The 55077-nt window shown below is 73.1% G+C and carries 56 protein-coding genes (2 of these 56 cut by a window edge); 22 read left to right on the top strand and 34 right to left on the bottom strand.

Features of this window, described 5'->3' with window-relative positions:
* Positions 1 to 210: the 5' portion of an enoyl-CoA hydratase/isomerase family protein gene (locus tag KLP28_12710; protein ID QWC84425.1), read on the bottom strand. 594 nt of this gene lie to the left of the window's left edge; 210 of the gene's 804 nt are visible here — the first part of the coding sequence; its start codon is at positions 208 to 210; its stop codon lies beyond the left edge, outside the window.
* Positions 211 to 366: 156 nt separating this feature from the next.
* Here KLP28_12710 and KLP28_12705 point away from each other — a divergent pair, with 156 nt between their 5' ends.
* From KLP28_12705 to KLP28_12695, 3 genes are all read left to right on the top strand, one after another.
* The gene (locus KLP28_12705; protein ID QWC84424.1) at positions 367 to 525 is read left to right on the top strand and encodes a hypothetical protein; all 159 of its coding nucleotides are present in this window, start codon (positions 367 to 369) and stop codon (positions 523 to 525) included.
* Positions 526 to 601: 76 nt separating this feature from the next.
* A complete protein-coding gene (locus KLP28_12700; GenBank protein ID QWC84423.1) occupies positions 602 to 1603 on the top strand; it encodes a hypothetical protein in 1002 nt (333 codons plus the stop codon).
* A 7-nt stretch (positions 1604 to 1610) separates the two neighbouring features.
* Complete coding sequence (locus tag KLP28_12695; GenBank protein QWC84422.1) at positions 1611 to 2924, top strand: AarF/ABC1/UbiB kinase family protein; 1314 nt, start codon at positions 1611 to 1613, stop codon at positions 2922 to 2924.
* A 57-nt stretch (positions 2925 to 2981) separates the two neighbouring features.
* Here KLP28_12695 and KLP28_12690 read toward each other — a convergent pair whose 3' ends face one another.
* The 3 genes from KLP28_12690 to KLP28_12680 form a co-directional block, all read right to left on the bottom strand.
* Complete coding sequence (locus tag KLP28_12690; GenBank protein ID QWC84421.1) at positions 2982 to 3233, bottom strand: hypothetical protein; 252 nt, start codon at positions 3231 to 3233, stop codon at positions 2982 to 2984.
* Between the two features lie 67 nt (positions 3234 to 3300).
* Positions 3301 to 3576 (bottom strand): WhiB family transcriptional regulator, encoded by a 276-nt coding sequence (locus KLP28_12685; GenBank protein ID QWC84420.1) that lies wholly within the window; start codon positions 3574 to 3576, stop codon positions 3301 to 3303.
* 421 nt (positions 3577 to 3997) lie between these two features.
* Positions 3998 to 6079, bottom strand: a complete 2082-nt coding sequence (locus KLP28_12680) for an ATP-dependent DNA helicase UvrD2 (GenBank protein QWC84419.1) — start codon at positions 6077 to 6079, stop codon at positions 3998 to 4000.
* A gap of 188 nt (positions 6080 to 6267) precedes the next feature.
* Between KLP28_12680 and KLP28_12675 the strand changes: the two genes are divergently transcribed.
* Positions 6268 to 6525 carry a mycoredoxin gene (locus tag KLP28_12675; GenBank protein QWC84418.1) on the top strand — a complete coding sequence of 86 codons (258 nt, stop codon included), beginning with the start codon at positions 6268 to 6270 and terminating at the stop codon, positions 6523 to 6525.
* 32 nt (positions 6526 to 6557) lie between these two features.
* On the opposite strand, the gene nudC is transcribed toward KLP28_12675, so the two are convergent.
* From nudC to moeZ, 7 genes are all read right to left on the bottom strand, one after another.
* Positions 6558 to 7502, bottom strand: a complete 945-nt coding sequence (gene nudC / locus KLP28_12670; protein ID QWC86973.1) for an NAD(+) diphosphatase — start codon at positions 7500 to 7502, stop codon at positions 6558 to 6560.
* Between the two features lie 38 nt (positions 7503 to 7540).
* Positions 7541 to 9613 (bottom strand): Zn-dependent oligopeptidase, encoded by a 2073-nt coding sequence (locus KLP28_12665; protein QWC84417.1) that lies wholly within the window; start codon positions 9611 to 9613, stop codon positions 7541 to 7543.
* Between the two features lie 10 nt (positions 9614 to 9623).
* Positions 9624 to 12995, bottom strand: a complete 3372-nt coding sequence (locus KLP28_12660; GenBank protein QWC86972.1) for an ATP-dependent helicase — start codon at positions 12993 to 12995, stop codon at positions 9624 to 9626.
* Between the two features lie 53 nt (positions 12996 to 13048).
* On the bottom strand, positions 13049 to 16294 hold the full coding sequence (locus KLP28_12655) for an ATP-dependent helicase (GenBank protein ID QWC84416.1): 3246 nt from the start codon (positions 16292 to 16294) through the stop codon (positions 13049 to 13051).
* Positions 16291 to 16641, bottom strand: coding sequence for an MGMT family protein (locus tag KLP28_12650; protein ID QWC84415.1), 351 nt, complete (start codon positions 16639 to 16641; stop codon positions 16291 to 16293). The genes KLP28_12655 and KLP28_12650 overlap by 4 nt, the downstream gene beginning before the upstream one ends.
* Positions 16642 to 16768: 127 nt before the next feature.
* Positions 16769 to 17758: a hypothetical protein gene (locus KLP28_12645; GenBank protein QWC84414.1), complete on the bottom strand. Its 990-nt coding sequence runs from the start codon at positions 17756 to 17758 to the stop codon at positions 16769 to 16771.
* A 113-nt stretch (positions 17759 to 17871) separates the two neighbouring features.
* The gene (moeZ, locus tag KLP28_12640) at positions 17872 to 19083 is read right to left on the bottom strand and encodes an adenylyltransferase/sulfurtransferase MoeZ (GenBank protein ID QWC84413.1); all 1212 of its coding nucleotides are present in this window, start codon (positions 19081 to 19083) and stop codon (positions 17872 to 17874) included.
* 174 nt (positions 19084 to 19257) lie between these two features.
* Between moeZ and KLP28_12635 the strand changes: the two genes are divergently transcribed.
* From KLP28_12635 to KLP28_12625, 3 genes are read left to right on the top strand one after another with little or no spacing between them, the layout of a single operon-like run.
* Entirely contained in the window at positions 19258 to 19851 is a 594-nt protein-coding gene (locus KLP28_12635; GenBank protein ID QWC86971.1) for a TetR/AcrR family transcriptional regulator, read from the top strand.
* A 50-nt stretch (positions 19852 to 19901) separates the two neighbouring features.
* Entirely contained in the window at positions 19902 to 20114 is a 213-nt protein-coding gene (locus KLP28_12630) for a DUF3107 domain-containing protein (GenBank protein QWC84412.1), read from the top strand.
* Positions 20115 to 20156: 42 nt separating this feature from the next.
* On the top strand, positions 20157 to 20426 hold the full coding sequence (locus KLP28_12625; GenBank protein ID QWC84411.1) for a GlsB/YeaQ/YmgE family stress response membrane protein: 270 nt from the start codon (positions 20157 to 20159) through the stop codon (positions 20424 to 20426).
* Positions 20427 to 20639: 213 nt separating this feature from the next.
* Here the strand turns inward: KLP28_12625 and KLP28_12620 are convergent, their stop codons facing one another.
* The gene (locus KLP28_12620) at positions 20640 to 21338 is read right to left on the bottom strand and encodes a ferritin-like domain-containing protein (GenBank protein QWC86970.1); all 699 of its coding nucleotides are present in this window, start codon (positions 21336 to 21338) and stop codon (positions 20640 to 20642) included.
* Between the two features lie 254 nt (positions 21339 to 21592).
* Here KLP28_12620 and KLP28_12615 point away from each other — a divergent pair, with 254 nt between their 5' ends.
* Positions 21593 to 23020: a DEAD/DEAH box helicase gene (locus KLP28_12615; GenBank protein QWC86969.1), complete on the top strand. Its 1428-nt coding sequence runs from the start codon at positions 21593 to 21595 to the stop codon at positions 23018 to 23020.
* A 3-nt stretch (positions 23021 to 23023) separates the two neighbouring features.
* On the opposite strand, the gene KLP28_12610 is transcribed toward KLP28_12615, so the two are convergent.
* Both KLP28_12610 and KLP28_12605 read right to left on the bottom strand, forming a co-directional pair.
* Positions 23024 to 23716 (bottom strand): L,D-transpeptidase, encoded by a 693-nt coding sequence (locus KLP28_12610; protein ID QWC84410.1) that lies wholly within the window; start codon positions 23714 to 23716, stop codon positions 23024 to 23026.
* A gap of 5 nt (positions 23717 to 23721) precedes the next feature.
* Positions 23722 to 24489, bottom strand: a complete 768-nt coding sequence (locus KLP28_12605; protein QWC84409.1) for a ParA family protein — start codon at positions 24487 to 24489, stop codon at positions 23722 to 23724.
* A 115-nt stretch (positions 24490 to 24604) separates the two neighbouring features.
* Here KLP28_12605 and KLP28_12600 point away from each other — a divergent pair, with 115 nt between their 5' ends.
* Positions 24605 to 25411, top strand: a complete 807-nt coding sequence (locus KLP28_12600; GenBank protein ID QWC84408.1) for an SDR family oxidoreductase — start codon at positions 24605 to 24607, stop codon at positions 25409 to 25411.
* 18 nt (positions 25412 to 25429) lie between these two features.
* Here the strand turns inward: KLP28_12600 and KLP28_12595 are convergent, their stop codons facing one another.
* Genes KLP28_12595 through KLP28_12575 form a run of 5 tightly spaced genes read right to left on the bottom strand, consistent with a single transcriptional unit; the run spans position 25430 to position 28170 of the window.
* A complete protein-coding gene (locus tag KLP28_12595; protein ID QWC84407.1) occupies positions 25430 to 25903 on the bottom strand; it encodes an SRPBCC family protein in 474 nt (157 codons plus the stop codon).
* Positions 25900 to 26382, bottom strand: a complete 483-nt coding sequence (locus KLP28_12590) for a VanZ family protein (GenBank protein ID QWC84406.1) — start codon at positions 26380 to 26382, stop codon at positions 25900 to 25902. Before KLP28_12590 ends, KLP28_12595 begins: the two co-directional genes overlap by 4 nt.
* Entirely contained in the window at positions 26379 to 27014 is a 636-nt protein-coding gene (locus tag KLP28_12585; protein QWC84405.1) for a hypothetical protein, read from the bottom strand. Before KLP28_12585 ends, KLP28_12590 begins: the two co-directional genes overlap by 4 nt.
* Before the next feature lie 11 nt (positions 27015 to 27025).
* A complete protein-coding gene (locus tag KLP28_12580) occupies positions 27026 to 27613 on the bottom strand; it encodes a histidine phosphatase family protein (protein ID QWC84404.1) in 588 nt (195 codons plus the stop codon).
* A gap of 5 nt (positions 27614 to 27618) precedes the next feature.
* Positions 27619 to 28170 (bottom strand): MaoC family dehydratase, encoded by a 552-nt coding sequence (locus tag KLP28_12575; GenBank protein ID QWC84403.1) that lies wholly within the window; start codon positions 28168 to 28170, stop codon positions 27619 to 27621.
* A 277-nt stretch (positions 28171 to 28447) separates the two neighbouring features.
* Between KLP28_12575 and KLP28_12570 the strand changes: the two genes are divergently transcribed.
* The 3 genes from KLP28_12570 (at position 28448) to KLP28_12560 (ending at position 31426) form a co-directional block, all read left to right on the top strand.
* Positions 28448 to 29227 (top strand): hypothetical protein, encoded by a 780-nt coding sequence (locus KLP28_12570; protein ID QWC84402.1) that lies wholly within the window; start codon positions 28448 to 28450, stop codon positions 29225 to 29227.
* Positions 29228 to 29345: 118 nt separating this feature from the next.
* The gene (locus KLP28_12565; protein ID QWC84401.1) at positions 29346 to 30755 is read left to right on the top strand and encodes a sensor histidine kinase; all 1410 of its coding nucleotides are present in this window, start codon (positions 29346 to 29348) and stop codon (positions 30753 to 30755) included.
* Positions 30752 to 31426 (top strand): response regulator transcription factor, encoded by a 675-nt coding sequence (locus tag KLP28_12560; GenBank protein ID QWC84400.1) that lies wholly within the window; start codon positions 30752 to 30754, stop codon positions 31424 to 31426. Before KLP28_12565 ends, KLP28_12560 begins: the two co-directional genes overlap by 4 nt.
* Positions 31427 to 31599: 173 nt before the next feature.
* Here the strand turns inward: KLP28_12560 and KLP28_12555 are convergent, their stop codons facing one another.
* The 4 genes from KLP28_12555 to KLP28_12540 form a co-directional block, all read right to left on the bottom strand.
* Positions 31600 to 32793 (bottom strand): acyl-CoA dehydrogenase family protein, encoded by a 1194-nt coding sequence (locus tag KLP28_12555; protein QWC84399.1) that lies wholly within the window; start codon positions 32791 to 32793, stop codon positions 31600 to 31602.
* 86 nt (positions 32794 to 32879) lie between these two features.
* The gene (locus KLP28_12550; GenBank protein QWC84398.1) at positions 32880 to 34217 is read right to left on the bottom strand and encodes a glycosyltransferase; all 1338 of its coding nucleotides are present in this window, start codon (positions 34215 to 34217) and stop codon (positions 32880 to 32882) included.
* The gene (locus KLP28_12545; GenBank protein ID QWC84397.1) at positions 34214 to 35338 is read right to left on the bottom strand and encodes a hypothetical protein; all 1125 of its coding nucleotides are present in this window, start codon (positions 35336 to 35338) and stop codon (positions 34214 to 34216) included. The genes KLP28_12550 and KLP28_12545 overlap by 4 nt, the downstream gene beginning before the upstream one ends.
* Positions 35339 to 35341: 3 nt before the next feature.
* Positions 35342 to 36475, bottom strand: a complete 1134-nt coding sequence (locus tag KLP28_12540) for a hypothetical protein (protein ID QWC84396.1) — start codon at positions 36473 to 36475, stop codon at positions 35342 to 35344.
* Between the two features lie 50 nt (positions 36476 to 36525).
* Between KLP28_12540 and KLP28_12535 the strand changes: the two genes are divergently transcribed.
* The 4 genes from KLP28_12535 (at position 36526) to tatB (ending at position 40039) form a co-directional block, all read left to right on the top strand.
* Entirely contained in the window at positions 36526 to 37875 is a 1350-nt protein-coding gene (locus KLP28_12535; GenBank protein ID QWC84395.1) for a CBS domain-containing protein, read from the top strand.
* Positions 37876 to 38023: 148 nt separating this feature from the next.
* Entirely contained in the window at positions 38024 to 38467 is a 444-nt protein-coding gene (locus KLP28_12530) for a DUF1003 domain-containing protein (GenBank protein ID QWC86968.1), read from the top strand.
* Positions 38468 to 38484: 17 nt separating this feature from the next.
* Positions 38485 to 39636 (top strand): Mrp/NBP35 family ATP-binding protein, encoded by a 1152-nt coding sequence (locus KLP28_12525; GenBank protein QWC84394.1) that lies wholly within the window; start codon positions 38485 to 38487, stop codon positions 39634 to 39636.
* Positions 39637 to 39706: 70 nt separating this feature from the next.
* A complete protein-coding gene (tatB, locus tag KLP28_12520; protein QWC84393.1) occupies positions 39707 to 40039 on the top strand; it encodes a Sec-independent protein translocase protein TatB in 333 nt (110 codons plus the stop codon).
* Between the two features lie 48 nt (positions 40040 to 40087).
* Here the strand turns inward: tatB and KLP28_12515 are convergent, their stop codons facing one another.
* Complete coding sequence (locus tag KLP28_12515; GenBank protein ID QWC84392.1) at positions 40088 to 40654, bottom strand: sigma-70 family RNA polymerase sigma factor; 567 nt, start codon at positions 40652 to 40654, stop codon at positions 40088 to 40090.
* Positions 40655 to 40803: 149 nt separating this feature from the next.
* On the opposite strand from KLP28_12515, the gene KLP28_12510 reads away from it, so the two are divergent.
* A complete protein-coding gene (locus KLP28_12510) occupies positions 40804 to 41460 on the top strand; it encodes an O-methyltransferase (GenBank protein QWC86967.1) in 657 nt (218 codons plus the stop codon).
* Between the two features lie 15 nt (positions 41461 to 41475).
* On the opposite strand, the gene KLP28_12505 is transcribed toward KLP28_12510, so the two are convergent.
* The 7 genes from KLP28_12505 to KLP28_12475 form a co-directional block, all read right to left on the bottom strand.
* Complete coding sequence (locus KLP28_12505) at positions 41476 to 41895, bottom strand: VOC family protein (GenBank protein QWC84391.1); 420 nt, start codon at positions 41893 to 41895, stop codon at positions 41476 to 41478.
* Positions 41896 to 41997: 102 nt separating this feature from the next.
* The gene (locus KLP28_12500; protein QWC84390.1) at positions 41998 to 43626 is read right to left on the bottom strand and encodes a leucyl aminopeptidase family protein; all 1629 of its coding nucleotides are present in this window, start codon (positions 43624 to 43626) and stop codon (positions 41998 to 42000) included.
* Positions 43627 to 43726: 100 nt separating this feature from the next.
* On the bottom strand, positions 43727 to 43894 hold the full coding sequence (locus KLP28_12495) for a DUF3117 domain-containing protein (protein QWC84389.1): 168 nt from the start codon (positions 43892 to 43894) through the stop codon (positions 43727 to 43729).
* Positions 43895 to 43999: 105 nt separating this feature from the next.
* Positions 44000 to 44773 carry a DUF2817 domain-containing protein gene (locus KLP28_12490; protein ID QWC84388.1) on the bottom strand — a complete coding sequence of 258 codons (774 nt, stop codon included), beginning with the start codon at positions 44771 to 44773 and terminating at the stop codon, positions 44000 to 44002.
* Between the two features lie 161 nt (positions 44774 to 44934).
* Entirely contained in the window at positions 44935 to 45711 is a 777-nt protein-coding gene (locus KLP28_12485) for a TIGR00730 family Rossman fold protein (GenBank protein QWC84387.1), read from the bottom strand.
* Positions 45712 to 45746: 35 nt separating this feature from the next.
* Positions 45747 to 46817, bottom strand: coding sequence for a succinyl-diaminopimelate desuccinylase (gene dapE / locus KLP28_12480; protein ID QWC84386.1), 1071 nt, complete (start codon positions 46815 to 46817; stop codon positions 45747 to 45749).
* A 1-nt stretch (position 46818) separates the two neighbouring features.
* On the bottom strand, positions 46819 to 47523 hold the full coding sequence (locus KLP28_12475; GenBank protein QWC84385.1) for a hypothetical protein: 705 nt from the start codon (positions 47521 to 47523) through the stop codon (positions 46819 to 46821).
* Between the two features lie 67 nt (positions 47524 to 47590).
* Between KLP28_12475 and dapD the strand changes: the two genes are divergently transcribed.
* Both dapD and KLP28_12465 read left to right on the top strand, forming a co-directional pair.
* On the top strand, positions 47591 to 48625 hold the full coding sequence (gene dapD / locus KLP28_12470) for a 2,3,4,5-tetrahydropyridine-2,6-dicarboxylate N-succinyltransferase (protein ID QWC84384.1): 1035 nt from the start codon (positions 47591 to 47593) through the stop codon (positions 48623 to 48625).
* A gap of 25 nt (positions 48626 to 48650) precedes the next feature.
* Positions 48651 to 49589 carry a hypothetical protein gene (locus KLP28_12465; GenBank protein ID QWC86966.1) on the top strand — a complete coding sequence of 313 codons (939 nt, stop codon included), beginning with the start codon at positions 48651 to 48653 and terminating at the stop codon, positions 49587 to 49589.
* Positions 49590 to 49709: 120 nt separating this feature from the next.
* Here KLP28_12465 and KLP28_12460 read toward each other — a convergent pair whose 3' ends face one another.
* Positions 49710 to 51323, bottom strand: a complete 1614-nt coding sequence (locus KLP28_12460; GenBank protein QWC84383.1) for a hypothetical protein — start codon at positions 51321 to 51323, stop codon at positions 49710 to 49712.
* 108 nt (positions 51324 to 51431) lie between these two features.
* Here KLP28_12460 and KLP28_12455 point away from each other — a divergent pair, with 108 nt between their 5' ends.
* Positions 51432 to 52004: a TetR/AcrR family transcriptional regulator gene (locus KLP28_12455; GenBank protein QWC84382.1), complete on the top strand. Its 573-nt coding sequence runs from the start codon at positions 51432 to 51434 to the stop codon at positions 52002 to 52004.
* Between the two features lie 12 nt (positions 52005 to 52016).
* Here the strand turns inward: KLP28_12455 and dapC are convergent, their stop codons facing one another.
* Together dapC and KLP28_12445 are read right to left on the bottom strand one after the other, a co-directional pair.
* A complete protein-coding gene (gene dapC, locus KLP28_12450; protein ID QWC84381.1) occupies positions 52017 to 53165 on the bottom strand; it encodes a succinyldiaminopimelate transaminase in 1149 nt (382 codons plus the stop codon).
* 7 nt (positions 53166 to 53172) lie between these two features.
* Positions 53173 to 53496: a ferredoxin family protein gene (locus tag KLP28_12445; protein ID QWC84380.1), complete on the bottom strand. Its 324-nt coding sequence runs from the start codon at positions 53494 to 53496 to the stop codon at positions 53173 to 53175.
* Between the two features lie 104 nt (positions 53497 to 53600).
* Between KLP28_12445 and KLP28_12440 the strand changes: the two genes are divergently transcribed.
* A complete protein-coding gene (locus tag KLP28_12440) occupies positions 53601 to 54581 on the top strand; it encodes a GNAT family N-acetyltransferase (protein QWC84379.1) in 981 nt (326 codons plus the stop codon).
* A gap of 180 nt (positions 54582 to 54761) precedes the next feature.
* Positions 54762 to 55077 carry the beginning of a flippase gene (locus KLP28_12435; protein ID QWC84378.1) on the top strand. It continues 1163 nt past the right edge of the window, so 316 of the gene's 1479 nt are visible here — the first part of the coding sequence; the start codon lies at positions 54762 to 54764; its stop codon lies off the right edge, out of view.

Here is a 55077-nt window from a genome sequence, read left to right as displayed (position 1 = left end):
ACCGCCCGCGCAGAACGCCGACCCCTCCCCCGTGACCACCACAGCGCGCACGTCCGGGTCGGCGGCGAGGGCGGCGGTGGCCCGGGTCCAGGACGTCGTCATGGCCCCCGACATCGCGTTGCGCTGGGAGGGGTTGTCGAGCGTCAGCAGCACCACGCCGTCCCGGGGCTCGGTCCAGGTCAGGTGCTCGAGATCGGCTGGTGCGGGCATGGCGAGAACCTAGTGCCACCCCCGTCCTGCGGTGGCACGGCGCTGTCGCGGTGGCGCGTCAGGGGTCGGTTCCGGCGAGCGGGTGGGGTACGTTCCCGGCTGAGACCGGGCCGCGCGAGTGCCGGCCCGCCCCCACCACAGACGAAGGAGGCCGTCATGGCCGAGACCTGGAGCGGCGAGTTCTACTGCGTGAAGTGCAAGGAGAAGCGCACGGCGGACGGCGAGGTCAAGGTGAACGAGAAGGGCACCCGCATGGCCAAGGCCGTGTGCCCGGTGTGCAGCACGAACCTCAACCGCATCCTCGGCAAGGCCTGATCGCCGGCGCGGGTCACGCCCGTGCCCTGTGGATGACGGGGCCCGTCCGGGGTCGCGCGCTGGCAGGCTGCGCTGCGTGCGAACGCCACCTCGTCTGCTCCCCGGTCTCGGCGCCCTCCAACGGGCGCACGAGACCTTCCAGGTCGGTCTGCGGCGGCCGACGCCGCTGCCCGCCGGGCCCGCGACGCGTCGCAGCGTCGACGCGCGATCTGGACAGGTGTCCGCCGGCTCCGACGCCGGTGTTCTTGACGCGCTGCGGCGAGCGGGCCTGCTGATCGGTCCCCGGGCAGGTTCCGTCCTTCGGGTCTGCGTGGGCGAGACCTCCGACCGTGCGGCCGCCCGCGACGCCGCCGCCTCCGTCACCAGGCACGGGGACGCGGCGGCGGAGGCCCGGGCGGCGCGGCGCGCGCCGGTGCAGGTGGTGCTCCACGGGTCGGCCGCCCCCGACATGGCGGACGAGGTCGACCGGCTCCTGCGTCAGTGCGGGGCCGGAGGTCTGCGGCCGCTCGACGGCGGGGCCCCGTCGGCGACGGATGGCGCATCGTCCGGCACCGTCGTGCTCGTGGTGAGCGACGGCGAGCCGCCCCGCACCCTGGTCGACGACCTCGTCCGGGCAGGCACCGTGCACCTGTTCCTCCGCGTGGTCGAGTCCACGGTGCTGCTGGGCCCCTGGGTCGTCCCCGGGGTCACCGGGTGCCTGCGTTGTGACGACCTGACGCGGGCGCAGCTGGACCCCGCCTGGCCGTTGCTGGTCGCGCAGTCGGCCGACCGCACGGCGATCGACCGCGCGGACGGAGTCCCGAGCCCGGTGGAGCACCTGGCCCTGCTCGCCGCCGCGGCCGGTGCCGCCCGCGACCTCGTACGCCACGCCGAGGGTCTCGTCCCGGACTCGTGGTCGTGCGAGGAGCGGTGGGGGTTGCCGTCGAGGTTCGACGACGACGCACCGGGCCTGGCATCCGACTCGGCCGAGCGCGGCGTCCGCGCGGTCCCGAGGCATCCGGCCTGCGGCTGCTGCTGCTGGGACGTGGCCGAGCGGTCGGGATCGGCACCGCGTGACGCATGGCCCCTGGGGGCATGATCGAGATGTGAGTGATCTGCCCCGCAAGACCTTCCGCCGGTCGGCCCGCCTGGCCGCGCTGCCGATCGGGTTCGCCGCGCGCACCGCCGTCGGCGGCGCCAGGAAGCTCGGTGGCGCGCCGGCCGAGCAGGTGCTCACCGATGTGCAGCAGCGCACCGCCGAGCAGGTGTTCCGCACCCTGGGCGAGCTGAAGGGTGGCGCCATGAAGGTGGGGCAGGCGCTCTCGGTGCTCGAGGGCGCCCTGCCCGAGGAGGTGATGGCGCCGTACCGCGACACCCTCACCGCACTGCAGGACTCCGCGCCACCGATGAGCCCCACCACGGTGCGTCAGGTGCTCGCCCGCGAGCTCGGGCCCAGCTGGCGCAAGCAGCTCGTGGAGCTCGAGCCGGAGCCGGCCGCGTCGGCGTCCATCGGCCAGGTGCACCGCGGTCGTTGGTCCGACGGCCGGGCGGTGGCGGTCAAGGTGCAGTACCCGGGCGCCCGTGAGGCGCTGGAGTCCGACCTGCGACAGATCGCCCGCCTGTCCAAACCGTTCGCGGTGCTGATGCCCGGCATCGACGTCAAGCCTCTGGTCGAGGAGCTCCAGGAGCGCATGGCCGAGGAGACCGACTACCAGCTCGAGGCCGAGGCCCAGGCGACGTTCGCGGCCGACTACCGCGACCACCCCACCTACGTGGTGCCCGACGTCGTGGCCCACTCCGAACGCGTGCTGGTCTCGGAGTGGTTGGACTCCACCGGGTCGCTGGCACGACTTGCCGAGGAGGGCTCGCAGGCCGAGCGCGACCGCTACGGCGAGGCGTACGTGCGCTTCCTCTTCTCCGGGCCCAAGCGCGTCCAGATGCTGCACGCCGACCCGCACCCGGGCAACTTCCGCACCCGCGAGGACGGGCGGCTCGGGGTCGTCGACTTCGGCGCCGTCGCGCGGCTCGAGGAGGGCCTGCCCCGGGCGATGGGCTCGTTGATCCGCATCGCCGGCTACGACGACTACGACCAGGTGCTCGACCACCTGCGCGACGAGGGCTTCGTCAAGCCGGGTATCCGCATCGACCCCGCTCTGCTGCGGGAGTACCTCTCCCCCTTCGTCGAGCCGGCCGTCTCCGAGGAGTTCACCTTCACCCGGGAGTGGCTGCGCACCCAGTTCGTGCGCATCAACGACCCGAAGGAGCCGACCTACTCGATGATGTTCAAGCTGAACCTGCCGCCGTCGTACCTGCTGATCCACCGCACCTGGCTCGGCGGGATCGGGGTGCTCAGCCAGCTGGAGGCACGGGTCCCGTTCCGGTCGATCCTCAGCGAGTCGATGCCCGGCTTCGACGAGTAGGCCCCACCGGCCCGGTCTCCGGGTCCCGGCGGTCGATCCGGCGTCGCACGCCGTGCGCTACGCCGTCACGAGGACGGCGAGCGCACGGCGTACGCGCGCGGCGACGACGAGCGGCCGCGCGGTCACGGCACGGCGCGGCGGCGCGATCGGCGCCGCCTTCGCCGCCGGGCCGGCGGGTCCACCGGGTCCACCGGGTCGACCGGGTCGATCCGTCGGTGCATCCGCGCACCGCGGACCGCGGCGTGCAGCGGCCAGGGCGGTGCGGCGCTCGTCGTGGAGCACCGACCAGGTCTGCTCGGGGTGGTACATGGTTCCTCCTTCCGTGGGTCGGGATGCGCCGTCTGGTCCGACGCGTGGACGCGGTGGCCGGGGTGTCTCAGGCCGCGTGCTTGCGCGGCCGCCCCCGGGGCCGCTTGCGGGCGACGACCTCGCCGGCGACGAGCAGCTGGCCGCCCCAGACGCCGGCTGCCTCGCTGCGGTCGAGTGCGCCCTCGAGGCACGCCTGCTGCAGCGGGCAGTGCAGGCACATCGCCTTGGCGCGCTCGATGTCGTCGGGGGCCTCGGCGAAGAACAGGTCGGCGCGTCCGACACACGGCAGGTCGAGCGCGGCGCTCGGGACGTCGAGGTCGATCAGGGGTGCGGGGGTGCTCATGGTGCTCCTGAGCTGGCGGTTCTCACGATGGACGGGTCGGGAGGTCCGCGGGAGCACTCGCTCGGGTCAGCCGATGGGCTGGGTCACGAGCAGGAAGCCGCGGGTCCCGGCGGGTCCGCGGCTCGTAAGGAGCGGCTCAGCTGAGCCGGGGGGTCACGAGCAGACGGACCGGGCGGACGGCGCGCACGTCAGTGCGCGGTCTCGCCAGAAGGAGACGAGGACGCCCGCAAAGCCGTGGGGCCGGAAATTCTTGATGCTCTCCATCGCGGTGCTGTCCTCCTCTCGGGTCCGGGTCGTGGTGGCCGGTCGGCGCCGCGGGTCGCGGCGACGAGATGAAACTAGGGCACAGGCGGTGTCATGAGCAACATATTTTCTGACTCATGACACCGGACGTACGCCGCCAGCCGCGGATGCCGCTGCCTCAGGCGTCCGCGATGAGGGCGAGCACATCCTCGGCGTACTTCTCGATCTTCGCGCGTCCGACGCCGTTGACGGCGAGCAGCGCCTGCTCGTCCGCCGGCGTGCGCTCGGCGATCGCCTGCAGGGTCGCGTCGGTGAAGACGACGTACGCAGGCACCGAGTCCGCGGACGCGCGCTCCTTGCGCCACTCCCGCAGCCGTTCGAAGAGGGCCTCGTCGTAGGCCACCGGACAGTCGACGCAGTGGCCCGTACGCCGCTCGGCCGCCGTGGCCAGCGGGCCCCCGCACACCGAGCAGGACGCCGGCGCCGACTTGCCGCGCTTGCGTCTCGCGGTCCGCGACCCCGACCCTGCACCCGCGGGGTCCGTCACCGTCTCGGGCGCGACCTGCGCGAGGAAGCGCGAGGGCTTGCGCGAGGCGCGCTGCCCGGGGTTGCGGGCGCGCGACCAGGAGACCTTCAGGTGCAGTCGGGCACGGGTCAGCGCGACGTAGAGCAGCCGGCGCTCCTCCTCGACGGCCTCGGGGTCGTCGGCCTGCGCCGCGTGCACGATCGGCATCGATCCCTCCTGCACGCCGCAGACGAAGACCGCGTCCCACTCCAGGCCCTTCGCGGCGTGCATCGTCGCGAGCGTGACCCCCTCGGCCACCGGGGCGAACTGCTCGCCCGCACGACGATCGAGGTCGTCCACGAACGCGCCCAGGTCCGCGTCGGGACGGGAGGCCGCGAAGTCCTCCGCGACCGAGACCAGCGCGTGGAAGGACTCCCAGCGGTCCCGTTGCTGCCCACGCCCCTCGGGCGCCTCCTCTGTCCAGCCGATGCCGGCGAGCACCGCGCGGGTGTCGGGCACGACGCCCTCACCGCCGGCGGCGCCGCCGCGGGCCGCACCACGCAGCAGCGTGACCGCCTGCCGCACCTCGGCGCGTTCGAAGAAGCGGGCGGCACCGCGGACGACGTACGGGATGCTGCGTGCGGCCAGCGCCTCCTCCACGGCCTCGGACTGCGCGTTGATGCGGAAGAGCACCGCCATCTCGCGCAGCGGCACCCCCTCGGACCGCAGCGTCGCGATCTCCCGCGCCACCGCCTCGGCCTCGGCCACCTCGTCGGTGTGCTCGCGGAAGCTCACGGCGGCACCGTCGGGCCGTTGGCTGCGCAACGTCACACCGCCGCTGAGCCCCCTCCCCCCGGCCAGCACCTGGTTCGCCGCGGCGACGACCTGCGGCGTGGAGCGGTAGTTGCGCACCAGCTCCACCCGCGTCGCACCCGGGTGCTTGGTCGTGAACTCGCGCAGGTAGGTCGGTGTGGCGCCCGCGAAGCTGTAGATCGTCTGGGCCGGGTCACCGACGACGCAGAGCTCCTCCCGGCCTCCCAGCCACAGGTCGAGCAGCGTCGCCTGCACCGGCGAGACGTCCTGGAACTCATCGACGGTGAACCAGGCGTACTGCTGCCTCACCTGTGCCGCGACCCGCTCGTCCTCCGCCAGCAGCGCGGTGGCGAGAAGCAGCACGTCCTCCATGTCCATGCGACCCTGCTCGCGCTTGACCTCCTCGTACGCTGCGTAGACCTGCCCCACGAGCGCCGCGGAGACGCCGGCCACCGACCGCTGGTGCTGCGGTGCCAGCGCGGCGTACTGCCCGGGTCTCACGTTGGAGACCTTGGACCACTCGACCTCGCTGGCGAGGTCGCGCAGCACGGCCTGGTCGGGCTGCACCCGCACGCGCCGTGCCGCCAGGGCGAGCATGCTCAGCTTGGACTCCACCAGCTGCGGCGGCTCCCCGCCGTAGACCCGCGGCCAGAAGTAGCGCACCTGACGCAGCGCCGCGGAGTGGAAGGTGCGCGCCTGCACGCCCGGGGCCCCCAGGTCGCGCAGCCGGGTGCGCATCTCGCCGGCCGCGCGGGCGGTGAAGGTGACGGCGAGCACCTGCTGCGGGGCGTACAGGCCGGTGGCGACGCCGTGGGCGATGCGGTGCGTGATGGCCCGGGTCTTGCCGGTGCCGGCGCCGGCGAGCACCCGGACGGGACCCCGCAGCGCCTCGGCGACGGCGCGCTGCTCCGGGTCGAGGGCCTCGAGGAGCGGGTGGGTCATGCGAGGGTCTCCGATGCGGTCCGGTACGGGCTGGTCGTCTCGGCTGTGGTCCGAACGGTGGTCCAGACAGTGGTCAGGGCGCCGGCCGGGGCGGAGGGCGCCGTCGTACGGATCGTGCGGGTGCGGCGTACAGTCGTGGATCGCCCCCGACTCCGCCGGGGACCACCACCACCGAGGGGGACCCACCGATGGCAGCCAGCGTGACGATGTACACCACGTCGTGGTGTCCCTTCTGCCACATGCTGAAGGCACGTCTGGCCGATCGCGACATCGTCTGGGACGAGATCGACATCGACGCCGACGAGGAGGCCGCGGTCGTGGTGATGCAGGCCAACAACGGCAACCGCACGGTGCCGACGCTGGTCTACTCCGACGGCAGCACCCAGACCAACCCCTCGGCGCAGCAGGTGCAGCTCAAGCTCGCCGAACTCGCCGAGACCGTCTGACCCGGCAGACCGCTCCCGAGGACGCGCCGCGCTCACCAGCGTCCTGGCAGCTCGCCGCCGAACCACCGCTCGATCAGGACGCGGGAGATCGACACCCCGCCGGGCAGCACGACCTCGCCGGAGGTCGCACACGCCTCCAGCTCGCGCCGCGTGAACCATCGGGCGTCCTCGATCTCCTCGCCGTCGACGGCGATCTCGGTGCTCTCCGCCGTCGCGGTGAAGCCCACCATCAGGCTGGCCGGGAACGGCCACGGCTGGTCTCCTTCGAAGCGGACGTCACCGACGCGGACGCCGGTCTCCTCGGCCACCTCGCGGCGTACGGCGTCCTCGCACGTCTCGCCGGGCTCGACGAAGCCGGCGAGGGTCGAGTACCTGCCCTCGGGCCAGCCGGGGTGCCGGCCGAGCAGGCAGCGTTCGGACTCGCCGTCCCCAGTGCGGACGAGCATGATCACCGCCGGATCCGTACGCGGGAAGTGGTGGCGCCGGCACTGCCGACAGACGAGCAGGTGACCCGCCTGGGCCGGGTCGAGTCCTCCCCCGCACCGGGCGCAGAAGCGGGTGCCTCGGTGCCACTCCGCCAGACCGACGGCGTGCACCGCGAGCGCCGCGTCGTCCTCGGCGAGGTTCTGCACGACGTCGCGGAGCGTCGTCCACTCCGCCGGCGGCCGACCGGCATCGGTCGGCGGGTCGTCCTCGGGCGGCGCCGGGTGCAGCAGCGCGAGGTGGGTGACCCCGTCGCGCTGGCCGAGGAGCACCGTGACGGCCCCGCGGCCCGCCGCCTCGTCGGCGTCGACCGTGGGTGCTGCGCGCCACGCGAGCCGGGTGGCCCCGCTGCCGTCCTGTGCGGCGTACGTCGGGAGCATGTCGCGGCGCAGCTCCAGCACCCGGGCTGCGGGGTCCACCCAGGCCGAGGCGAGCCACGCGGCGTCGGTACGCCGGTGCGCGATGCGGTCGTGCGGCCGCGCGGCGAGGGCTATCGCGACGGCGCCGGACGCGCCTCCCGCCCCGCGGTCGCTCACCGGGCCAGCCACTGCTCGAAGGCGCGCTCGTCGTGGTCGCGGCCGAGGAAGTCGCGCACCATCGCCGCGGCATCGCGGCTGCCACCGGGCACGAGCACGGCGTCGCGGTAGCGTCGCGCCACCTCGGGCGCCAGGAGGTCCTCGGCGTCGAAGGCCGAGAACAGGTCCTTGGCGATCACCAGCGACCACTCGTAGGTGTAGTACGCGGGCCCGTAGCCCACCAGGTGGCCGAAGCCCGCGTGCATGTGCCCGCCGGGCAGGGTGCCGACGGGGCTGTAGCGCTCGGCGAGCTCGGCGGTCCGTGCGGCGAAGTCGGCGGGCACCTCCTCGTGGAAGACGTGCGACATCGCTGCGAAGAGCAGCTGCCTGCGCACCCCGACGGCCGTCGCCAGCTCGTCGGCCTGGCGCATCCGGGTCACGAGGTCGACCGGGATCACCTCGCCGGCGTCGTCGCGGGCGAACAGCGCCAGAGTGCGGTGGTCCCAGGCCCACTCCTCGAGCATCTGGCTCGGGGCCTCGACGAAGTCCCACTCGCACGCGACCCCGGAGAACCGCTCCCAGTCGTGGCGACCGGCCAGCACGTGGTGCACGAGGTGGCCGAACTCGTGGAAGAGGGTGACGACCTCGCCGTGCTCCATGAGACCGCGGCCGAAGTTGCAGACCAGCACCCCCTCGGCGAGCTGTCGACCGCGCAGGCCCGAGGTCAGGGAGAACTGCGCCGCGTGGTTGAACTTGCCCTCCCGCGGGTGCAGGTCGAGGTGGATGCGACCGATGCGCTCCGCGTCGAGGGAGACGTCGTACGTGCTCACCTCGGGGTGCCACGACGCCGCGGGCACCTCGGTGAAGTGCAGACCGAAGAGGCGACCGGTGACCTCGAGCAGACCCGCGGTGACCCGCTGGACGTCGAAGTAGCGACGGACGTGCTGGGCGTCGACCTCGTGCTCCTCCCGACGCAGCACCTCGGCCCAGTGACGCCAGCTGGACATGTCGATCACCGCGTCCGGGTGCTCGGCGCGCGCACGCGCGGAGAGCCTGTCGAGGTCGCGCTGCGCGGGCTCCTCGGCTGCCGCGGCGATGCGGTCCACGAAGGGCATCACGGCGTCGCCGGAGCCGACCATCTTCACCTCGGCGTCGAAGTCGGCCCAACCGTCGTAACCCAGGAGGCGCGCGTGCTCGGCGCGCAGCGTGAGCAGCTCACGCAGCACCTCGTCGTTCTCGGGCCACCCGAGGTCCTGGGACGCGGCGGCGACCGCGCGCCGTGCCGAGGCGTCGGTGGAGAACGTCAGGAACGGTCCGGTGTCGGGGTAGTCGGTGCTGACGGCGACAGTGCCGTCCTCGGCGACGGGGTGCTCGGCACGCCAGTCCTCGGGCAGGGCGGCGACGGCGGACGCGGGAACGCGGGTGACCGTGCGACCGTCGCGGATGCCACGGGCGAACCGCTGACCGAGCTCGGTCTCCTGCGCGGCGAGCTCGCGCAGCCGGGCACGGGTGGCGTCGTCGCGGTCGACCCCGGCGCGACGGAAGTCCCGCAGCGTGTGGGCGAGCACGCGACGCGCCGTCTCCGCGTCGTCGTCACCCTCGAACACGTCGGCGCCGGTCTGCGGGTCGGTGCGGTCGAGGCCGGCCAGCTGAGCGTAGACGGCGTCGTCGAGCAGAAGGTCGGTCGCGAGCTGCTGCACACGCTGCAGTCCCTGCTCGGCGAGGTCTCGCACGGCGGCGTCGGGGTGCACCTCGCTGAACAGCGAGGCAGCTGCACCCGCCCGGGCCAACGCCACCTGGACGTCGTTCCACAGCTCGAGCACCACGCGGTCGCCCGAGGGTGCCTCCCGCAGCGTCTCCACGGAGACGGCGGCCTCCTCGACCTGGTCGTCGATGCGCGCACGCAGGAATGCCGGCCAGTCCTCGGGCCGGCTCGGCATCAGCACCGGGTCCGGGCCGCTGACCGCGGTGCCGGGCGCGAACTGTGCCGAGGGCTGCTCCAGTGGCGTGAGGTCGTCCACGCCGCCCGTCCCTGCGGCACCGACCGCCCGCTCCGGCCGTGGGCCGCCTGCTCCGCTCGTGTCGCTCATGCCGGCCAGGCTAGCCACGGGGTGCAGCACCTGCGTCGGGGAGGAGCGCCTCCAGCTGCGCCCGGTCGGCGAGCCCGGAGGGCTCGACGAGTGCCCCGTCGCGGACGTAGTAGAACGCCGCGCGCACCTGGGCGAGCGGCACCCCGTGCAGCTCCGCCCAGGCGAGCCGGTAGATCGCCAGTTGCAGCGGGTCGGCGTCGTGGCTGCGTTGGGTCTTCCAGTCCACCAGGAGCCACCGGGGCGACCCGTCCTCGGCAGCGCGCTCGGCGTACACGGCGTCGATGCGGCCGCGGACGACCTGTCCGCCGAGCACCAGCGAGAAGGGAGCCTCGACCGCCTCCGGCGGGCGGTCGGCGAACGGTCCCGCCTCGAAGGCGGCGATCAGCTCGGCCAGGTCGTCGAGACCGTCGACGTGGTGGTCGCCCCGCCCGTCGAGGTCCTCGGCGTCGAGCAGACCGAGCTGACCGAAGCGGCTCTCCACCCACTCGTGGAACCGGGTGCCGAACCGCCCCGCGGCCGACGGCCGACGAGGCATGGGGCGGGCGAGGTCCCGGGCGAAGGCGTCCGGGTCCTCACGCAGCCGCGCCAGTGACGTCGCGGAGAGGTGCGAGGGAAGCGGCACCACGATCGTGTCGGTGTCCCGCTCACGGGCCTCCGAGACGAGTCTGTCCAGCTCGCCGTCCCACTCGGCGACCAGCGCCCGCTCGGTGAGGTCCAGGCCGTCCTCGAGGTCCCCGAACCGGGCCAGCACCGGGGCGACAGGGCCTCCGTGCCCGACGCAGTCGACCGCCCGGTCGCGGCCGTGGATGTCGCCGAGGTCGTCGAGGTCGTGGCGGCGCAGGGCGACGAGCTCGGCCGCCTCGCGGCGTCGTCGCGCCTCCAGGGTCGGCACGGTGACCGGCCACGCGTACTCCTGCGCCTGCGCGGCCAGGGGGTTCGGCTCGCCCTTCGGCGGCGTCGGGACCCACAGGTCGGGCTCGACGCCGTGCCGGGCAAGCACCTCCCGGATGGTCTGCTGGTACGGCGACGCGCCCAGCGGCGTCTTGCGTCCCTCGGTCCACACGTAGGAGGAGACCCACAGGCGGTGCCGCGCGCGGGTCAGGGCGACGTACGCCAGGCGCAGCTCCTCGGTCTGCTGGTACGCCGTGCGCGCTGCGTCGAACTCCTCGCGTCCGGTCTTGTCGTAGGACCGCAGCGCGGGGAGGTCACGGTGGTCCCCACGCAAGGGGTGGGGCAGCACCTTCGGCGTCGTGGTCCAGGTGGGCCTCGCCGTGGTGTTCGGGAACCGCTGCTCGCAGACGCCCAGCAGCCACACGTGGTCGAACTCGAGGCCCTTGGAGCGGTGGACCGTGAGGAGCTTGACCGAGTCGCTCTCGCCGGGCGTGGCGACGTCGAGACCCTGCCCGTCCTCCTCCACCCGGATCCACGCGAGCAGGGAGTTCAGCGACGCCTGCCCGTCCAGCCCGGAGAAGTCCGCGACGGCCTTGACGAAGAGGTCCAGGTTGTCGCGGCGCGCCGGGGCGGCCGGTGAGTGGGAGGAGGCCAGCTCCACGTCGATCCCGGTCACGTCGACGACCCGGCGCACGAGCTCCAGGAGGGGCTCGCCCGCCTGCGCGCGGAGCCGACGCAGCTCGCCGGCCAACAGCTCGAAGCGCTCTCGCGCCTCCGCGGAGAACGGTGCGGGCCCGGGATCCTCCAGGGCGTCGACCAGTGCGGGCACGTCGACGGGGTCCGACCCGGCGACGGCGTCGTCGAGCCGCGCCGGCAGGTCCGGGACGACCTGCTCACCGGGAGCGACCGGCGCCCGCCGACCGCCCTGGCCGACCAGCTCGCGGGCGCGTCGCCCCAGCAGGGCCAGGTCCCGCGGCCCCACCGCCCACCGAGGCCCGGCCAGCAGTGTCAGCAGCGAGGCGTTGTCGGCCAGGTCCTGCACCAGGTTCAGCGTCGCGACCACCTCGGCGACCTCCGGGAGCCGCAGCAGACCCTTCAGACCGACGATCTCCACCGGCACCTCCAGCGCGGTGAGGGAGTCGAAGACCGCGGCCGCGTGAGCGTTGTCGCGCACCAGCACGCCGATCTCCCGCCACGGCACGCCCTCGCCGCCCGACGACCGCGCGGTGCCCGCCCGCTTGATGGCGGCCGCTGCCCACGCGAGCTCCTCCGCGGCGGTCTCGTGGACCCGCAGGCGCACCTCGCCGGTGGCGGCGGTGGGCTTCGCGACCAGCCGGGCGACCTGCTGGCGGGCGTCGTACAAGGGGGCGGCGACGGCGTTCGCCACCTCGAGGATGCGCTCGTCGGACCGGCGGTTGACCGTGAGGGAGAACGTGAGCGGCTCGCCCTGCGCCGGCGCGAAGAACTCGGCGAACCGCACGATGTTGGAGACCGAGGCCCCGCGCCAGCCGTAGATCGCCTGGTTCGGGTCCCCCACGGCGGTCACCGCGTGGCCCAGTCCCCGCGCCGCATCCGGTCCGGAGAAGAGCGCGGCCAGCATCCTCGCCTGCGCCACCGAGGTGTCCTGGTACTCGTCGAGGAGCACGACGCGGAACCGCGCGCGTTCGGCCTCACCGACCGCGGGGTGCTCCAGGGCGAGCCGGGCCGCGAGCGCGACCTGGTCGGAGAAGTCCATCAGGCCCAGCCGCGACTTCTGGGCGCGGTAGTCCTGCACCAGGCCGAGCAGCTCGCGGCGGCGGGCGACCGCCGAGGCGATGCGGTCGCACAGCTCCTTCTGGCCCTCACCGCGGTCGCGTGCCGCCTCGGACTCGGCGAGCAGCTGGTCGTCGAAACGGCGTACGTCATCGGGCTGCCGCAGGTGCTCCGCGAGCTCGGACTCCAACGCGAGGAGGTTCTCGATGACGGTCGGCGGGTGGTCGCTGAGCTCCCGCACCTCTTTGCGGTGGGAGGCGACGGCACGCTCGGCGAGCTGGAACCGGGCACCGTCGGAGACGACCCGCGTGTCGGGCTCGTGACCGACACGCAGACCGTGCTCGGTGAGCAAGGAGGCGGCGTACGCGTTGTAGGTCGACACCGTGGGCTCGAGCCGCTCGACCTCCGGCGCCTCGCCCGAGCCGACCTCGTACGCGTGGTCGACCTCGAGGTCGCGGTCGAGGTCGCGGTCGAGGTCGCGGTCGAGGTCGCGGTCGAGCAGACCTGCCCGCTCCAACGCGCCTCGGATGCGTGAGGCGAGCTCCGCGGTCGCCTTCGTCGTGAAGGTCAGACCCAGCACCTCGTCAGGACGCACCAGGTCGTTGGCGACGAGGAACACGACCCGGGCCGCCATCAGCGCCGTCTTGCCCGATCCCGCGCCGGCGATCACCACGGCCGGGGCCAGCGGCGCCGAGACCGCCGCCCACTGCTCCTCGCTCAGGGTGAAGTCGTCGCCCATCAGGTCCCGGAGCTGCTCGGGGGTACGGATCCGTGTCGTCGTCGCCTCGCCCGTCACGACAGCACCGTCCCGGTCGTGTGCGCCGGGCACTGCGTCTGGAAGGGGCAGTGGTCGCAGTGGCCGCCGGGCCTCGCGACGAACTCCTCGCTGCGGAGCACTCGTGACGCATCCATGAGCTGCTGCTGGACGGTGGTGACGCCGGCCTCGTCCGGCTCCTGCGGCTCCATGGTCTGCACCTTCAGGGCGCCGCGGACGGCGTGCCTCAGCTGCCACAGCTCGGCGCCGCCCACGTCGACGCCGCCTTCTCCCGCCCCGGCCCCGGGAGCAGCGAAGGCGCCGTGCGCGGCGGCCAGCTGGTAGACGCCCAGCTGGGGGTCCTCCGCGAGCTCGGCCTTGGTGAGGGTGCGCTTGGTCGTCTTGAGGTCGACGACCCAGACCCGGCCCTGCGCGTCGAGCTCCAGGCGGTCGGCGAATCCGCGCAGCACCACGCGTTCGCCGTCCGGCAGCTCGACAGGGACCTCGAAGGCCTGCTCGACGCCGCTGGTCGTGCGCGCGTCCGGCCGGTGGTGGTGCCGCAGGAACCGGCCCAGGACCTCACGGACGGCCTCGCGCTCCCGGGTGCTCGACCACGGGGTGCGGAAGGCGATCTGCGCCCAGACCCTGTCGACGTGCTCCATGAGGGCCTCGCTGTCCTCCGGCCCGACGTCGAGCTCCCCCGTGGCGACCTGCTCCGCGAGCAGGTGCACGAGGTTGCCGAAGCCCTGGGCCGCGCTGTTCAGCGACGCGCCGCCGGCCTCCCGCTCCAGGAACCACTTCGCCGGGCAGGTGCGCAGCGCCGCCAGGGCGCTGGCCGAGAGACGGAGCGGCGCCTCGGTCTCACGGACGGGCTGCTCGGCGCGGCTGTGCTCCCGCAGGCCCCACCAGGCCGCCGGGTCGGCGTGCGGCGCGACCGGTCGACCGGACTCGTGCCGCGTCGCCGCCAGCAGAGCGAGTCGTCTCGCCGCGGCGTCGCGCAACGCCGGAGACCGGCTCGGGTCGCCGACGACGCGTCGCAGCTCCGCGACCAGCCCGCTGAGGGCCAGTGGCCGCGAGGGCCTCCCGCGACGGTGGGTCACATGGGTGCCCAGCTCGGCGAGGAACCTCGACGGCTGCTCGCCGTCGTCGTCCGTGCTCGCGACAGCGGTGACCACGAGGCGACGGCGGGCCCGCGTGCAGGCCACGTAGAACAGCCGCCGCTCCTCCGCCAGCGCTTCGCGCCGTGTCGTCGGCGGCTGCCAGCGCGGCCGGCCGTCGGCCTCGACACCCAGTCGGTCCGGCTGCAGCAGCGTCGCGCGACGTCTCAAGTCGGGCCAGACCTCCTCCTGCACGTGGCAGACCACGACCAGGTCCCACTCCAGCCCCTTGGAGCGGTGAGCGGTGAGCAGCCGCACCGCGTCGTCGCGGGTGTCGGCCTCCGCGAGGGTGCCGGCCGGGATCTGCTGGGCCCTGACGGTGTCGAGGAAGGCGCGCACACTCTTGTGTCCCTCGTCGTCGACCGCGCGTCCCGCGCTGTCGAAGAGCGCGCAGACGGCGTCGAGGTCACGGTGGGCCTGGCGGGCGGTGCTGCCCGGGCGCTCCGTGGCCCGGCGCAGCCGCTCGGGCCACCCGGTGCCGTCCCACAGGGCCCACAGGGCGGTCTCCGCGGTGCCCCCGGCGCGCAGCCCGTCGGCGGTGTCGCGCAGCCGATGCGCCAGCCGTGCGAAGGCGCGGGCGACCTGGGCGTCGGGCCCGCCTGAGGACACCAGCGGGTCGAGCCTGTCCGGCGCGACCAGGGCGTCGCGCAGCGCCGTCGCCGACGGCGGCGGAGGTCGGCCGTCGGCCCGCGCCTGAGCACGCAGCGCCCGCGCGAGCCGCCGGACGTCGGAGGCGTCGAGGTCGGCGAGCGGCCCCCGCAGGAGCTCGGCGGCGCTGTCGACCGGCACCTCCTCCCCGTTGCGCAGCAGGTCGACCACGCCGAGCGCGGTGAGGAGCGCCGCCACGGCCGGCTCCTCCCCCAGCGCCAGCTCGTCACCGGCCACGTCCACCGGGACTCCGGCGGCCGCCAACGACCGTCGCAGGGAGGGCAGCTGACCTCGGCCGGACCGCGCGAGCACCGCCATGCGCGACCAGGGCACCCCGTGCTCGAGGTGGGCACGGCGCAGGAGGTCGGCCACGTGCTCGGCCTCGGCCCGCTCGGTGTCGTAGGTCAGCACCTCCACCCGTCCCCGGTCGCCGTCGCCGTCGCCGTCGCCGAGCACGGTGGGCGAGGCGAAGCGCTCACGCTGCGCCCGGGGGATGCTGCCGCGCAGGCCGATACCCGCGGCCACCCGCGCGGTCGCCGTGGCGATGTTGTGCCCGAAGCGGCGGGTCGTGCCGAGCACCACCACCGGCGCCTGCGCGCCCGCGCGGTCGGGGAACTGCTCGGGGAAGTCCAGGATGCCGCGCACCTCGGCGCCGCGGAACCCGTAGATCGACTGGTGCGGGTCGCCCACGGCGACGAGGTGCCGACCGTCGCCGGCGATGGCCCGCAGCAGCGCCACCTGGCCGGGGTCGGTGTCCTGGTACTCGTCGACATAGACATGACCGAACTCGGCTCGCAGCTCCTCGCGGTGGGTCTGCGCCTCCAGGACGGCGCGGCGGACGAGGTCTGCGTAGTCGGTGGCGCCCTGGGAGTCGAGGTTGGTGAGGTACTCCTCCATGAACAGCGCCGCGGCCTGCAGCTCAGAAGCCCCGTGCCGGGAGGCGAGGTCGTGCAGCGCGTACGGATCCATGCCCTTCTCCCGCGCCCGTGAGATCACCGTGGCGACCTCGTGGGCGAAGCCGCGCGTGCCGAGCGCCGTGCGCAGACCGGCCGGCCACCGGACCGGGGAGCCGGTCAGCAGCTCGCGCATCACGACGTCGGCCTCGGGAGCGGTCAGCAGCCGGAGCGGTCCCGCGTACAGCCCGGCCGGGGCGTAGCGCCGCAGCAGGCTCAGCGCGAAGGAGTGGAACGTCTGGGACGGGACCGTCGCGACCGTGCGCGCGGACCGCGCCGTGACGCGGTCGCGCAGCTCCGTCGCCGCCTTGCGGCTGAAGGTCAGGGCGAGGACCGCCGCGGGGTCGACGCCTTCCTCGAGCCGCGCCGTGATGGCCTCGACCAGCGTCGTCGTCTTGCCCGTGCCGGGGCCGGCCAGCACCAGCAGCGGTCCGTCGGTATGGGCCACGACGGCGCGCTGGTCCTGGTCCAGGGGCGGTGGCGTCGCGGCGCTCGCCGCGGTCGCCAGCAGGCGGTAGGTGGTCACGGACCCACTTCATCATCGACCGCCGACACAACCGGAGGCCGTGGCGGAGTGGGCTGCCAGAAGGCATCGGCGACCGCCACCCGGCCCGAGGGCCGCACCGGGGTGCCCTCGGCCGCGTACGCCTCGCGCGCCCGTGGGCCGTGGCTCGGCGGCAGGGAGCCGTCGGCGCGGACCACCCGCCACCACGGCACGCCGTCCCCGGACGCAGCCAGCGCCCGGCCGACCAGGCGCGGGCCCGAGCCGACGACGTCCCCGATGGCGCCGTAGGTGGTCACCCGTCCGCGCGGGACCGCCTCGACGCACCGCAGCACGGCCTCCACGTACGCCTCGTCGAAGACCGCCGCCACGGCGGGCAACCTAGCCGGTGAACGGCCCCGTCCCCACGACCGGGCGGGAGGACCGTCAGGAACGCACCGAGGCCCCCGGGATGACGGAGCGACGTCTCCCGGGGGCCCGCGGTCCGGGTCGGTGCGGTCAGCGTCCGAGGCGCGAACCCAGGCCTCCGAGAACGCCGCCGAGCCCGCCGAGCCCGCCGAGGTCGAGCAGGCCGACGGCGTCCAGCGAGCCGTTCGGCGTGAACGGCTCGGTGCCCTCGACCAGGTCGAGCCCGGCGAGGCCGGAGTGCTGCTGCGCGTACGCCAGCTCTCGGCTCAGGTCGCCGACGCCGTTGGAGGCCGGAAGCGGCGCCAGGGCGAGGGTCGAGAGGGTGCCGAGCGCGGCCCCGCCGGAGGTCATGAAGCCCGATCCCGAGTCTCCGGGGACGCCCGGGGTGAGGGTGTAGACGCTGTGGCTCCAGCCGTCGCCGGAGTCGCCGAGGCTGGCGCCCCGCTTGGGCGAGAGCAGCTCGATGCCGCCGCGCAGGCTGGAGTTGCCGTAGGAGAAGACCTGCTCGCCCGGTCGGGTGCCGTCGGTGTCGATGCCGGTGGGGCCTCCGAAGAAGGGCACCGTCGGGTTCACCTGGTCGAGATCGGCGTCGTCGACCTGCACCAGGGCGAAGTCGTTGAAGGCGCAGGCGTTCTCGTCGGTCGTGCCTGCCTCCTGCATCGCCAGCCACGAGGAGTAGACCAGCGTGCCGCCACCGAGGCGTTCGCCGGCGCCCAGCAGGCTCCCGCCGCGCACGAAGTCGACGCGGGTGCCGAGCGGCATCGAGCTCGCCTGGCAGCCGTTGGTGTCGGTGGCCTCACCGAGACCGGCGCAGTGCGCGGCGTACCCGACGAAGACGTTGCCCGCGTCGTCGTCGAAGACGAAGTTGGCGGTGCACTGCCCGCCCCCGGTGTACATCTGCACGCCGGGCGTGATCGTGGCCTCCTCCACCGGGGCGTACGTCGGCGCCGCGCTGGCCGCGGTCGTGAGGCCGGGAGCGACGACCGCCGCGCAGGCCAGCGCGAGGGCGCCGGCTCCGGCCCCGAGACGGCGGGTGCTGCGGGTGCTGCGGGTGACGGACGGGCGGGTGCTGTCGGACATGGATCTCCCTCGGGGTCGAGTTCGTTTCCACGGCCAACGACGAGAAGCGGCGTACGTCACGTTTCCTCCCCCTGCCGGACCAGACCGGCAGGGGGAGGAGACGCCAGGGCGGGTCAGTACGAGGGCTGGCTCGGGTCGACCTGGTCGACCCATGCCACGACCCCGCCGCCGACGTGCACGGCGTCGTCGTACCCGGCCTGCTTGACGGTGTTGAGCGCCTCGGCGGAGCGGACGCCGGACTTGCAGTGCAGCACCACCTGCGTGCCCGAGTCGATCGCGGGCAGCTGGTCGAAGGCGTTGCCGTTGAGGAACTCGCCCTTGGGGATCAGCACCGAGCCCGGGATGCGGTTGATCTCGAACTCGTTCTGCTCGCGCACGTCGACCAGCACGAAGTCGCGCTCGCCGGCCTCGCGCTCACCGAGCATCGTCTCGAGCTGCTTCACCGAGATCGTGGAGCCGGCGGCGGCGTCGGCCGCCTCGTCGCTGACGGCCCCGCAGAAGTACTCGTAGTCGATGAGCTCGGTGACCGACGGGTTCTCACCGCACAGAGCGCAGTTCGGGTCCTTGCGCATGCGGACCTTGTTCCACTCCAGCTCCAGGGCGTCGTAGACGACCAGGGAGCCCACGGCGGGCTCACCGATGCCGGTGATGACCTTGATGGCCTCGTTGACCTGGATCGAGCCGATCGCCGCGCAGAGCACGCCGAGCACGCCGCCCTCGGCGCAGCTGGGCACCATGCCGGGCGGGGGCGGCTCGGGGTACAGGCACCGGTAGCACGGCGCCGTGCCGCCCGGGGCGTGCGGCCAGAACACCGAGGCCTGGCCGTCGAAGCGGTAGATCGAGCCCCAGACGTACGGCTTGCCGGCGAAGTAGCAGGCATCGTTGACGAGGTAGCGCGTGGCGAAGTTGTCGGTGCCGTCGACGATGAGGTCGTAGGGCTCGATGATCTCGAAGACGTTGTCGTTGTCGAGGCGCTCCTCGTGCACCCTGACCTCGATCAGGGGGTTGATCTCGGCCACGGACTCCTTCGCGGAGACGGCCTTGGGTCGGCCGACGTCGGACTGCCCGTGGATGATCTGCCGCTGCAGGTTGGACTCGTCGACCTCGTCGAACTCGACGACGCCGAGGGTGCCGACGCCGGCGGCGGCGAGGTACATCAGTGCCGGGCTGCCCAGGCCACCGGCTCCGATGACCAGGACCTTCGCGTTCTTCAGGCGCTTCTGCCCGGTCATGCCGACGTCGGGGATGATCAGGTGCCGGCTGTAGCGGCGGACCTCGTCGGTGCTCAGCTGGGCGGCCGGCTCCACGAGCGGGGGGTAGGACACGACGGCTCTCCTAGGCGTACGGGAGTGGGGGTCAGGAGCGTTCGACCGTGCAACCTGCACGGCGGTCCCGATCTTCCCGCACCGGTCCGCACCGCCTGGCGACGGTCCGAGGGATGGACGCCGCACGCGGCTAGAGTCCCCGGCGTGGACGTCCCCTCCCCCGTGCGCCGCGGCATGCGCCTCCCCCGGCGGGCCCGCCGTGCCCAGCTGCTCGGCTCGGCGATGGAGGTCTTCACCGCGCAGGGCTACCACGCCGCCGCGATGGACGACGTCGCCGACGCCGCAGGCGTGTCCAAGCCCGTGCTCTACCAGCACTTCCCGGGCAAGCTCGACCTGTACCTGGCGCTGCTGGACACCGCCTGCGAGACCGTCATCGACCAGGTGCGTCGCGCCCTGGAGTCCACCGAGGACAACAAGCAGCGCGTGGCCGCGACGCTGGCGGCCTTCTACGACTTCGTCGCCCACGACTCCGGGGCCTTCCGTCTCGTCTTCGAGTCCGACGTCACCTCCGAGCCCGCCGTACGCCAGCGGGTGGACCACGTCACCGACGAGTGCGCGGACCTGATCACTCGCGTGATCGCCGCCGACACCGGCCTGACCCAGGACCAGTCGACGCTCCTCGCGGTGTCCCTGGTAGGCATGGCGCAGGTCAGCGCGCGCTACTGGCTGGACGGCTCCGACATCGATCGCCAGGAGGCCGCCGGGCTCGTGGCGGGTCTGGCCTGGCGCGGCATCGGCGGATACCCCCGCACCGAGGACGCGGGCTGAGCTCCGCTCCGACCGCCCCCGACCCACTGACTCGAGCTGAGGAATCACCCATGGAGATCAAGATCGGCCTGCAGAGCGCGCCCCGCGAGCTCTACATCGACCTCGAGACGACCCCGGAGGAGCTGGCGAAGCAGCTCAACGACGCCGCCGGCCTGGTGCCGCTGGTCGATGCCCGTGGTCGCACGCTGCTCGTCGACAGCGACAAGGTCGCGTACGTCGAGTTCGGCGCCCCGACCCAGGGCACGGTCGGCTTCCGCTCCTGACCTGACGGTTTCTCCTCGGTCGGTGGCGGGCAACTGATCGTCATGCTGTACGTCTACCTCCTCATCGTCGGCACCGTCATCGGGCTGTTCGGCAAGTTCCTGGCTCCGAGCAGCCGCGACAACACCCCGCTGTGGCTGACGATCCTGTGCGGCATCGGCGGTGTCGTGATCGCCAACGTCATCTTCGAGTGGCAGCTCCCCGACAGCTCCGACGTGTGGCGCTGGCTGATGTCCATCGGTATCGCCGCGGTGCTGGTCGTCCTGGCGAGCACGATCACTGGCCGCAACACTCGCAAGAAGACACGAGCCTGAGTCTTTTGGCTCGCTCCGCTCGCGTGTCCTCGCACCAGCCTGTCCGGGTGACCACCGGGGGTGTCCGTCCGAGCGGACCTCGTCTGGACTGACGAGCACGGACGACTCGCGAGGCGCCAGCCGAGCGGGTCGTGCGCGCGCAGGAGGGAAGACGAGGGCCTGAGCGAGGACACGCGAGCGGAGCGAGCCGAACAGCTCAGCGAGCCGAACAGCTCAGCTCTCCAGCCCCAGCCTGTCCATGCGCCGGGCGTGCCGGTCGGTCAGCCGGGTGAACATGCGCCCGATCTCGGCGAGGTCCATGCCGGGGCGCCCGTCCGCTCCCCCGGTGAGCAGGGCCGTGAGGCTGTCGCGTTCGGCGGCGACCTGTTGGGCCTGGATGAGCGCCTCCCCCATGAGGCGGCGACCCCACAGGGCGAGGCGTCCACCGAGACGGTGGTCGGCGGCGATGGCCCGGTTGACGCGGTCGATGATGAAGTCGGTCTGCCCGATGTCGGCCAGGGACGCGATGATGACGTGGCGCGTCCGCGGGTCCAGCAGCTCGGCGATCTCGCGAAAGAAGTCGGCAGCGAGCTGGTCGCCGACGTAGGCCTTGACCAGTCCCTCGAACCAGTCACGCGGGGCGGTGTGCTCGTGGAACCTGTCGATGGACTCCTGGAACGGGGCCATGGCCGCGAGCAGGTCGGCGTCGAGCTCCTCGATGCGGGCACGCAGGCCCTCGACGTGCGAGAGCTGCGCCGACGCCATCGTCGCCATCGTGAGCTTGTCGGTGAGGGAGGGGGCGAGCTGGCTGTCCTCGGCGAGCCGCTCGAAGGCACTGATCTCGCCGTAGGCGATGGCACCGAGCAGGTCCACGACGGCCTGGGTGTACTCCGGCGAGAGGTCGCGGTCGTCGTCCGGGGCGCCCGCCGGCATCGTGGCGGCGGGGACCAGGACCGGGGCCTGGCTGGACTCCGTGGAGGTGGCGTCGCTCATGGCTGGGCAGCCTAGCCCCGTTCGGCGGCTATGCTCGCTACTGCTCATTCCTCAGCTCGCACCCGGCTGATGTGCACCGAACAGCAAGTAGACAGGCCAGAATACTGACCACCTTCAGAGACCTCGGGGTCCTTCCTCCCATCGCCGACGCCCTCGAGCGGGCGGGCATCGTGGAGCCGTTCCCCATCCAGGAGATGACCCTCTCGATCGCGCTGGAGGGCACCGACCTCATCGGTCAGGCTCGTACGGGCACCGGCAAGACGTTGGCGTTCGGCATCCCGCTGATCCAGCGGGCGACGCCGCCGAGCGACCCCGCGTACGCCGAGAAGGTGACGCCGGGCAAGCCGCAGGCGCTCGTCGTGGCGCCCACGCGTGAGCTCGCCCTGCAGGTGCACGGCGACCTCACGCTGGCGAGCGCTGACATCGGCCACCGGGTGCTCAGCATCTACGGCGGCACGCCCTTCGAGCCGCAGCTGGACGCGCTGCAGACCGGCGTCGAGATCGTCGTCGGCACCCCGGGCCGTCTGCTGGACCTGGCCAACCGCAAGGCGCTGGACCTCGGCCACGTCCGCACCCTGGTGCTCGACGAGGCCGACGAGATGCTCGACCTGGGCTTCCTGCCCGACGTGGAGCGGCTGCTCGCGCTGACGCCGAAGGCGCGCCAGACGATGCTGTTCAGCGCGACGATGCCCTCGGCGATCGTGTCGCTGGCCCGCACCCACATGCGGCAGGCGATGAACATCCGTGCCGAGTCGGTGACGGAGAACCAAACGGTCCCGAAGACGACGCAGTACGTCTACCAGGCCCACGACCTGGACAAGCCCGAGATGATCGGTCGGCTGCTGCAGTCGCCGGAGTCGGCGAAGACGATCATCTTCACGCGTACGAAGCGGCAGGCGCAGCGCATCGCCGACGACCTCGCCGACCGCGGCTTCCCCGCCTCGCCGCTGCACGGCGACATGGCGCAGACGGCGCGTGAGAAGGCGCTGAAGCGGTTCCGCGACGACGAGCTGCGGGTGCTGGTGGCCACCGACGTCGCCGCCCGCGGCATCGACGTCGCCGGGGTCAGCCACGTCATCAACTACACCAGTCCCGAGGACGACAAGACCTACGTGCACCGCATCGGGCGTACGGGTCGCGCCGGCAAGACCGGTGTCGCCATCACGCTCGTGGACTGGGCGGACGTGCACCGCTGGAAGATGATCAACAAGGCTCTCGACCTGCCCTTCGACGAGCCTGTCGAGACCTACTCCTCGAGCGAGAACTTCCTCGCCGACCACGACATCCCCGCCGGCACGAAGGGTCGCATCAAGGACCCCTCGCCGCAGCCGAAGCGCGAGGACTCCCGCGGTGGCTCGCGTGGCTCGGCCGGCGGATCGGGCTCCCGCTCCGGCGGCGGGCGCAACCGCACGCGTACGCGGGGCGGCCAGTCCGGTGACGGGGCCGCCTCCGGTGGCGGCGAGGCCTCGAACGGTCAGGGCGGTCAGGGCGGCCAGGGCGGTCAGGGCGGGTCGTCGAGCAGCCGCAACCGGCGTCGTCGGCGCAGCCGCGGCGGCAAGCCGGTCGAGACGCCCCAGGGCAGCCAGGGCGGCCAGAGCAGCCAGGCTGCGACCGAGGGGTAGTCCTCAGGCGACGACGACGACCGCGTCGCCGAGCTGGGCGAACCGCCACATGGCCTTGGCGTCCGGCAGCGCCTGCCGGATGCAGCCGTGGGAGGTGGGCGTGCCCAGCTCGGCGCGCGTCTGCAGGCGCCGCCCGTCCTTGGTCGGGATGGAGTGGAAGCCGATGGCGGCGTTGTCGCCGACGGTGAAGCGGACGAAGAACCTCATCTCACCGGAGTCGTCGATGCCGTAGGCCTGCTCGGACCGGGAGAACACCTCGTACGAGCCGGGGTCCAGGTTGTCGTAGATCGACCCGGAGACCGGGTACGTGCGCCTGACCTCGCCGCCGCGGCCCACGAGCCACACCCGCTGCTGGGACTCGGAGAAGACGGCTCGGCGGCCCTCGCCGGAGTCTGCGGGCAGCGGCGCCTCGGGGACGGGCTCGACCGACGGGGTGGGGATCGGCGCGTCGTAGGGCGTGCTCTCGGCGGCGCTCAGCACGGCCGCACCACGGGACGGCTCGGCCTGCGGCGCGGGAGGACCGGCGGGCTCGGCGGGCTCGGCGGCCTCGGCGGCCGTCGGTGCGAGGGTGGCGGAGTCGACCACGCCGAGAGGTCCGAGCGTCGCGACGGCGGTCGCGGCGACGGAGGAGACGAGCGCGGAGATCCGGGCGTACCGCACCCGCGGCCTGGTGCGTACGGCCTCGGGGACGACCATGCGGCTCAGGCCTTGCGCCGGGCGCGGTTGACGAGGTTCCTCGCGACCTCGCGGTAGGCCTCGGCGCCCTTGTGCGAGCGCGTCGTGGCGAGGATCGAGCGTCCGGCCGCGGGCGCCTCGGCGAACCGGATCGACTTCGGGATCGGGGGCTCGACGACCTCGAGGCCGTAGGTCTCCGAGATCGTCTCGAGCACGGTGCGGGAGTGGGTGGTGCGGCCGTCGAAGAGGGTCGGCAGGACCCCCCAGACCTCGAGCTTCTTGTTCGTGAAGCGGCGTACGTCGTGGACGGTGTCGAGCAGCTGGCCCACCCCACGGTGCGAGAGCGTCTCGCACTGCAGCGGCACCAGGACGCCGTCGGCGGCGGTCAGCGCGGCGACGGTCAGCACGCCGAGCGAGGGCGGGCAGTCCAGCAGGATCCAGTCGTACTCGGTGAGGTCCTCGAGGCTGGACTTGATGACGTGCTCGCGGCCGGTGCGGGTGAGCAGGTCGGCCTCGGCGCGCGCGAGCTCGATGGTCGCCGGCAGCAGGTCGACCGCGTCCTCGGTCGTGACCAGCACCTCTGCCGGATCCAGGCCCTTGGTGAGCACGTGGTGCACGGACAGCTCGAGGTCCTCGGGGTCGATGCCGAGGCTGAAGGTCAGGCACGCCTGGGGGTCGAGGTCGACGAGCAGCACGCGGTGCCCGAGCTCGGCGAGGGCCACACCGATCGAGGCCACGGAGGTGGTCTTGGCGACGCCGCCCTTCTGGTTGGCGACCGCGAGCGTGGTAGTCATCGCTGGCCATCATGCAACAGATCGGCAACGGTCCCCGTGATCTGCCGCGCACGGGGCGGGTGTGTCTGCTCACGCAGCCGCCCGGGGTCGCCACAGCGTCTGGGAGAGTCGGGGCATGGCCGAGTCGATCGCTCCCACCCCGCCCCCGTCCGCCCCGGGCCTCGCCGTCGTCACCGGAGGCACCGCCGGCATCGGTCTGGCCTTCGCCGAGCGCCTCGCCGCCCGCGGCCACGACCTGCTGCTGGTCGCACGCGACACCGCCCGGCTGGAGGAGACGGCGCAGCGCCTGCGCGCCGCGCACGGGGTCGAGGTGGACGTGCTGGCGCTCGACCTCTCCTCGCGCAGTGACCTCGCGGTGCTCGAGGCGCGCGTGGCGGACCCGGTGGAGCCGGTCGCCCTGCTGGTCAACAACGCCGGCTTCGGACTGAAGATGCCGCTGCTCGACAACGACGTGGAGGCCGAGCAGCAGATGCTCGACGTGCTGGTGACCGCGGTGATGCGCCTGACCCACGCGGCTCTCGGGGCGATGGTCGCCCGCGGGTCAGGGCGAATCGTCAACGTCTCCAGCGTGGCGGGCTACCTGCCGCGGGGCACCTACGGGGCGGCCAAGGCGTACGTCACGGCGCTCAGTGAGTGGGCCGACCTCACCTACGGCAGGCCGACCGACGGTGCGGTGCAGGTGATGGCGCTGTGCCCCGGCTTCGTACGCACCGAGTTCCACGAGCGCATGGACGTGGGGCGCGACGCCGTACCGTCCTTCCTCTGGCTCGACGTCGACGACCTCGTCGACGGGGCGTTGCGGGACCTCGACGCCGGCAGGCGCCTGTCGGTGCCGAGCCGCCGCTACAAGGCGCTCTCGACGCTGGCGCGGCACACGCCGTGGGGACTGCTCGGCGGGCTGCAGTCGATGGGACGGAAGTAGGTCACCCGCCGAGAGCGGTCAGGAGAAGCGCCGGGCGAGGTTGCGCAACGTGGAGGCGATGCCCTCGCCGTTCTTCTTCGGGAACCCGGCGAGCTCCAGCGCCTTCGGCACCAGCGCGGTGGAGTAGTCGAAGGTCTCGGTGACCTGCGTACGCCCCTCGCCGACCTGCTGCATCTCCCAGCGCCACGTGTGACCCATGGGGTGCTTCCAGGCCACCACGGCGTGACCCGGCTCCTCGCTCACCTCGACCGCACGGCTCTTGATCTTGTACGGCAGCCCGAACTGCTTCATCGAGACCGTGAAGGAGTCGCCCTCGGTGAGGCGCTCGGGCCCGGAGACCTTGTCCTTGACGGTGCCGGAGCCGTCGAGCTCGTGGTGCCGGTGCGGGTTCGCGACGAGCGCGAAGATCTGCGACGGCGGCGCGGCGACCTCGATGCTGCGGGCGACCTTCTGCGGGCCGGCGTCGACGGTGGTCACGTCTGCGTGGGTCATGGGGTGGTCCTACCCATGTCGGCGGCGATCTCCCGCTCCCGCGCCCGGGAGGCGCTGCGGCGCCGCACGACGAGCGCGGCGGCCGCGTACGCCACGGCACCGCCGAGCGTGTTCGCGACGACGTCGGAGGCCTGCGCGCTGCGGTCGGGCAGCAGCGCGCCCTGCCCGGTCTCGACGGCCACCGTCACCCAGAAACAGACGCCGGTGGCCCACAGCGCGCCGCGCGCGGGCCGCAGCACGGCCAGCGCGAGTCCGAGCGGCACGAACAGCAGCACGTTGAGACCGACCTCGACCGCCGCGTAGGTGCGCGGACCGCCCCCGATGCCGGGGACCAGCGTGAAGGCTCGGGACAGACCGGTGATCGCACGACCCGGCAGGTCGGGCGTGGGCGTCGCGACCATGGCCGCGATGAGGAGCGCCGCGAGGAGGACACCCGCGGCGGCCACCCCGCGGCGGCGTACGCCCCTGCCTCCCCTCACCACGGCGGGGGCGGCCCCCCGAAGCTCATCTCGACCAGCTCGGGGCCGAACTCGGCGACGTCGGCGAGGATCCAGTCGTCGCGCAGCAGCAGCGCCGCCGAGGCAGGGCGCAGCACCAGCCACAGCCAGCGGCCCTCGTACTCCCCGGCGAAGACGGAGCGGTCGAACTCGGCGTCGGCGGCCGAGGTCGAGATCGGCCACAGCGGCACCGGGCGGGTGCCGACGCGGACACGCACCTCGGGTCGACCGGCGCGGATCTGCTCACCCGGGTCCTCGTGCAGCGTGCCGGCGACACGACGCCCCAGCCCGGTGCCGGGCTCCTCGCTCACGACCGTGATCTCGACCGGACCGTCGAGCAGGGAGGTGCCGGCGCAGCTGAGCGCGGTGGCGCGGACGGACTCGCCCCCGCCCCCGACGGAGCCGAACCGGGTCACGGTCCAGTCGGGACCGAGCGGCCACGGCACGAGCGTCGGCATGCCCTGGGCGTGCCGCAGGTGCAACCCGAAGGTCTCGTACGTCGCCTCCCCCGGCATCCACAGCGGCCGGGTGAGGCCGTGCTCGAGGCAGCGCACCTGCTCCCCCTCCGAGACCACCGGGGAGGAGCAGCGCGGGCAGCCGGCGACCAGGCTCACGAGGGGGCTCCTCAGGCGTTCCAGGAGGTGACGACGGCGGTGCCGCGGTCGTCACCGAGGGTGGAGACGGTCGCGGTGTCGAGCACGAAGCGTCGCCCCTCGGAGACGTCGAGTCCGAGCCACCGGGCGGTCAGGGCGCGCAGCCCGTGGCCGTGGCCGAAGACGAGGGCGTCGGAACCGTCCGCGGTCGCCTCCCGGAGGCGGTCCACGGCCCGGTCCATCCGCTGGGTCACCTCGTCGGCGGACTCGCCGCCGGGTGTCGCCTGCGTCCACACGCTCCAGCCGGGCTGGTAGCGGTCCTGGATCTCCGGGGTGGTCAGGCCCTCGTAGTCGCCGTAGTCCCACTCGCGCAGGTCCTCGTCGAGCTGCGGGTCGTCGAACCCGGCGAGCGCAGCCGTACGACGGGCCCGCTTCAACGGGCTCGACACGATGAGACCGAACGTGTGGTCGGTGAGCAGGTCGCGCAGCGCGACCGCTGCCTCCTCCCCCTCATCGGTCAGCTCGAGGTCGGTGTGGGAGGTGTGCTTGCCCGACTTCGACCACGTCGTCTGCCCGTGGCGTACGAGCCACACCTCGCCCGGGGTCGTCTCCTCGGCCATGCCGCTCAGCCCTGCCCGGTCTCGGTGTCGGCGTCGGGGCCGGGCCAGTTCTTGTCCGGCTGCGGCACCGGCCGGCCGGGCTGCTCGCCGCCGCGGGCCTGGAGGTAGCTGTCCTTCGGCACCATCACCTTGCGGCGGAAGATGCACACGACCTTGCCGTCCTGGTTGTAGCCGATGGTCTCGACGTGGACCACACCGCGGTCGTCCTTGCTCCTGCTCTCCCACTTGTCGAGCACCCGCGTCTCGCCGTAGAGGGTGTCGCCGTGGAAGGTGGGGGCGACGTGGCGCAGCGACTCGATCTCGAGGTTGGCGATCGCCTTGCCCGAGATGTCGGGGACGCTCATGCCCAGGAGGATCGAGTAGACGTAGTTGCCGACCACGACGTTCTTGCCGAACTGGGTGGTCTCCTCGGCGTAGTTCACGTCGAGGTGCAACGGGTGGTGGTTCATCGTCAGCAGGCAGAACATGTGGTCGTCGAACTCGGTGACCGTCTTGCCGGGCCAGTGCTTGTAGGTCGCGCCGACCTCGAACTCCTCGTAGCTGCGGCCGAACTGCATGCGTGCTCCTCGTGATCGGTCGTGGTGCCGGCGGGGCCGGTCGGGGGCGTCGGCCCAATCCTGCCCTGCGGCGACCCGATCGTGCGCGGGGGCGTCACGGAGGTGTCGCGCACGGGTCCGGGGCGGCGTCGGTCGGGGCGGATGCCGACCTAGTACCAAGGGCGCATGGCGGCGCCGGGGGTTCCTCGACAATCATGCGGGCAGGTGTCGCCTGCCGTGCGGGCACGGCACAGGCACGGCACGGGCACGGCAAGTCCGTACGGGGTGAGGAGGGACGATGAAGGAGCTGGGCCTGACGGTGGCCGCGCTCGTGCTCGTCTCCGTGCCTGCGGCGGTCGCGATCGGCAGCGGCGAGACAGCCGTACGCAGCCTCGAGGAGCCCAGGGTCTTCACCGTCGAGACCGCCGATCCGTCGCCCGCGGAGCTGGCCCGCGAGCGGCGACAGCAGATCCGCGCCGAGAGGCTGGCCGAGCGGTGGGCCGAGCAGGCCGCCCGCCAGAGCGGTGACCCCGCCGAGGACCCCACCGAGGACCCTGCCGAGGACCCTGCCGAGGGCCCGTCCCGGGACCCGGCCGGCGGGCGGGGCGGCTCCGCGGAGGGCGGGCAGTCCGGCGGCCGACCGGGCGAGCCCGGCTCCCCACCACCGAGTGCCCCCACGAAGCCGCTGCCGTCCGCGGTGCCCACCGACGTGCCGTCCGAGGTTCCGTCCCAGGTCCCGTCCCAGGCCCCTTCCCAGGTCCCGACACCAGAGCCCGGCAAGACCCCCAGCGGCGCGCCCACCGACAAGCCGAGCCGCGCCCCCAGCCCAGCGCCTGGCTCACAGTCCGGCTCACAGCCTGACTCACAGCCCGGCTCGCAACCCGGCTCGGCACCCAGCGCGCTCCCCGACCCGTCCGGCCGACCCGACCGTCCCGCGGGCCGTGCGCCGGACGGCGTGCCGGGTCAAGGCAAGGGCAGGGGCCGAGGCCGCCCGGACACCTCGGGCCCGCCGGGCCGCGGCCCCGCCGTGGGGGCCCCCGACCAGGTCGGCGTCCCCGGTCCCGACACCCGGGGCTGAGACTTCCGTCCGGGGCCGCGACGGGCGACCATGTGGTCGCGCGCCTCCTCCGTCGATGATTCCGCGCGCCCTGCTCGTCTTGTCCGCCCGTCCGCCCGCCCAGGAGAAGGGACCTGCCGTGTCACAGCCCACGACGCCGGGTCCCGGCACCGCCGGCCGACCTCCTGTCGCTGACCAGGACAGTGATCCCGGCCCGGATCCCGTCGAGCTCACCGGGGCCGGGAGGACCACGCACGACGGCCCGTCGTACGCCCACCTCGTACGCAGCGTCGCCGTCCGCGCCGCGCTGGTGCTCGTCGTCGTGATCCTCGCAGGAGTCCTCGCCGCGCGCGCTCTCGCCGAGCGGGAGGCCCTGGCCGACGCCACGACCACCGCGGACGTGCTCGCCACCTCGGCGGTGCGCTCGGCGCTGACCGAGGGCGTGGTCACCGGCGATCCTGCCGCCCTGCTCGAGTTCGACCGGTTGCTACGCCCCGTGATCGAGGACTCGACCCTCGTCCGGGCGAACATCTGGGACGACGACGGCCTCATCCTGTGGTCGGACGAACCGCGGCTCGTCGGCGAGCGCCGCGTCCTCGGCGAGGCGAGGTCGGGGGTGCTGGCCTCGGGCGCCACGCAGGCCTCGGTCGTCGACTTCTCCTCGTTGCAGTACTCGGACGGGCTCGCCCAGCAGGAGCTGCTGCAGGTCTTCCGGCCGGTCAGCTCGCCGGAGGGCACCGCCGTCCTGTTCGAGATCTACGCGACGTACGAGAGCGTCGACACCCGCGCCGACGACCTGACCCGGGGGTTCTCGGCCATCACGATCAGCGCCCTCCTGGTCTTCGTGGTGCTGCTCCTCCCCCTCCTCCGACGACTGACGTCCGGTCTGCAGCAGGCGCAGGCCGCGCGGGAGCGGCTGCTGGAGGGAGCTCTCGACGCGTCCGCGGAGGAGCGGCGTCGCATCGCCGGCGACCTGCACGACGGTGTCGTGCAGGAGCTGGCCGCCACCTCCTTCGCCCTGAGCGGCGCGGCGGCCCGCGCCCCCGCGTCCGACCCCGACCTGCGCCGGGATCTCGAGGACGCCGGCAGCACGCTGCGGAGCAGCATCGCGGGTCTGCGCTCGCTGCTGGTCGACATCTATCCTCGCTCGCTCGAGCAGTCAGGGCTCGCCGCCGCTCTCGACGACCTGGCCGGCACCCTCCGCTCGCGCGGGATCTCCGTCGATGTCGCGATCGACGACGAGGTCGTGCTCGACGCCGAGCAGGAGCGGCTCGTCTTCCGCGTCGTCCGGGAGTGCCTGCACAACGTGCGTCGCCACGCGCGCGCCGACCGCGTCACGATCGCCCTCGCGGCCGTCGAGGACGGCGCCGAGCTGCGGGTGGCCGACGACGGACTCGGCTTCGACCTCACCGAGGTGCAGGAGCGTCCCGAGCACGGACACGTCGGGCTCCGCGTCATGGCTGACGTCGCCGCGCGCCACGGCGCACGGCTGTCCGTCTCGACCGCACCGGGCGACGGCTGCACCTGGATCATGGAGGTCCCCACGTGACCGACGAACGCTCGACAGGATCATCCGCCTCGACGCCGGCCCCGGCCCCGGTGCGGGTGGTGGTCGTCGACGACCACCCACTCGTACGCACCGGCCTGATCGGCCTGGTGCGCTCCTCGGCACCCGACCTCGAGATCGTCGGGGAAGCAGGCGACGGCGCTGAGGCCGTCGAGGTCGCGCTCGACTCCGCGGCCGACGTCGTGCTCATGGACCTGTCGATGCCCGGGGTCGACGGGGTCGCCGGGACCCGGGCGCTGTTCGCCCGGGGGTTCGAGGGGGCGGTCGTCGTGCTCAGCTCCTTCGCCGACACCTCCCGTGTCCGTGAGGCGCTCGAGGCCGGCGCGATCGGTTACCTGCTGAAGGACTCCGACCCCGAGGCGGTGCTGGTAGGCATCCGGTCCGCCGCGCTCGGGCACGCACCGTTGGACCCCCGCGTCGCCCGCGCGTTGCTGCCGCGGGCGGGCGACAGCACACCCGGCGGCGACCTGAGCGCCCGCGAGCGGGAGGTGCTCGGCCTCATCGCCCAGGGTCGCGCCAACAAGCAGATCGCCCGCGAGCTCGGCATCAGCGAGCGCACGGTCAAGGTGCACGCGAGCAACGTGTTCCGCCGCATCGGGGTGCAGGACCGCACCAGCGCGGCGATGTGGGCGCGGGACAACCTCGACCGCTGACCGCGCCCGGGTGGGCATCGGCGCCACCGCTGCGGGCGCCGATGCCCCGATCGGCCCGACCGGTGCGTACCCGCGGCCGCATCTTCAAGCATGAACGACGACAGGGCCGGCCGCCATCGGACGATGGTCGTAGTGCCGGCCCTGCCGTCAGGACTGCGCGCGCGTGCGCGACCTCAGATCTTGTACTCCTTGAGCATCGACCGGCCGATGATCATCTTCTGGATGTCGGCCGTGCCCTCACCGATCAGCAGGAAGGCGACCTCGCGGTAGAGCCGCTCGATCTCGTACTCCTTGGAGTAGCCGTAGCCGCCGTGGATGCGGAAGCTCGCCTCGACGACCTCGTGGGCGTACTCGGCGGCGATGTACTTCGCCATGCCCGCCTCGACGTCGACGCGTCCGGCGTTGTCCTTCAGGCGGGCCGAGCGCACCATCATCGCGTGGGCGGTCTCGACCTTGGTCGCCATCTCCGCAATGCGGAACAGCACGGCCTGGTGCTGGGCGATCGGCTTGCCGAAGGTCTCGCGCTGCTGGGCGTACGCGACGCCGAGCTCGAAGGCGCGGTTGGCGACCCCACAGGCGCGGGCGGCGACGTTGACGCGGCCCACCTCGACGCCGTCCATCATCTGGTAGAAGCCCTGGCCGGGCTTGCCGCCGAGCACCTGGTCGGCGGAGACCTTGTGGTTCTGCAGCACCATCTCGGTGGTGTCGACGCCCTTGTAGCCCATCTTCTCGATCTTGCCGGGGATGGTCAGGCCGGGAGCGGTCTCGCCGAAGCCGGCCTCCTTCTCCAGCAGGAAGGTGGTCATGTTCTTGTAGACCGAGTCGGCGCCCTCGTCGGTCTTGGTCAGGCAGGCGACCAGGGTGGAGGAGCCACCGTTGGTCAGCCACATCTTCTGACCGGTGATCTCGTAGCCGCCGTCGTCGGTCTGCTTCGCCTTCGTCGAGATCGCGGAGACGTCGGACCCCAGGCCCGGCTCGCTCATCGAGAACGCGCCGCGCACCTCGCCCTCGGCCATGCGGGGTAGGTACTTCTGCTTCTGCTCCTCGGTGCCGTGGTTGAGCAGCATGTAGGCGACGATGAAGTGGGTGTTGATGACGCCGGAGACGCTCATCCAGCCGCGGGCGATCTCCTCGACCACCAGCGCGTACGTCAGCAGGGACTCGCCGAGACCGCCGTACTCCTCGGGGATCATCAGGCCGAAGATGCCCATCTCCTTGAGGCCCTCGACGATCTCGGTCGGGTACTCGTCGGCGTGCTCGAGGTCGGTGGCGACCGGGATGATCTGCTCGTCGACGAACTGCTTGACCGTCTTCAGGATCTCGGACTGGATGTCGGTGAGACCCTCGGTCTGACACAGGCGGGGCATGGTCGGTCCTTTCGGATGACGGACGCGGCAGGCGTGCGGGTTGACCAGAGTATGCGGCGCTGCCGCCCATCCGTCTGTCAGCGAGGTCACGAACCGTTGCGGCGTACCTCACGTGTGCGCCGGGGGCCCGCGAACGTACGCGCCCGGGAGAGCTCGTCGAAGAGGCGCTCCCAGCGGTCCACGACCGAGTCCAGGGTGTACTCCTGTGCCTTCTGCTGCGCGGCGGCTCCCATGCGGCGCCGCAGGTCGGCGTCGGTCATCAGCTCGGCGAGCGCATCTGCGTACACCGCCCTGTGCGCACCCCGTTCCTCCCGGGTGCCGCCGTCGGGCACGAGGCGGCCGGACACGCGGTCGTCGATCAGGTCCGAGGGACCCCGGGGGCAGTCGTACGCCACGATCGGCAGACCGACGGCCTGGGCTTCCAGCAGCACCATCGGCAGACCCTCGAAGTGCGACCCCATCGCATAGATCGACGCACCCTTGAGCACGGCGTCGAAGTCGTCGGCGTAGCCGGGGAAGACGATCCGGTCCGCGCAGTGCGTGGCGGCGGCGCGCTGCTTCAGCTGGTCCTCGATCTCGCCCTTGCCGTAGACGTGGAGCTGCCAGTCGGCCAGCTCGGGGCGCTCGGCGACGGCACGGGCGAAGCCGTCGATGACACGGTCGAACCCCTTGCGTGCCTCGAAGCGGCCCGCGGTCACCACCACGGGCGCCTCCAGCGGGGCACGCTCACCAATCGCGAAGGGCGAGGCGTTGGGGATGGTGACCACGCGGGCACCGGCGCGCTTGGTGCGTGCCCAGCGGCGTACGAAGTCCGCCTCGTCCAGGGTCGTCAGCGTGACCACGGCGTCGAGCCGTTCGGCCGCGGCGTCGATGGCCCCGATGACCGGGGCGTTGTCGGCGCGGGTCAGGTAGTTCATGTGCTCCTGCGCGATGCGCACCACCCACGGCGGGGACCACCGGGCCGCGGCCCGGTGGAGCGTCGGCCGCGTCGAGATCAGGATGCACGGGCCCAGCGTCGCGAGCCGTCGCGCCAGCAGCAGGTCGGTGAGCCGGCTCATCTCCGGCTCGAGGTCGACCTGGTCGATCAGACCGGTCGGCTGGGCGTCGAGCCGCCGCTGCCAGCCCGGCGCCTTCGGGTCCTCGGCCGGGCGGACGAGCCGCTTGCCACCGCGACGGCCCTTGGGCCGCTCGCCGGGACGACCGCGGTCGCGCCTCTCCGCGATCCACTCGACCTGTACCCGTGGGTCGAGGTCGAACTGCGGCTTGAGACGGCCCGAGGTGAGACCGAGCAGGGTCACCTCGTGGGTCTCGGCGAGCGCGTTCGCGAGACCGATGACGGTCCGCGCCACTCCCCCGCCGCCGTAGATGTTCTGCACCAGGAAGACGACCTTGGTCGGCACCCGGTGGTGCGTGCGCTCGCTCAACGGCTCTCCCGCCTCTCCAGCTCCGACTCGCCCGCGGGCAGGTCGCGGTAGCTGCCGGTGCTCTCCTCGACGTCCAGCACCTCGCTGCGCAGTCGCGCCAGGAGGTCCGCGACCAGGGGCACGGCCAGGTCGAGCAGGTCGGTGTCGGTGACCTCACCGGGATGACGGCGACCGGTGACGCCGCCCGCGTCCTCCGGGGGTGGCGTACGCAGGTCCTCCAGCGACCCGATGACGTCGTACCCGCTCGCGTGCAGCGCGTCCGCCATGGCGCGGCTGCGGGCGCCGACCGCCGCGGCGGTGTCGGGGTCGACCGCGATGCGCGACCCGGCGGCGGGCACGAGCAGCTCGTGGCCGAGGTAGCGGCGCAGCCAGCGGTACCGGTCCGTCCAGTGCGCGGCGTCGAAGTCGATGCGCTCGGTCAGCGCCGGGGACAGGCGGCGCAGCAGCTCGGCGGCCTCGACACCGAGCGACTCGTTGGGCTGCGCGACCTCGGTGTCGCACCAGGCCGGGTCGAACCCGCAGGCCGCGGCGAAGCGTCGCAGCAGCGCCTGGGGATCCGTACGGGTCGGCGGCACGGTCACCACGTGCACGCGCGCGGCCGGGACGGGCGGGGACCAGCGGGCCAGCACCCGGTCGGCCTGCAGCGCCCACCAGGACCAACGGTCGGCGTCGTCGTCCTCAAGGCCGGCCGCGAACTCCCCCAGACCCTGGGTGCCCCCCAGCTTCACGGTCTCCTGCCACGCCGCCGGGACCACCGCGGTCAGCGCCCGCGTGGTGTGCACGACGTGCACCTCCTCGGCGCCGCCGAGCTCGGCGAGCTGGTCGAGCATCCGGGGCACGAGGTCGGCCGGGGTGAGGCAGAACCACTCGCCGCTGAGCACGGCGGTGCCGTCGTGGTCGCGCACCTGCGCGAGCATCGACCGCCACGTCTGCATCGCCGGGCCCCGACCCTGGGTGCGGTTGCGCACCGCCCTCGCGGCACGCGCGTAGTCGCCGACCCCCTCGCCGGGCACCAGCACGCCGTGCTCGGCCAGCCGGTCGACGGAGGCGAAGAGGATGGACTGCAGGTAGGTGGTGCCCGATTTGGGCGCCCCCACGTGCAGGACGACGCGGGAGGCCACGTCTCAGCTCCGGCCGCGGTAGCGGAGGACCTCGCGGCGTACGGCCTGAGCCACCCGCCGGGGCATGCGCGCACCGCGGTCGACGCCGGTGTCCTCGGCGGCTGCCGTCGCACCCTGCTCGATCTGCTGCTGTCGCTCGTGGGATCGGCGGGCGAGCAGCGTCACCGCCTCCAGCGCCTTGGCGAGCACCTGGGCCTCGCTGACCGGCTCGGGAGCCTGCTCGCGGCGCTCGACGACCTCGAGGTCGGCGAGGTCGCCGTGCACCGCGAAGCCCTGCTCGGCGATGAAGTCGCCGAGCCACCGCGACTCCTCGCGGCAGGCGTCGAAGTAGGCGCCCCAGGGGCTCGGCGCCTGCACCGTGGTGTCGCGGCTGAGCGCACCGCCCGAGCCGAGGAAGAGCTTGATCTCGGCCCGCTGGGTGAAGACGTCCATGCCCTCGTCCATGCCGTTGAGGCGGCGGACGAGCTCGGTGCCGACCGGGTCCAGGGAGGCGTTCATGCGCTCGGGCGGGTTCTTCGTGAGCACGGCCGGGTCCACCCCGACGACCTCGGCGAACCGTCCGGGTAGCACGTCCCGCGGCGTGCCCGAGGGCGGCACGGTGACGATGTGGATGCGGTCGGCCGGAAGCCGCTCGGACCAGACGCCGAAGGTGTGGCGTACGCGCTGCTTGGTGCGCAGCCACTCGCGGTCGGCGACGGCCTTCTCGGCGGCGTCGTAGAAGGTCAACGTGTTGCCGTTCTTGATGTCCTCCTGCCACCGGGAGTACTCCGCGGCGACGAGGTCACGCACGCTGATGACGACGTGCAGCTCACGGTCGAGGGCGGCGACGTCGGCCACGACGCGGTCGGCGGGGTCGCGGCGCAGCCGCGAGTAGCGCTCGTTGGAGAAGAAGGCCGGCCCGTCGGCGGCGCGGATCTGGGCGAGCACCTCCTCCCACTTGCCCTGGGGCACGGCGTCCTCGCGTGGCCCCTTGATCTCGTTGAGCTCGGAGGCCGCGCGGTGGTGCAGCAGGAAGGGTCCGGGCGTCGCCACGCCGGCCCGGCGGAGGGCGCGGCCGTTGGCCGCCAGCAGGCCCTGGAGCAGGCTCGTGCCGGTCTTCGGCATGCCGATGTGCATGTAGACGGGAGCCGCGCTCATGGTGGCGGACCCTACCGGCGTCCGCGCTCGCGACGAGTAGCCTCGCGGGTGTGAGCACCAGCCCCCACCGCGTCTTCGTCGCCCGGCTGGCCGGCCTGCCCGTCTTCGACCCCAACGGCGACCAGGTCGGCAAGGTCCGCGACGCCGTCGTCTTCCTCCGCCACGGCGTGCAGCAGCCGCGCGTCGTGGGACTGGTGGTCGAGGTCTTCGGCCGACGGTCGATCTTCGTGCCGATGACGCGGGTCACGGGACTGGAGTCCGGTCAGGTGCTCACCACGGGCCTGGTGAACATGCGGCGCTTCGCGCAGCGCTCGGCCGAGACGCTCGCCATCGGCCAGATGCTCGACCGCCACGTGAGCGTCCGGGACCCCGAGCGTGACAGCGACGAGCCGCCGATCACGGGCACCGTCTACGACCTCGGCATGGAGCAGGCCCGCAACCGCGACTGGGTGATCACCAAGGTGGCGCTGACCCAGGGGGCCAAGCGCTTCGGACGGCGTGGGCAGACCCACGTCGTGGACTGGCGCGACGTCGAGGGCTTCGAGACCCTGCAGCCCCAGCAGGGGGCGGAACGACTGGTGGCGAGCCTGTCGGAGATGAAGCCCGCCGACGCCGCCCAGGTGCTGCGCGAGCTGCCCGCCGACCGGCGCGGGCAGGTCGTCGCGGTGCTCGACGACGAGCTGCTGGCCGACCTGCTCGAGGAGCTCCCCGACGAGGACCAGGTCTCCATCGTCGGCAGTCTCGACTCCGAGCGCGCGGCCGACGTGCTCGAGGAGATGAGCGCCGACGACGCCGCCGATCTCATCGCCGACCTCCCGCCCGAGGTGGCCGCGACCCTGCTGGAGCTGATGGAGCCCGAGGACGCCGAGGACGTCAAGCGTCTGATGAGCTACGACGACCTCACCGCGGGCGGGATGATGACCCCGGAGCCGGTGATCCTGCCGCCCGACGCCACGGTCGCCGAGGCGCTCGCGCACGTGCGCAACCCCGACCTCACCCCCAGCCTCGGTGCCCTGGTCTACGTCTGCCGCTCGCCGTACGAGCCGCCCACCGGTCGCTACGTCGGACTCGCCCACATCCAGAAGCTGCTGCGCGAGCCACCGTCCACGCTCGTCGCGGGCTGCATCGACTCCGGCACCGACCCCATCCGCCCCGAGGCCGGGCTGGAGGAGGTCGCGGCGCACATGGCGGCGTACAACCTGGTGGCCTGCCCGGTCGTCGACGCCGACCAGCGGCTGCTCGGGGTGGTCACCGTCGACGACCTGCTCGACCACATGCTGCCCCGCAACTGGCGCGACCGGGGCGCGCCGGGCAACCGGCTGAGCGCGGCGGCGAGCCGGCGGCGCGCTGCGGCCTCCTCGTCGGTGCCCGACCTCGCGGGTGGACCGAGCCGTGGCTGAGCGCGAGTCGCGGCTCGCGCGCACCCGGCTCGGCGGCGGCGACGGCAAGGCCAAGCTCGACACCCCGCGCGACGTCTCGCGCCGGCTGCCGCGTCCCACGTTCGACCCGGACTCCTTCGGCACCTTCGCCGAGCGCTTCGCGCGCTTCATGGGCACGGCGACGTTCCTGCTCTACATGACCGCGCTGGTCGCCGCGTGGCTGCTGTGGAACACGCTGGCGCCCGAGCCGCTGCGGTTCGACCCGTACGCGTTCATCTTCCTGACCCTGGTGCTGAGCCTGCAGGCCTCCTACGCCGCGCCGCTGATCCTGCTGGCCCAGAACCGCCAGGAGCAGCGCGATCGCGTGCAGGCCGAGCAGGACCGGCAGGCCGACGCGCGCGCCCACGCCGACATGGAGTTCCTCGCCCGCGAGGTCGCCTCGCTGCGCATGGCGCTCGGGGAGGTCGCCACCCGCGACTACATGCGCTCGGAGATGCGGTCGCTGCTCTCCGACCTCGAGGAGCGGCTGCCGACCCCGTCCCAGGACGAGGGGGGCGCCTCGACGACGAGTGACGCGGACGACGCCGCTCCCGGCTCGGACGGGTCACGCTGAACCCGTAGCCTGGAGGCATGTCCTCCCCCGTGATCGACCAGGTGAACGCCGCACTGGCCACCGTCAACGACCCCGAGATCCGTCGCCCCATCACCGAGCTCGGCATGGTCGACTCCGTGGAGGTCGACGCCGACGGCGTCGCCGCCATCACGGTGCTGCTGACCGTCTCCGGCTGTCCGCTGAAGGACACCATCACCCGCGACACCACCGAGGCCGTCGGCAAGGTGCCCGGCATCAGCCGGGTGGAGGTCACGCTCGGGGTGATGACCCCCGAGCAGCGCGAGGAGCTCAAGACCGTCCTCAACGGCGGCGTGCAGGAGCGCGAGGTGCCCTTCGGCAAGCCGGGCAACCTCACCCGCACCATCGCGATCGCCTCGGGCAAGGGCGGCGTGGGCAAGTCCTCGGTGACGGTCAATCTCGCGGTCGCGATGGCCAAGCAGGGCCTCAAGGTCGGCATCGTCGACGCCGACATCTACGGCCACTCCATCCCCGCGATGCTGGGTGTGGCGGACACGCGGCCCACGCAGGTCGACGACCTCATCATGCCGGTGCCGACCGAGCTCGGCCCCTCGGTGATCAGCATCGGCATGCTCAAGCCGCGCCGCGACCAGGTCGTCGCCTGGCGTGGCCCGATGCTCGACCGTGCGCTGAAGCAGATGCTCGCCGACGTCTACTGGGGCGACCTCGACGTGCTGCTCCTCGACCTGCCCCCGGGCACCGGCGACATCGCGATCAGCCTCGGGCAGCACCTGCCGAGCTCCGAGGTGGTCGTGGTGACGACCCCGCAGGAGGCCGCCGCCGAGGTCGCCGAGCGCGCCGGCACGATGGCCTCGATGATGCACCAGCGCGTCATCGGCGTCGTGGAGAACATGTCCTACCTGCCGTGCCCGCACTGCGGCCCCGAGCACCCGATCGAGGTCTTCGGCTCCGGCGGTGGCGACCGCGTGGCGGCCACGCTGGCCGAGCGCTTCGGCTACGACGTGCCCGTGTTGGCGAGGGTGCCGCTCGAGCTCGAGCTGCGAGCCGGTGGCGACCGCGGCAAGCCGGTCGTCGTGGCCGACCCCGACTCGCCGGCCGCGCGCGTGCTGACCCAGACCGCCTCGGGGCTCGCCGGCCGCGGTCGCGGCCTGGCCGGCATGCAGCTCGGTCTCACGCCGACCGCCCGTTGATCGCCCGCTCATGAGCCACCTGGTCGCCCACGTGATCGCGCCACGCGGGCTCCGGGAGTAGGTTCACCTCGTGCTGGGAGTCGGGTTCAGCGAGTTCGTGGTGCTGCTCGTGGTGGGGCTCGTCGTCTTCGGGCCCGACCGGCTGCCGGAGTTCGCGCGCACGGCGGGGCGCACGCTGCGCCGGGTCAAGGAGTTCTCCGACAGCGCCCGTGACGAGCTCCGCAACGAGCTGGGCCCCGACTTCGCGGACTTCGAGTTCGAGGACCTCGACCCCCGCAAGGTCGTGCGCAAGCAGCTCAGCGGCGCCTGGGAGGGCGTCGACCGCGACACCGAGGCGCTGCCGCGCGGTATGCGGCCGCTCAAGGCGGGGCAGCGGCCGCCGTACGACGACGAGGCGACCTGAGCCCCACGAGCACGCGACCGGGTTCCCGGCGCCGCGCTCGGGGATCGATCAGGTCAGGCCCGGCATCGGCATCGCGAGCGGGGCCGCCCACCGTCGCCGCGTCGGCGTGCGACGGTGCGCCAGCGCGTCGCGCAACTGACCACGGGCGCGGTGCAGGCGCGTACGCACCGTGCCGACGCGCACCCCGAGCGTCTCCGCCGCCTCGTCGTGGCTGACGCCCTCGATGTCGCAGAGCACCACCGCGGCCCGGAACGGGGGGCTCAGTGCGTGCAGAGCCGCGAGCACGTCCGCTTCCAGGGTGCGCTCGTGCAGCGGCAGGTCGGCGGCGCCGGCCGGTTCCTCGACGCGGTCGGCCCGGTCGGGCAGCAGCGCGTCGAAGCGGATGCGGGCGCGGCGCCGGGCGCCGTCGAGGAAGAGATTGGTGGCGATGCGTCGCAGCCACGCGGCCTCGGCGCCCTCGTGCTCGGGGGCGAAGCGGTCCCAGGCGGTGAAGGCCCGCACGAAGGTGTCCTGCGTGAGGTCTGCCGCCTCCTCCCGGTCACCGGTCAGGCGCAGCGCCACCCGGTGCACCGTGTCGGCGTGTCGACGCACCAGCGCGTCCCAGTCCGGCTCCATGCACCCGACGCTAGGGCCCGCAGGTGAGACCACCCTGAGAGAGGGCTGTCGAGAGCCGATGAGCCTCTGGGGAGCGGGCGCGTCCTGGCGGTAGAGTCCGCGCCGAGGACTCCCTGCGCGGCAGGGACCGTCGCCCCGACACCCCGCCGATCGAGGAGCCCGCCATCTCCGGTCTCAAGCCCGCCAGCCAGAGCTACGCCGAGGACTTCGTCGGCGAGGACGAGGTGCTGGCCAAGGCGCGGGCGCGGGCTGCCGAGGTCGGGTGCTCGCCGGTCTCCACCGGCACCGGCGCCGCGCTGCGCATGCTCGCCTCGCTCGTCGAGGCCCGCACCGTCGTGGAGATCGGCACCGGCACCGGGGTCTCCGGCACCTGGCTGCTGCGCGGCATGCGCCCCGACGGGGTGCTCACGACCATCGACACCGAGGTCGAGCACCAGCGGCTCGCGAAGCTCACCTTCGGCGAGGCCGGCTTCGGCAGCGGGCGGGCGCGCACCATCCCCGGCGACGCGTTGCAGGTGGTCCCGCGGCTGACCGACGCGGCGTACGACCTGGTCTTCGTCGACGGCGACAAGCGGGAGTACCCCGACTACCTCGACGAGGCCCTCCGACTGCTGCGTCCCGGTGGCGTCGTGGTCTTCGACAACGCGCTGTGGCACGACAAGGTGGCCGACCCCGCGCAGCGTGACGAGGAGACCGTCGCCGTGCGCGAGCTCGGCAAGGAGGTCCGCTCCTCCGAGGACCTCCTCACCGTCCTGCTGCCGGTCGGCGACGGACTGCTGGTCGCGAAGAAGCGCGAGCAGAGCTGATCCGAGGACCGACGCTCATCCCGTCGCGGTGTCGTCCGCGACGTTGAACATCCAGTCGACGCCGAAGCGGTCCTTGACCTGCCCGTAGAGGTCACCCCAGGGCGCCTTCTCCAGCGGCACGTCGACGGTGCCGCCCTCGGCGAGAGCGTCCCACCAGCCCCGCAGCGTCGTCGTGTCGCTGCCGGCGAGCGCCATCGACCCGTTGGCGTGGGCCTCCCCCATCGACTCGGGCGTGTCGCTGACGAACACGTGCACGCCCGGCGCGCTGAGCGAGGCGTGCATGATCAGGTCGTGCTGGTCCTCGGGCAGCCCCATGCCCCCCATGTCGGCGAACGTCATCACCTCGACCTCGCCGCCGAAGGTCGCGTGGTACAGCTCCAGGGCGGCGCGCGCGTCGCCGGAGAACATCAGGTAGGGAACGAGCTCGGCGCTCATGGGCACTCCTCGGGTCCGTGACCTGGCCCTCGGACGGGGCCGCTCGGGTCATGGTCGTACGGACCGGCGCGTCGCGCCAGAGTCATCGGTCCCGGTCAGGGCTCAGCGAGCCAGGGCCCGCAGCCAGCCGAAGCGCCCCGCGTCCCTGCCTCCGTCGCGGCCGCGTACGCCCGCGACGGGCTCCGCGGAGCCCAGCCAGTGCAGCAGCACCCGTGACCCGAAGCCCGTGGCCCCGAGGCTCCACTCGCCCACGTCGACCGGGGAGTCGCCGACCGAGGCGACGTCGAGGTGCGCCCACGGGAGACCCCCGGTGAAGTGCCGCAGGAACAGCGCCGCGGTGATGGCGCCGGCGCCGCCGGGGGCGTTGTCGGCGTCGGCGACCTCGGAGTCGAGCAGGGGCTCGTAGTCCTCGATCAGCGGCATCCGCCACAGCGGCTCGCCGCCGGCCGCACCGGCGTCGAGGAGGTGGCCGGCGAGCGCGTCGTCGGTGGCGAACAGGCCACCGGTGCGCAGTCCCAGGGCGAGCTTCACCGCACCGGTCAGGGTGGCGACGTCGACGAGCACGGTCGGCTCGAGCTCGGCCGCGGCGTAGGCCAGCGCGTCCGCCATGACCAGGCGACCCTCGGCGTCGGTGTTGGTGACCTCGCTGGTGCGCCCGCCGTGGTGACGCAGCACGTCGCCCGGGCGGATCGAGCTCTCCCCGACGGCGTTCTCCGCGGCAGCGATGAGCCCGGTCACGCGGACGGGGCAGCCGACCTCGGCGAGAGCACCCATCGTCGCCAGCACCACGCCGCCACCGGTCATGTCGCGCTTCATCGTGCTCATGCCGTCGGAGGACTTGATCGACAGGCCACCGGTGTCGAAGGTGATGCCCTTGCCGACCAGCACCACGTGCGGGGTCGAACGCGTCGCCCCGGGCGGGTCGTACGCCAACCTCACCAGCCGCGGCGGGGTCGCCGACCCCTGGCCGACGCCGACGATGCCGCCGAAGCCCTGCGCGGCGAGCGCGTGCTCGTCGTACACCTCGATCTCGAGGCCGCTGGACTCCGCGACCCGCTCGGCCTGAGCGGCCAACCAGGCGGGGTTCTTGATGTTGCTGGGCACCAGCGCGAGGGTGCGGGAGAGCCAGGCGGCGCCCGCGACGGCACAGGCGCGGGTGAGCGCTGCACCGCGGTCCTCGGCGTCGGGCACGGCGGCCAGCACCACCTGTGCCACCGGGGTGTGCGGCGCCTTGCCGGACTTCATGTGGAAGACGAAGGAGCCGAGCACCAGCCCCTCGACCAGGGCACCGAGCAGCGCGTCGTCGCAGCCGGCCGCGAGCGTGGTGACCACGCTGCCGCAGTCCCGCGTACGCCGCGCCAGGGCCGCCCCAGCACGCCGCAGGTCCGTGGACGTCTCGGCGCCGACCCCGACGAGCAGGAGCCGCGTGAGGCCGGGGTGGCCGAGGGCGGTCAGGTCGCCCAGGGCCACCGCGGGCACCTCGGCGACCTGGCCGGCGGCGCCGGCGCACCCGGCGTGCTCGAGCCAGGCGAAGAGATCGACGCCCGCGTCGTCGAGACGGTCCAGCAACTGCTCGGCGCCGGGACCGATGAGCGGGGCCTCCGGGGTACTGCCCGACGTGTCGGGCCGCGGTGCGACGGCGAGCGCGATGATCTCGGCCTCTGCGACCTCGTGCGGGTCGAGCGCGCTCAACGCGATCGTGGGCGGTTCGACCTGGTGCGGCATGAGCATGGCTGCGACCCTACTCAAGCCGCGGACGGGCCCTGCCGGACGAGTCCGGACGTGCGACGGGGGCCGACCCCTGCTGGGTCGGCCCCCGTCGTCAGGAGCGTCAGGACAGTACGCCCTCGAGCGCGGTGCGCAGGTCGCCCGCCTCGTCGGCGTTCAGCTCGACCACGAGTCGTCCGCCACCCTCGAGCGGGACGCGCATGACCAGGCCGCGACCCTCCTTGGTGACCTCGAGCGGACCGTCACCGGTCCGCGGCTTCATGGCCGCCATGCCTGTACCTCTTTTCAGGTGGGTCGTGTGCGCCGCAAGTCGCGGACGCGCCCACCATTATCCCACTTCGGCGTGCCCTCGTGAAGTTGTGGGCGTCCGAGCGGGTCAGCGCCGCGCACCGATCGCCTCGAGGACGCCGGCGACGCCACGGCGTACGCCCGCCCTGGTCAGCCCGCGACCGTACTCCACGGTCAGGGCCGTGCCGTCGCGTCGGGCGTTGAACCACTGCGTCAAGGTGCCGTGGCAGCCGCCGCGGCAGTCGAAGGACCGCAGCGGCAGACCCAGTGCGGTCGCGACCCGTCGGGTGAAGGCGGGGCGCTTCTGCTCGTAGGTGTCCACACCGAGCAGCGGCTGGTGGTAGCTGAGGACCCGATCGGGGTCGACGCGGGCCAGGAAGCGCGCCAGCGCGCGGGTCTCGGGCTCCGACGCCGCCCGATGACCCGGGTACTTCTCGTCGCGGGCCCCGGGAGCCCAGCTCTCCCGGAAGTTGCGGTTGAGGTCGACGCCGCGGGCGTTCTGGCGCGTGCGGGCGGCCAGACCGTCGGGGTTGGCGACCGGCACGACCCACAGGTCCACACCCGAGACCTCCGGTCCCTGTCGCAGCCGCCGGAGGATGCGGCGGGGCGCCGGCTCGTCGCCGTGCAGCGTCGCGACGAGCACCACGGTGCGTCGAGCGCCCGCGTCGCCGACGCGCCACGCGTGGATCGGACGGTCCTGGACGCTGCGGCCGATCTCGACCCGTCCGGCGTCGGGCAGCCGGTCGGCCGACCTCTGGGACAGCGGCGCGACGGCTGTGCTTCCCGGAACCCCCGGACCGGTCGCGGTGAGCAGCAGCGCACCCGCGGCCGCGGCGAGAGCACGGGAGGAGGGGCGGGTCACCCGCGCATCATCCCGCGTGCGCCCCCGCCCGTGGGCCTCATCGCCGCGGCGGCTGCAAGCGGTCGCCGCCGCCTCGGGCCACCCAGACGCCAACGGCGACCACGACGAGGGCCAGCAGGGCGAAGAAGAGCTCCACGGGAAACCTGACCTCCGCCCTGGTCTCAGTCCTGACGCCGGCCGGCGACCATGTGCTCGATGGCCTCGTCGACGCTGTCGGTGACATGGATCAGGTCGAGGTCCGCGGCGTTGATCGCCCCGGCGGCGAGCATGGTGTCGCGCAGCCAGTCCACGAGGCCTCCCCAGTAGTCCGTACCGAGCAGCACGATCGGGAAGGAGGTGACCTTGCCGGTCTGGGTGAGGGTGAGCGCCTCGAAGAGCTCGTCGAGGGTGCCGAAGCCGCCGGGGAGCACGACGAAGCCCTGGGTGTACTTCACGAACATCGTCTTGCGGGCGAAGAAGTAGCGGAAGTTGATGCCGAGGTCGACCCAGTCGTTGAGGCCCTGTTCGTGGGGCAGCTCGATGCCGAGCCCGACGCTCACGCCGTCGGCGCCGCACGCGCCCTTGTTGGCGGCCTCCATGGCTCCGGGGCCGCCGCCGGTGACGACGGCGAAGCCGGCCTCGGCCAGCCGGCGACCGAGCTCGACGCCCTGGGCGTACGCGGGGTGGTCGGTGCCGGTGCGCGCCGAGCCGAAGACCGCGATCGCGGGACCGAGCTCGGCGAGAGCGCCGAAGCCCTCGACGAACTCGGACTGGATCCGCAGCACCCGCCACGGGTCGGTGTGGACCCAGTCGCTGTCCTGGTGGGAGTCCAGGAGGTGCTGGTCGGTGGTGGTGCCCTGTCGCTGCTTGCGGCGGTACTGCACCGGTCCGCGGCTGTGGACGCGGTCGTCCCGCTGCTCCTCGGTGGGGCTGTCGGCCTGCGTGGTGGGTTCCGGCACGCCGAGATCCTGTCAGACGCCGCGCGGTGTGGCCGTCACCCCTCGAGCCACGTACGCAGCCGCTGCTCGACGTGGCGCAGCTGTGCCAGCGGCACGTGCTCGTCCTGCTTGTGGGCCAGCAGCGGGTCACCGGGGCCGTAGTTCACCGCCGGCACGCCCAGACCGGTGAAGCGGGAGACGTCGGTCCACCCGAACTTCGGGCCCACGTCGCCGCCGACCGCCTCGATGAACGCCGCCGCGGCCGGGCGGGTCAGGCCCGGCAGCGCACCGGGGGCCAGGTCGGTGCACACCACGTCGTACGCCGCGAACAGCTCGTGCACGTGCGCGAGCGCCTCCTCGGTCGACCGGTCGGGGGCGAAGCGGTAGTTCACCGTGACCGTGCAGGAGTCCGGCACGACGTTGCCGGCGACCCCGCCGGAGACCCGGACGGCGTTGAGGCCCTCGCGGTACTCCAGCCCGTCGATGACCGGGCGGCGCGGCTCGTACGCGGCCAGCAGCGCAAGGATCGGCGCTGCGGCGTGGATGGCGTTGGCCCCCATCCACGAGCGGGCCGAGTGGGCGCGCTCACCGGCGGTCGTGACCTCGACGCGCAGGGTGCCCTGGCACCCGGCCTCGACGCGCGCGTCGGAGGGCTCCATGAGGATCGCGAAGTCGCCGACGAGCAGCTCCGGGGCGGTCTCGGCGAGGCGTCGCAGGCCGTTGCGCTCTTCCTCGACCTCCTCGGCCTCGTAGAACACGTACGTCACGTCGCGCACCGGCTCCGGCACGGTCGCGGCCATGCGCAGCGCGACCGCGACGCCGCCCTTCATGTCGCAGGACCCGAGGCCGTGCAGCAGCCCGGCGGCCTCGTCCAGCCGCGAGGGGAAGTTGTCGTGAGCCGGCACCGTGTCGAGGTGCCCGGCGATCACCACGCGCTCGGCCCGGCCGAGGTCCGTGCGCGCGACGACGTTGTGCCCCAGGCGGGTGACCTCGAGGTGCGGCAGAGCGCGCAACGCGGCCTCGACGGCGTCGGCGAGCTCGGCCTCCTGGCCGGACTCGGAGAAGACGTCGACCAGCGCGGCCGTGAGCGAGACGACGTCGGTGGTCAGGTCGAGTGCGGCCCCCACGTCAGTGGGACTCGAGGTGGACGCCGAAGTGGTGGCCGTCGGGGTCGGCGAGCACGTGGGTGCCGGACTCGGCGCGCGCCTCGGTGGCCCCGTGGGCGAGCAGGGCGTCGACGTCGCCGTACACGTCGAAGCGGAGCCGCCCCTTGGCCGCGGCCAGCTCGGGCACCTTCACGAAGTCGATGGTCACCTGCTCGACGGGGTGGACGCCCGCCAGTGTCCAGTGGTCCTCGTGGTCCAGCGGCTCGACGCCGAAGACCTCGCCCCACCAGCGGGCCGCGCGCTCGGGGTCCGTGCTGTCGACGACCACGGCGTGGAGGCGGTACCGCGGGGCGGGCTCCCGGACGAAGGCGCAGAACTCCCCGCCCTCGGGGTCGCGCATCACCGTCCACGGCAGCCCCTCGGGCATCTCGCCGGACTCGTGCGGGCTGGCGCCCAGCTCGAGCAACGACTCCACGGAGTCGGTGAAGATGTCGAGGTGCACGTGGTTGCGGGTCGCGGGGTGCTCACCGATCGGGAGCATCCGGATGCCCAGCGGTGTCACCTCACCCGGCGGCACCTGCACGTCGGGCGCCCCGTCGACCATGTTGTCGCTCAGCACCCCGTCGCCGAGGGCCGCCGCCCAGAAGCTGCCGAGTGTCGTCTCGTCGATGGCCGTGTCCATCACGAGGTTCTTCCAGCGGGCCATACCTTCGCCTGTCGAGCTCATGGACGACGAGACTAGGGCAAGGAAGCGCCCCGGTCAGGGCCCTCTCGGCCCTCCGTAGGCTGGGCCCGTGACCGCACAGACCTCCTCGACCGATCCCGCGACCGCACGTCCGGCGCCCGCCACCTCCGCCTGGGGCCACGGTGTGGCCACCGTCGTCGCCGACGGCACCAGCGCGGACGGCACCGTCCTCGACGTCTGGTTCCCCGCCCCGGCCCTGGGTCCCGCGCCGGCCGACACCGTGGCCGACGCGACGGCCCCGGCGGAGCTGACCGCCCTGGTCGAGGACCCCCGCGTGAGCGCGCTGGCCGAGCTGCGGGGCGTACGCCGCGAGGTCGTCACCGTCACCGACGACGACCTGGCCGCCGCCCCCGAGCTCACCACCCAGGCCTGGCTGCGGCTGCACCTGCTCAGCCACCGGCTCGTGGCGCCGCACGGCACGTCGATGGAAGGTCTGTTCGGCCTGCTGTCCAACGTCGTGTGGACCAACCTCGGGCCGTGCGCCGTGCCGGGCTTCGAGATGACGCGGCTGCGGCTCGTGGCTGCGGGGCACCACGTCACCGTCTACGGCGTGGACAAGTTCCCGCGCATGGTCGACTACGTCGTGCCCTCGGGCGTACGCGTCGCCGACGCCGACCGCGTACGCCTCGGGGCCTACCTGGCCGAGGGCACCACGGTGATGCACGAGGGGTTCTGCAACTTCAACGCCGGCACCCTGGGGTCCTCGATGATCGAGGGACGCATCAGCGCCGGAGTCGTCGTCGGCGACGGGTCCGACGTCGGTGGCGGGGCCTCGATCATGGGCACGCTGTCCGGTGGCGGCAAGCAGGTGATCTCCATCGGCGAGCGGTGCCTGCTGGGCGCCAACGCCGGCATCGGCATCTCGCTGGGCGACGACTGCGCGGTCGAGGCCGGCTGCTACGTCACGGCCGGCACGAAGGTGCTGCTCGTCGGGACCGACCGCGACGGCGAGACCGTGAAGGCCGCCGAGCTCTCCGGCGTCCCGGGGCTGCTGTTCCGCCGCAACTCCTCGACCGGCGCGGTCGAGGCCGTCGCCCGGCAGGGCACCGGTGTGGAGCTGAACGCCGCGCTCCACGCGAACTGACCACCCCGTGCGGACCCTCGTCGGGCTGGTCGTCGCAGCCGTGGTCTTCGCCGGGATCGGTCTGTCGATCTTCTACGGCGTGGGCCCCCTGCCCGACCCCGCCCGCTGCGAGGCCACGGTGGGCGGCCGCACCGTCGAGCTCGACACCGAGCAGGCCGAGAACGTCGCCCTGATCGCCGCGATCGGGGTCGAGCGGGACCTGCCGGCGCGGGCCGTGACGATCGCCATCGCCACGGCGCGCCAGGAGAGCAAGTGGCGCAACCTCGACTACGGCGACCGCGACTCCCTGGGGATGTTCCAGCAGCGTCCGTCGCAGGGGTGGGGCACCGAGGCGCAGGTGCAGCGGCCCCGCTACGCGATCAACGCCTTCTACGACGCGCTCGAGCAGGTGCCGGGCTACACCGACCTCGAGATCACGGTCGCCGCGCAGGAGGTGCAGCGCTCGGCGTTCCCCGACGCGTACGGCCAGCACGAGGAGGACTCCCGGGTGCTGGCCTCGGCGCTGACCGGCTACTCCCCCGCCCGCTTCAGCTGCACCGTGCGGCGCGCCTTCGAGGAGGACCTCTCCGACCGTCTCAACCCGGCCGGGCTGACCCCGGCGGCGGCACGCGTACGCCGTGACGTGACCCGCACCTTCGGTGAGCTGCCGCTCGGCGGCTTCGCGCCCGGCGGGGTGTCGACGGGACACATCCCGGGCTCGGCCCACTACGAGGGTCGTGCGGTCGACATCTTCTTCCGGCCCGTCGGCGACGAGGCGCTGAACCGGGAGGGCTGGGCGGTCGCGCAGTACCTCGTCGCTCACGCCGAGCGGCTGAAGGTCGAGACGGTCATCTTCGACGAGCGCATCTGGACCGCCGCGCGCTCGGGCTCGGGGTGGCGCGACTACGAGGTGTCGAGCTTACGGCCCGGGGACCGCGACATCCTGCTGCACCGCGACCACGTGCACGTCGACGTCGTCGACTGATCGCGCCGTCCGTACGCGCATGTAACCCCATGTTGTGGTCGCTCCGCGCGGCCCCGGGGCCGCGCGGAGCCGCCACAACATGGGGTTACATGCCCCGGGGGCGGGGAGTGAGCTGCCGCGTCAGATGACGCGTCCCACGTCGCGCTTCACGATGCGGTCCATGGCACGCTCGGCGACGGCCGCGATGGTCAGCGAGGGGTTGCACGCCCCCGTGGAGCCGGGGATCAGGGCGCCGTCGAGCACGTACAGCCCGCGCATGCCGTTGACCCGGCCGTCGAGGTCGCAGGCCTCCCCCATCACCGCTCCGCCGAGACCGTGCCAGGTGGTGTTGACCGCGGCGTTGGTGTCGAGCACGGTGCCGCCGCTGATGCGGAGCACGCGCTCGTGGATCGCCCCGAAGGACCGCAGGTCGTTGAGCGGGTTCCACAGCAGGCGCGCCTCGTCGCCCAGCGGGTCGTAGACCCAGCGGCCACGGTCGGGGCTGACCCCGAAGCCGACGAGGATGGTGGCGTTGAGTCGTTGCAGCTCCAGGGGCAGGGGTGGCAGCGAGGCCTGGATGACGGTGTTGGCGGTGCGGGCGTCCTTCCAGTCCTTGGAGTCGTAGATGACCGGGCCGCCCTGGAAGCGCCCGAAGTCCTCGGTCAGCGACTCCCACACGTAGATGCGGTCGCCGTTGCTGCCCCAGCCCTCGCCGATCTCGTCCGGCAGGCCACGGATGGCACCCAACGCCTTGGCGCGGGTGAGCATCTTGGTCGTGCCCATCGACCCGGCGCCCATGACCAGCGTGGGCGTACGGATGACCTTGCGGGCCAGCACGCGCCCGCGCCGGTCGGTCTTGTGCACGTGCACGAGGTAGCGGCCGCGCCGGTCCTGCTCGATGTCGACGACCTCGTGCTGGGCCCACACGGTGGTGCGCCCCGTACGCATCGCCTTGGCGATGTAGGTCTTGTCGACGCTGAACTTGCCGCCGTTGTTGACCCCGAGGCCGGTGTCGCCCGTGGTGTACGCCGGCTTCATCTCCCCGCGCAGCTCGGCGAGCGAGAAGTCCCAGTCGATGGGCATCGGGGTCTTCTCGACCCGGTAGCCGGCCTCACGCGCGCGGCGCCGGAAGGCGCGAGGCGCCTTGTAGTTCTCACTGGCGATGAGCTCGTCGGGCGCGGTCTGGATGTGCAGCACCCGGCCGGCGCGACGGTAGTGGCGCCGGTTCATCTCGGTGTAGTCGACACCGGCCGGGAAGATGCTCTCGAAGACCTCACGGTTCGGCTGCAGGCTCATGCCCTGGTAGATCAGCGAGCCGCCGCCGACACCGGCGGCGCACAACGCGGTCATGCCGGTGCCGACGTGGGCGTCGATGAGCCCGACGTACGGGTTGAGGCTCGCGGCGCTGAAGTCGCCGAAGAGGGCGGTCGGGAACGGCTGGGTGAGGTCGGAGCCCCGCCACAGCGCACGCTCGTCGAGGGTCTTGATCGTCGGGAAGGTGTCGGAGTTCGGCGCCGGGCGCCACCAGCGTCCGCGCTCGAGCACGAGGTTGTCGACCCCGGCCTGCGCCAGCCGGAGCGCGACGACGCCGCCGCCGAAGCCGGAGCCGATGATGACGGCGCGACGCTCGAGCCGGCGTACGGGTGTACGGGTCGCTGCGGCCGCCGGGGTCGCGGCGCCGGCGACCCCGGAGAGGGCCACGGCAGCACCGGTGGCGGCAGATGTTCCGAGGAACGAGCGACGGTCGAGCGTCATACGGACTCCTTGAAAGTGGACAACTGTCACACTTCTACGATGCGCGAGCGCTTACGGTCACGCGTTCCGCGACAGATGTCACATTTCGAGACGACCTATCCTGCCGCCATGAGGGACGCGCAGACCGGTCGCGCCGACTCACGGCACAACCGCGAGCACATCCTCGACACCGCCGCCGCGGTCTGGGAGAGCGAGCGCGACCTCACGATGCACGGTCTCGCCGAGCGGTCCGGACTCGCGCGGCAGACGGTCTACCGTCACTTCGCCGACCGCGACGCGGTGATCGACGCGCTGATCACCCGCGAGGCCGCCACCTTCGTGCCCGAGCTCCTCGAGGGCATGGCCGAGCTCGACCGACGCCCTCTCGCCGAGAGCGTCGTGGCGTTTGCGACCGCAGTGGTCGACCGCGCTCGCGCGCGGCACGCGTTGATCTCCCTGGTCTCCGAGCGCCTCGCGAACGTCGCACGCGACGCCGTCAGCGACGAACCCCTCGCGCGCCTCCTGGCCGACCTGCGGGCCTCGGGCCACCACGACTCCCCCGTGCCCGACGCGTGGCTGGCCGCAGCCATCAGGGCCCTGTGCCTCACCGCCGCCCTCGACGACGGACCGCGCGAGGGGGTCGTGCACGGCCTGTCGACCTCGCTGCTGCAGCTGCTCGGCCTGGAGCGACCGAGGCCCTGACCGGCGGCTCCCTCAGGCGCGGAGGCGTTCGGCGGCGGCGGCGACGCGCTCGTCGGTGGCGGTGAAGGCGATGCGTACGTGCTCGGCGCCCGCCTCGCCGTAGAACGACCCCGGGGCCACGAGGATGCCCTGCTCGGCGAGGTCGCGCACCGTGGTCCAGCAGTCCTCGCCGCGGGTCGCCCACAGGTAGAGCGCTCCCTCGGAGTGGTCGAGGCCGAAGCCGGCGCCGGTGAAGGCGTCGCGCAGCTGGGCGCGGCGTGCCGCGTACACCTCGCGCTGCTCGGCGACGTGCAGGTCGTCGCCCAGCGCCGCGACCATCGCCCGCTGCTGCGGCTCGGGGAGCTGCAGTCCGAGGTTCTTGCGGACCGCGAGCAGCTCGCCGACCACCCGGGGGTCGCCCGCGACGAACGCACACCGGTAGCCGGCGAGGTTGGACCGTTTCGACAGCGAGTGCACCGCCAGCACGCCCTCGAGGGACCCGCCACAGACGTCGGGGTGCAGCACCGAGACCGGCTCGGCGTCCCAGCCGAGCTCGACGTAGCACTCGTCGGAGACCAGCAGCACCCCGTGGGCGCGGCACCAGGTGAGCACCTCGCGCAGCGTGGCGGCGTCGAGGACCCGTCCGGTCGGGTTCGCGGGGCTGTTGAGCCACAGCAGGCGCGGCGGTCCATCGGGCAGCTGCTCCAGGCGCGTACGCCCCTGCTCGGTCGTCGCGTCGACCGCGACGGCGTCGCAGCCGGCGAGCACCGCCCCGACCTCGTACGTCGGGTAGGCCAGGGCTGGATAGGCGACCGTGTCGCCGGCCCCCAGCCCGAGGTGGCCGGCGAGCGAGGCGATGAGCTCCTTGGACCCGATCACCGGGATGACCGCGTCGAGGCCGACCTCGGTCACTCCGAGCGTGCGGCCCATCCAGTCGATGGCAGCCTGACGCGTCTCGGCGTTGCCGACGGTGACCGGGTAGCCGGGAGTGTCCGCGGACGCCCGGAGCGCCCCCTGCACGATCTGCGGGGTCGGGTCGACCGGCGTGCCGACCGAGAGGTCGACGATGCCGTCGGGGTGCGCCCGGGCGCGCTCGGCGTACGCCGTGAGGTGGTCCCAGGGGAAGTCGGGCAGACGCCCGGAGACCGTCTTCTCGACGCCCGGGAGCGCGCGGGCGCTCACCGGGAGGTCAGTCCTGGTTCTGCGGAGGCAGGGCCGCGATGATCGGGTGGTCCTTGTCGATCTCACCCATCTTCGCCGCGCCGCCGGGCGAGCCGAGGTCGTCGAAGAACTTCACGTTGGCCTCGTAGTACTCCGCCCACTCGCCGGGGGTGTCGTCCTCGTAGTAGATGGCCTCGACCGGGCAGACCGGCTCGCAGGCACCGCAGTCGACGCACTCGTCGGGGTGGATGTAGAGCATCCGCTTGCCCTCGTAGATGCAGTCGACGGGGCACTCGTCGACACAGGCGCGGTCCTTGACGTCGACACAGGGCTGGGCGATGACGTAGGTCACCGGGTCCTCCTCGCTGGGCTGGCTGAGCCCTCGGAGTCCTCAGAGGGCTCGAAGGCGTGCGGCACGGCAGCTGCCGCTCCTGGGGCTGAGCCTAGTATCCGTGCGTGCTCGCCCACGGTCTCGGTCCCCACATCGTGGGACAGCGCGTCGTGCTCCGCCGCCTGGTGCCCGGCGAGGTCGGACCCACTGGAGGGCCGGCTTTCACCGACGTGCTGGGGGTCCTGGAGGCCTGGGACGAGCAGGCAGCGGTCGTACGCAGCGAGAGCGGAGTCGCGCATCGGGTGCCCGTCGCGCTGGTGGTCTCCGGCAAGCCGGTGCCGCCCCGCCCCTCGACGCGCCTGCGGCTCGACGCGGTCGCGCTGCAGCACGCCGCGGCACGGTCGTTCCCGGCGCGTACGCGTGAGCCGCTGGGCGCGTGGCTGCTGCGCGACGACGAGGACGAGGACCCCCACACCCGCGACCGGCGTCGCGTCGCCCGGCGCACGTCCGCTCTCGCCGTCGGCGATCCCGGGATCCCCCTCGGGGACGCGGTCGCCGAGGTCGAGCGGTGGTACGCGGCCCGCGGGCGACACCCCTGGGCGAGCGTGGTCGAGGACTCCCCCGCCGCGGTCGCCTTCGCGGACGCCGGCTGGACGCCGGCGCGGCGCGAGTCCCCGACCGAGACGTGGGTGGGGTCGGTCTCGCGGGCCCTGCGCCTGCTGCGCGCGGCGTCGCCCCCGCGGCCGTCGACCGAGGTCGCCCTCGCCCGCACCGTGGACCCCGTCGACGAAGCCGTGCGCGGCTGGTCCGCCGAGGTCGCGGCGCCCGAAGGGTCCGCCTACCCCTCGCTCGCGTCGGGCCGGGTCGTCGTGGACCCCGCGGGCCCCGAGACCGTCGGTCTGCTCGGTCTCACCACGACCACGCGAGCCCGACGTCAGGGGCTCTCGCGCGCCGTGCTGGTCTCGCTGCTCGACGCGGTCGCCGAGTCCGGCGCCCGCACCCTGTGGCTGCACGTGCTCGGTGACAGCGACGCCGCCCGCAGCCTGTACGCCTCGGCCGGTCTCGTGTGCCACCACCGCGCGATCTACCTCACCTCGCCCGCCTGATCCGGGCGTGGGCGGGGCTGTCACACGATGTGTCGACCGCGGGGAATCGCCGGATGCTCCTTGTCGACCTCACGCAGAGGGCATCATTGCCGGAGCGGTGTCCGGGCACCGTGCGTGCCCGTCCCCAGACCGTGACGGGCTCCTTGGTCCGCATCGCCTCGTGAAGGGTTCGTCATCGTCGTGAGTGAGCGCGCCGAGGTCGGTGAGACGACCCGGCGTACGGCCGTGAACGTGGTGGTGCGTGCCTTCGCCGAGGTGCTCGGCAAGATCGCGACCCTCGCGTGGACCGTCGTCGTGGCACGCGTGGTCAGCCAGGACGACTTCGGCGCGATCAGCTACGCCCTCGCGGTCATGCTCATCGTCTCCGCGCTGCCGCAGTGGGGCTTCGACGAGAACGTCGTGCGCCGCGGTGCGGCCGACCCCCGTGACCTGCCCCGCGCGTACGCCGCGGCGACGGTGTGGAAGACGGCCGTCGCGGTGCCGATCTTCGCCCTGA

It is taken from the genome of Nocardioidaceae bacterium, assembly GCA_018672315.1.
Taxonomy (GTDB): domain Bacteria; phylum Actinomycetota; class Actinomycetes; order Propionibacteriales; family Nocardioidaceae; genus TYQ2.
Note: the sequence above shows the minus strand (reverse complement) of the source record. Positions and strands in the feature narration are given on the sequence as shown.

What these genes read in the sequence shown, in the direction of transcription:
- KLP28_12685 (QWC84420.1), bottom strand. Translation starts at nt 3,576, where the DNA reads ATGAGCACCCCCGCACCCCTGATCGACCTCGACGTCCCGAGCGCCGCG.
- KLP28_12455 (QWC84382.1), top strand. Translation starts at nt 51,432, where the DNA reads ATGAGGGACGCGCAGACCGGTCGCGCCGACTCACGGCACAACCGCGAG.
- KLP28_12630 (QWC84412.1), top strand. Translation starts at nt 19,902, where the DNA reads ATGGAGATCAAGATCGGCCTGCAGAGCGCGCCCCGCGAGCTCTACATC.
- KLP28_12530 (QWC86968.1), top strand. Translation starts at nt 38,024, where the DNA reads ATGGGCACGGCGACGTTCCTGCTCTACATGACCGCGCTGGTCGCCGCG.
- KLP28_12680 (QWC84419.1), bottom strand. Translation starts at nt 6,079, where the DNA reads ATGACCCACCCGCTCCTCGAGGCCCTCGACCCGGAGCAGCGCGCCGTC.
- KLP28_12540 (QWC84396.1), bottom strand. Translation starts at nt 36,475, where the DNA reads ATGAGCGCGGCTCCCGTCTACATGCACATCGGCATGCCGAAGACCGGC.
- KLP28_12665 (QWC84417.1), bottom strand. Translation starts at nt 9,613, where the DNA reads ATGAGCGACACGAGCGGAGCAGGCGGCCCACGGCCGGAGCGGGCGGTC.
- KLP28_12635 (QWC86971.1), top strand. Translation starts at nt 19,258, where the DNA reads ATGCGCCTCCCCCGGCGGGCCCGCCGTGCCCAGCTGCTCGGCTCGGCG.
- KLP28_12610 (QWC84410.1), bottom strand. Translation starts at nt 23,716, where the DNA reads ATGGTCGTCCCCGAGGCCGTACGCACCAGGCCGCGGGTGCGGTACGCC.
- KLP28_12705 (QWC84424.1), top strand. Translation starts at nt 367, where the DNA reads ATGGCCGAGACCTGGAGCGGCGAGTTCTACTGCGTGAAGTGCAAGGAG.
- KLP28_12600 (QWC84408.1), top strand. Translation starts at nt 24,605, where the DNA reads ATGGCCGAGTCGATCGCTCCCACCCCGCCCCCGTCCGCCCCGGGCCTC.
- KLP28_12575 (QWC84403.1), bottom strand. Translation starts at nt 28,170, where the DNA reads ATGCAGTTCGGCCGCAGCTACGAGGAGTTCGAGGTCGGCGCGACCTAC.
- KLP28_12605 (QWC84409.1), bottom strand. Translation starts at nt 24,489, where the DNA reads ATGACTACCACGCTCGCGGTCGCCAACCAGAAGGGCGGCGTCGCCAAG.
- KLP28_12500 (QWC84390.1), bottom strand. Translation starts at nt 43,626, where the DNA reads ATGCTCATGCCGCACCAGGTCGAACCGCCCACGATCGCGTTGAGCGCG.
- KLP28_12645 (QWC84414.1), bottom strand. Translation starts at nt 17,758, where the DNA reads ATGTCCGACAGCACCCGCCCGTCCGTCACCCGCAGCACCCGCAGCACC.
- KLP28_12495 (QWC84389.1), bottom strand. Translation starts at nt 43,894, where the DNA reads ATGGCGGCCATGAAGCCGCGGACCGGTGACGGTCCGCTCGAGGTCACC.
- KLP28_12570 (QWC84402.1), top strand. Translation starts at nt 28,448, where the DNA reads ATGAAGGAGCTGGGCCTGACGGTGGCCGCGCTCGTGCTCGTCTCCGTG.
- KLP28_12615 (QWC86969.1), top strand. Translation starts at nt 21,593, where the DNA reads ATGACCCTCTCGATCGCGCTGGAGGGCACCGACCTCATCGGTCAGGCT.
- KLP28_12625 (QWC84411.1), top strand. Translation starts at nt 20,157, where the DNA reads ATGCTGTACGTCTACCTCCTCATCGTCGGCACCGTCATCGGGCTGTTC.
- KLP28_12595 (QWC84407.1), bottom strand. Translation starts at nt 25,903, where the DNA reads ATGACCCACGCAGACGTGACCACCGTCGACGCCGGCCCGCAGAAGGTC.
- KLP28_12475 (QWC84385.1), bottom strand. Translation starts at nt 47,523, where the DNA reads ATGAGCTCGACAGGCGAAGGTATGGCCCGCTGGAAGAACCTCGTGATG.
- KLP28_12525 (QWC84394.1), top strand. Translation starts at nt 38,485, where the DNA reads ATGTCCTCCCCCGTGATCGACCAGGTGAACGCCGCACTGGCCACCGTC.
- KLP28_12660 (QWC86972.1), bottom strand. Translation starts at nt 12,995, where the DNA reads ATGGGCGACGACTTCACCCTGAGCGAGGAGCAGTGGGCGGCGGTCTCG.
- KLP28_12690 (QWC84421.1), bottom strand. Translation starts at nt 3,233, where the DNA reads ATGTACCACCCCGAGCAGACCTGGTCGGTGCTCCACGACGAGCGCCGC.
- KLP28_12580 (QWC84404.1), bottom strand. Translation starts at nt 27,613, where the DNA reads ATGGCCGAGGAGACGACCCCGGGCGAGGTGTGGCTCGTACGCCACGGG.
- KLP28_12675 (QWC84418.1), top strand. Translation starts at nt 6,268, where the DNA reads ATGGCAGCCAGCGTGACGATGTACACCACGTCGTGGTGTCCCTTCTGC.
- KLP28_12515 (QWC84392.1), bottom strand. Translation starts at nt 40,654, where the DNA reads ATGGAGCCGGACTGGGACGCGCTGGTGCGTCGACACGCCGACACGGTG.
- KLP28_12460 (QWC84383.1), bottom strand. Translation starts at nt 51,323, where the DNA reads ATGACGCTCGACCGTCGCTCGTTCCTCGGAACATCTGCCGCCACCGGT.
- KLP28_12555 (QWC84399.1), bottom strand. Translation starts at nt 32,793, where the DNA reads ATGCCCCGCCTGTGTCAGACCGAGGGTCTCACCGACATCCAGTCCGAG.
- KLP28_12505 (QWC84391.1), bottom strand. Translation starts at nt 41,895, where the DNA reads ATGAGCGCCGAGCTCGTTCCCTACCTGATGTTCTCCGGCGACGCGCGC.
- KLP28_12620 (QWC86970.1), bottom strand. Translation starts at nt 21,338, where the DNA reads ATGCCGGCGGGCGCCCCGGACGACGACCGCGACCTCTCGCCGGAGTAC.